This window comes from Prochlorococcus sp. (genome assembly GCF_965655815.1).
Lineage (GTDB): Bacteria > Cyanobacteriota > Cyanobacteriia > PCC-6307 > Cyanobiaceae > Prochlorococcus_A > Prochlorococcus_A pastoris.
In genome coordinates this window covers 4,517-55,176 of record NZ_CBFHHZ010000004.1, presented here as the reverse complement: position 1 = coordinate 55,176, position 50,660 = coordinate 4,517, and the positions used below count along the sequence as shown (strand labels likewise).

The 50,660-nt window shown below is 29.9% G+C and carries 77 protein-coding genes and 1 pseudogene; 44 read left to right on the top strand and 34 right to left on the bottom strand.

The window, feature by feature from the left end:
* Positions 1-148 precede the first annotated feature (148 nt).
* A complete protein-coding gene (locus ACTF45_RS06520; protein ID WP_288348131.1) occupies positions 149-478 on the bottom strand; it encodes a restriction endonuclease subunit S in 330 nt (109 codons plus the stop codon).
* Between the two features lie 230 nt (positions 479-708).
* Here ACTF45_RS06520 and ACTF45_RS06515 point away from each other — a divergent pair, with 230 nt between their 5' ends.
* The 4 genes from ACTF45_RS06515 (at position 709) to ACTF45_RS06500 (ending at position 4,033) form a co-directional block, all read left to right on the top strand.
* The gene (locus ACTF45_RS06515; RefSeq protein ID WP_288348132.1) at positions 709-930 is read left to right on the top strand and encodes a M protein; all 222 of its coding nucleotides are present in this window, start codon (positions 709-711) and stop codon (positions 928-930) included.
* A gap of 445 nt (positions 931-1,375) precedes the next feature.
* Positions 1,376-1,666 carry an RNA recognition motif domain-containing protein gene (locus ACTF45_RS06510; RefSeq protein ID WP_288348133.1) on the top strand — a complete coding sequence of 97 codons (291 nt, stop codon included), beginning with the start codon at positions 1,376-1,378 and terminating at the stop codon, positions 1,664-1,666.
* Positions 1,667-1,804: 138 nt separating this feature from the next.
* Complete coding sequence (locus tag ACTF45_RS06505; protein ID WP_288348135.1) at positions 1,805-2,800, top strand: SDR family oxidoreductase; 996 nt, start codon at positions 1,805-1,807, stop codon at positions 2,798-2,800.
* A gap of 126 nt (positions 2,801-2,926) precedes the next feature.
* Positions 2,927-4,033, top strand: coding sequence for a fatty acid desaturase (locus tag ACTF45_RS06500; protein WP_438949604.1), 1,107 nt, complete (start codon positions 2,927-2,929; stop codon positions 4,031-4,033).
* Between the two features lie 3 nt (positions 4,034-4,036).
* Here the strand turns inward: ACTF45_RS06500 and ACTF45_RS06495 are convergent, their stop codons facing one another.
* On the bottom strand, positions 4,037-4,189 hold the full coding sequence (locus ACTF45_RS06495) for a hypothetical protein (protein WP_288348138.1): 153 nt from the start codon (positions 4,187-4,189) through the stop codon (positions 4,037-4,039).
* A 128-nt stretch (positions 4,190-4,317) separates the two neighbouring features.
* Here ACTF45_RS06495 and ACTF45_RS06490 point away from each other — a divergent pair, with 128 nt between their 5' ends.
* The 4 genes from ACTF45_RS06490 (at position 4,318) to ACTF45_RS06475 (ending at position 6,017) form a co-directional block, all read left to right on the top strand.
* Positions 4,318-4,551: a hypothetical protein gene (locus tag ACTF45_RS06490; protein ID WP_438949603.1), complete on the top strand. Its 234-nt coding sequence runs from the start codon at positions 4,318-4,320 to the stop codon at positions 4,549-4,551.
* Between the two features lie 182 nt (positions 4,552-4,733).
* Positions 4,734-4,892: a hypothetical protein gene (locus ACTF45_RS06485; protein ID WP_288348141.1), complete on the top strand. Its 159-nt coding sequence runs from the start codon at positions 4,734-4,736 to the stop codon at positions 4,890-4,892.
* On the top strand, positions 4,885-5,034 hold the full coding sequence (locus tag ACTF45_RS06480) for a hypothetical protein (protein WP_288348143.1): 150 nt from the start codon (positions 4,885-4,887) through the stop codon (positions 5,032-5,034). Before ACTF45_RS06485 ends, ACTF45_RS06480 begins: the two co-directional genes overlap by 8 nt.
* Before the next feature lie 98 nt (positions 5,035-5,132).
* Entirely contained in the window at positions 5,133-6,017 is an 885-nt protein-coding gene (locus ACTF45_RS06475; protein WP_288348145.1) for an LOG family protein, read from the top strand.
* Positions 6,018-6,320: 303 nt separating this feature from the next.
* On the opposite strand, the gene ACTF45_RS06470 is transcribed toward ACTF45_RS06475, so the two are convergent.
* Positions 6,321-6,467, bottom strand: coding sequence for a hypothetical protein (locus ACTF45_RS06470; RefSeq protein WP_173028049.1), 147 nt, complete (start codon positions 6,465-6,467; stop codon positions 6,321-6,323).
* 194 nt (positions 6,468-6,661) lie between these two features.
* On the opposite strand from ACTF45_RS06470, the gene ACTF45_RS06465 reads away from it, so the two are divergent.
* The 5 genes from ACTF45_RS06465 to ACTF45_RS06445 all read left to right on the top strand — a co-directional run bounded on the left by ACTF45_RS06465 (position 6,662) and on the right by ACTF45_RS06445 (position 10,153).
* The gene (locus tag ACTF45_RS06465) at positions 6,662-6,793 is read left to right on the top strand and encodes a hypothetical protein (protein ID WP_268741254.1); all 132 of its coding nucleotides are present in this window, start codon (positions 6,662-6,664) and stop codon (positions 6,791-6,793) included.
* 110 nt (positions 6,794-6,903) lie between these two features.
* Positions 6,904-7,581: an HAD family hydrolase gene (locus ACTF45_RS06460; protein WP_438949602.1), complete on the top strand. Its 678-nt coding sequence runs from the start codon at positions 6,904-6,906 to the stop codon at positions 7,579-7,581.
* A gap of 53 nt (positions 7,582-7,634) precedes the next feature.
* Positions 7,635-8,273: an SOS response-associated peptidase gene (locus ACTF45_RS06455; RefSeq protein ID WP_438949601.1), complete on the top strand. Its 639-nt coding sequence runs from the start codon at positions 7,635-7,637 to the stop codon at positions 8,271-8,273.
* Positions 8,274-8,697: 424 nt separating this feature from the next.
* Positions 8,698-9,876: a fatty acid desaturase gene (locus ACTF45_RS06450; RefSeq protein ID WP_438949600.1), complete on the top strand. Its 1,179-nt coding sequence runs from the start codon at positions 8,698-8,700 to the stop codon at positions 9,874-9,876.
* Between the two features lie 115 nt (positions 9,877-9,991).
* Positions 9,992-10,153, top strand: coding sequence for a hypothetical protein (locus tag ACTF45_RS06445; protein WP_348659898.1), 162 nt, complete (start codon positions 9,992-9,994; stop codon positions 10,151-10,153).
* A gap of 131 nt (positions 10,154-10,284) precedes the next feature.
* Here ACTF45_RS06445 and ACTF45_RS06440 read toward each other — a convergent pair whose 3' ends face one another.
* Positions 10,285-10,908, bottom strand: coding sequence for a DUF938 domain-containing protein (locus ACTF45_RS06440; protein ID WP_438949599.1), 624 nt, complete (start codon positions 10,906-10,908; stop codon positions 10,285-10,287).
* Between the two features lie 873 nt (positions 10,909-11,781).
* Here ACTF45_RS06440 and ACTF45_RS06435 point away from each other — a divergent pair.
* From ACTF45_RS06435 to ACTF45_RS06405, 7 genes are all read left to right on the top strand, one after another.
* Entirely contained in the window at positions 11,782-11,916 is a 135-nt protein-coding gene (locus ACTF45_RS06435) for a hypothetical protein (RefSeq protein ID WP_438949598.1), read from the top strand.
* Positions 11,917-12,083: 167 nt separating this feature from the next.
* Positions 12,084-12,191, top strand: coding sequence for a high light inducible protein (locus ACTF45_RS06430; protein ID WP_011132751.1), 108 nt, complete (start codon positions 12,084-12,086; stop codon positions 12,189-12,191).
* Positions 12,191-12,331 carry a high light inducible protein gene (locus ACTF45_RS06425; RefSeq protein WP_438949597.1) on the top strand — a complete coding sequence of 47 codons (141 nt, stop codon included), beginning with the start codon at positions 12,191-12,193 and terminating at the stop codon, positions 12,329-12,331. The genes ACTF45_RS06430 and ACTF45_RS06425 overlap by 1 nt, the downstream gene beginning before the upstream one ends.
* Before the next feature lie 653 nt (positions 12,332-12,984).
* Positions 12,985-13,134, top strand: a complete 150-nt coding sequence (locus tag ACTF45_RS06420; RefSeq protein WP_438949596.1) for a hypothetical protein — start codon at positions 12,985-12,987, stop codon at positions 13,132-13,134.
* Positions 13,135-14,741: 1,607 nt separating this feature from the next.
* Positions 14,742-15,944 carry an LptF/LptG family permease gene (locus ACTF45_RS06415; protein ID WP_288348387.1) on the top strand — a complete coding sequence of 401 codons (1,203 nt, stop codon included), beginning with the start codon at positions 14,742-14,744 and terminating at the stop codon, positions 15,942-15,944.
* Positions 15,945-16,000: 56 nt separating this feature from the next.
* The gene (locus ACTF45_RS06410; protein ID WP_438949595.1) at positions 16,001-16,285 is read left to right on the top strand and encodes a DUF3764 family protein; all 285 of its coding nucleotides are present in this window, start codon (positions 16,001-16,003) and stop codon (positions 16,283-16,285) included.
* Between the two features lie 88 nt (positions 16,286-16,373).
* Positions 16,374-16,571, top strand: coding sequence for a DUF2839 family protein (locus ACTF45_RS06405; RefSeq protein WP_288348384.1), 198 nt, complete (start codon positions 16,374-16,376; stop codon positions 16,569-16,571).
* A 56-nt stretch (positions 16,572-16,627) separates the two neighbouring features.
* Here the strand turns inward: ACTF45_RS06405 and ACTF45_RS06400 are convergent, their stop codons facing one another.
* A complete protein-coding gene (locus tag ACTF45_RS06400; protein ID WP_438949594.1) occupies positions 16,628-17,209 on the bottom strand; it encodes a DUF1543 domain-containing protein in 582 nt (193 codons plus the stop codon).
* Between the two features lie 95 nt (positions 17,210-17,304).
* Here ACTF45_RS06400 and ACTF45_RS06395 point away from each other — a divergent pair, with 95 nt between their 5' ends.
* Positions 17,305-17,937 carry a 2OG-Fe(II) oxygenase gene (locus tag ACTF45_RS06395; protein ID WP_438949593.1) on the top strand — a complete coding sequence of 211 codons (633 nt, stop codon included), beginning with the start codon at positions 17,305-17,307 and terminating at the stop codon, positions 17,935-17,937.
* 112 nt (positions 17,938-18,049) lie between these two features.
* Here the strand turns inward: ACTF45_RS06395 and ACTF45_RS06390 are convergent, their stop codons facing one another.
* From ACTF45_RS06390 to ACTF45_RS06380, 3 genes are all read right to left on the bottom strand, one after another.
* On the bottom strand, positions 18,050-18,190 hold the full coding sequence (locus tag ACTF45_RS06390) for a hypothetical protein (RefSeq protein WP_438949592.1): 141 nt from the start codon (positions 18,188-18,190) through the stop codon (positions 18,050-18,052).
* A gap of 195 nt (positions 18,191-18,385) precedes the next feature.
* Positions 18,386-18,571 (bottom strand): hypothetical protein, encoded by a 186-nt coding sequence (locus ACTF45_RS06385; RefSeq protein WP_438949591.1) that lies wholly within the window; start codon positions 18,569-18,571, stop codon positions 18,386-18,388.
* Positions 18,572-18,986: 415 nt separating this feature from the next.
* Positions 18,987-19,094, bottom strand: a complete 108-nt coding sequence (locus ACTF45_RS06380; protein WP_438949640.1) for a high light inducible protein — start codon at positions 19,092-19,094, stop codon at positions 18,987-18,989.
* A 307-nt stretch (positions 19,095-19,401) separates the two neighbouring features.
* Between ACTF45_RS06380 and ACTF45_RS06375 the strand changes: the two genes are divergently transcribed.
* Complete coding sequence (locus ACTF45_RS06375) at positions 19,402-19,626, top strand: hypothetical protein (RefSeq protein ID WP_438949590.1); 225 nt, start codon at positions 19,402-19,404, stop codon at positions 19,624-19,626.
* A gap of 83 nt (positions 19,627-19,709) precedes the next feature.
* A complete protein-coding gene (locus tag ACTF45_RS06370; protein ID WP_438949589.1) occupies positions 19,710-20,003 on the top strand; it encodes a heat-labile enterotoxin alpha chain in 294 nt (97 codons plus the stop codon).
* Positions 20,004-20,068: 65 nt separating this feature from the next.
* On the opposite strand, the gene ACTF45_RS06365 is transcribed toward ACTF45_RS06370, so the two are convergent.
* Positions 20,069-20,422, bottom strand: a complete 354-nt coding sequence (locus ACTF45_RS06365; RefSeq protein WP_438949588.1) for a carbon storage regulator CsrA — start codon at positions 20,420-20,422, stop codon at positions 20,069-20,071.
* A 180-nt stretch (positions 20,423-20,602) separates the two neighbouring features.
* Positions 20,603-21,103 carry a ribose ABC transporter ATP-binding protein gene (locus ACTF45_RS06360; RefSeq protein ID WP_438949587.1) on the bottom strand — a complete coding sequence of 167 codons (501 nt, stop codon included), beginning with the start codon at positions 21,101-21,103 and terminating at the stop codon, positions 20,603-20,605.
* Positions 21,104-21,443: 340 nt separating this feature from the next.
* Between ACTF45_RS06360 and ACTF45_RS06355 the strand changes: the two genes are divergently transcribed.
* Both ACTF45_RS06355 and ACTF45_RS06350 read left to right on the top strand, forming a co-directional pair.
* Positions 21,444-21,575, top strand: a complete 132-nt coding sequence (locus ACTF45_RS06355; RefSeq protein ID WP_438949586.1) for a hypothetical protein — start codon at positions 21,444-21,446, stop codon at positions 21,573-21,575.
* Positions 21,568-21,831: a DUF1651 domain-containing protein gene (locus ACTF45_RS06350; RefSeq protein WP_438949585.1), complete on the top strand. Its 264-nt coding sequence runs from the start codon at positions 21,568-21,570 to the stop codon at positions 21,829-21,831. Before ACTF45_RS06355 ends, ACTF45_RS06350 begins: the two co-directional genes overlap by 8 nt.
* Positions 21,832-22,002: 171 nt before the next feature.
* On the opposite strand, the gene ACTF45_RS06345 is transcribed toward ACTF45_RS06350, so the two are convergent.
* The 7 genes and pseudogenes from ACTF45_RS06345 to ACTF45_RS06315 form a co-directional block, all read right to left on the bottom strand.
* Positions 22,003-22,128: a hypothetical protein gene (locus ACTF45_RS06345; protein ID WP_438949584.1), complete on the bottom strand. Its 126-nt coding sequence runs from the start codon at positions 22,126-22,128 to the stop codon at positions 22,003-22,005.
* Between the two features lie 235 nt (positions 22,129-22,363).
* A complete protein-coding gene (locus tag ACTF45_RS06340) occupies positions 22,364-22,738 on the bottom strand; it encodes a hypothetical protein (protein WP_438949583.1) in 375 nt (124 codons plus the stop codon).
* A gap of 254 nt (positions 22,739-22,992) precedes the next feature.
* On the bottom strand, positions 22,993-23,172 hold the full coding sequence (locus ACTF45_RS06335) for a hypothetical protein (RefSeq protein ID WP_438949639.1): 180 nt from the start codon (positions 23,170-23,172) through the stop codon (positions 22,993-22,995).
* A 98-nt stretch (positions 23,173-23,270) separates the two neighbouring features.
* Positions 23,271-23,381: pseudogene (locus ACTF45_RS06330) on the bottom strand (chlorophyll a/b-binding protein); the annotation flags it as partial.
* Positions 23,382-23,429: 48 nt separating this feature from the next.
* Positions 23,430-23,690 (bottom strand): chlorophyll a/b-binding protein, encoded by a 261-nt coding sequence (locus ACTF45_RS06325; protein WP_438949582.1) that lies wholly within the window; start codon positions 23,688-23,690, stop codon positions 23,430-23,432.
* Complete coding sequence (locus tag ACTF45_RS06320) at positions 23,690-23,899, bottom strand: high light inducible protein (protein ID WP_011132451.1); 210 nt, start codon at positions 23,897-23,899, stop codon at positions 23,690-23,692. The genes ACTF45_RS06325 and ACTF45_RS06320 overlap by 1 nt, the downstream gene beginning before the upstream one ends.
* Complete coding sequence (locus ACTF45_RS06315) at positions 23,899-24,006, bottom strand: high light inducible protein (protein ID WP_011132452.1); 108 nt, start codon at positions 24,004-24,006, stop codon at positions 23,899-23,901. The genes ACTF45_RS06320 and ACTF45_RS06315 overlap by 1 nt, the downstream gene beginning before the upstream one ends.
* A 259-nt stretch (positions 24,007-24,265) precedes the next feature.
* On the opposite strand from ACTF45_RS06315, the gene ACTF45_RS06310 reads away from it, so the two are divergent.
* The 4 genes from ACTF45_RS06310 to ACTF45_RS06295 all read left to right on the top strand — a co-directional run bounded on the left by ACTF45_RS06310 (position 24,266) and on the right by ACTF45_RS06295 (position 25,392).
* Positions 24,266-24,397: a hypothetical protein gene (locus tag ACTF45_RS06310; protein ID WP_438949581.1), complete on the top strand. Its 132-nt coding sequence runs from the start codon at positions 24,266-24,268 to the stop codon at positions 24,395-24,397.
* A gap of 38 nt (positions 24,398-24,435) precedes the next feature.
* Complete coding sequence (locus tag ACTF45_RS06305; protein ID WP_438949580.1) at positions 24,436-24,615, top strand: chorismate-binding protein; 180 nt, start codon at positions 24,436-24,438, stop codon at positions 24,613-24,615.
* Between the two features lie 228 nt (positions 24,616-24,843).
* Entirely contained in the window at positions 24,844-25,131 is a 288-nt protein-coding gene (locus tag ACTF45_RS06300; protein WP_438949579.1) for a DUF3764 family protein, read from the top strand.
* Between the two features lie 21 nt (positions 25,132-25,152).
* Entirely contained in the window at positions 25,153-25,392 is a 240-nt protein-coding gene (locus ACTF45_RS06295) for a hypothetical protein (RefSeq protein ID WP_438949578.1), read from the top strand.
* Between the two features lie 32 nt (positions 25,393-25,424).
* Here ACTF45_RS06295 and ACTF45_RS06290 read toward each other — a convergent pair whose 3' ends face one another.
* Together ACTF45_RS06290 and ACTF45_RS06285 are read right to left on the bottom strand one after the other, a co-directional pair.
* Positions 25,425-25,607, bottom strand: coding sequence for a hypothetical protein (locus ACTF45_RS06290; protein WP_438949577.1), 183 nt, complete (start codon positions 25,605-25,607; stop codon positions 25,425-25,427).
* 69 nt (positions 25,608-25,676) lie between these two features.
* Entirely contained in the window at positions 25,677-25,994 is a 318-nt protein-coding gene (locus ACTF45_RS06285) for a hypothetical protein (protein WP_438949576.1), read from the bottom strand.
* A 221-nt stretch (positions 25,995-26,215) separates the two neighbouring features.
* Here ACTF45_RS06285 and ACTF45_RS06280 point away from each other — a divergent pair, with 221 nt between their 5' ends.
* On the top strand, positions 26,216-28,024 hold the full coding sequence (locus tag ACTF45_RS06280) for a PhoX family protein (protein ID WP_438949575.1): 1,809 nt from the start codon (positions 26,216-26,218) through the stop codon (positions 28,022-28,024).
* 31 nt (positions 28,025-28,055) lie between these two features.
* Positions 28,056-28,319, top strand: coding sequence for a TatA/E family twin arginine-targeting protein translocase (locus ACTF45_RS06275; RefSeq protein ID WP_438949574.1), 264 nt, complete (start codon positions 28,056-28,058; stop codon positions 28,317-28,319).
* A gap of 37 nt (positions 28,320-28,356) precedes the next feature.
* Here ACTF45_RS06275 and ACTF45_RS06270 read toward each other — a convergent pair whose 3' ends face one another.
* The 5 genes from ACTF45_RS06270 to ACTF45_RS06250 all read right to left on the bottom strand — a co-directional run bounded on the left by ACTF45_RS06270 (position 28,357) and on the right by ACTF45_RS06250 (position 30,474).
* A complete protein-coding gene (locus ACTF45_RS06270; protein WP_438949573.1) occupies positions 28,357-28,512 on the bottom strand; it encodes a hypothetical protein in 156 nt (51 codons plus the stop codon).
* A 188-nt stretch (positions 28,513-28,700) separates the two neighbouring features.
* The gene (locus ACTF45_RS06265) at positions 28,701-28,955 is read right to left on the bottom strand and encodes a poly-A polymerase (protein WP_438949572.1); all 255 of its coding nucleotides are present in this window, start codon (positions 28,953-28,955) and stop codon (positions 28,701-28,703) included.
* 590 nt (positions 28,956-29,545) lie between these two features.
* Positions 29,546-29,680 (bottom strand): high light inducible protein, encoded by a 135-nt coding sequence (locus tag ACTF45_RS06260; RefSeq protein ID WP_438949571.1) that lies wholly within the window; start codon positions 29,678-29,680, stop codon positions 29,546-29,548.
* 214 nt (positions 29,681-29,894) lie between these two features.
* Entirely contained in the window at positions 29,895-30,077 is a 183-nt protein-coding gene (locus ACTF45_RS06255) for a hypothetical protein (RefSeq protein ID WP_438949570.1), read from the bottom strand.
* 235 nt (positions 30,078-30,312) lie between these two features.
* On the bottom strand, positions 30,313-30,474 hold the full coding sequence (locus ACTF45_RS06250; RefSeq protein WP_438949569.1) for a hypothetical protein: 162 nt from the start codon (positions 30,472-30,474) through the stop codon (positions 30,313-30,315).
* A 635-nt stretch (positions 30,475-31,109) separates the two neighbouring features.
* Between ACTF45_RS06250 and ACTF45_RS06245 the strand changes: the two genes are divergently transcribed.
* The 4 genes from ACTF45_RS06245 (at position 31,110) to ACTF45_RS06230 (ending at position 33,489) form a co-directional block, all read left to right on the top strand.
* Positions 31,110-31,598, top strand: a complete 489-nt coding sequence (locus ACTF45_RS06245; RefSeq protein WP_438949568.1) for a hypothetical protein — start codon at positions 31,110-31,112, stop codon at positions 31,596-31,598.
* Between the two features lie 187 nt (positions 31,599-31,785).
* On the top strand, positions 31,786-31,932 hold the full coding sequence (locus ACTF45_RS06240) for a hypothetical protein (RefSeq protein ID WP_438949567.1): 147 nt from the start codon (positions 31,786-31,788) through the stop codon (positions 31,930-31,932).
* Positions 31,933-32,006: 74 nt separating this feature from the next.
* Complete coding sequence (locus tag ACTF45_RS06235) at positions 32,007-32,525, top strand: hemagglutinin (RefSeq protein WP_438949566.1); 519 nt, start codon at positions 32,007-32,009, stop codon at positions 32,523-32,525.
* A gap of 502 nt (positions 32,526-33,027) precedes the next feature.
* A complete protein-coding gene (locus tag ACTF45_RS06230) occupies positions 33,028-33,489 on the top strand; it encodes an EVE domain-containing protein (RefSeq protein ID WP_438949565.1) in 462 nt (153 codons plus the stop codon).
* A 13-nt stretch (positions 33,490-33,502) separates the two neighbouring features.
* Here the strand turns inward: ACTF45_RS06230 and ACTF45_RS06225 are convergent, their stop codons facing one another.
* The 3 genes from ACTF45_RS06225 to ACTF45_RS06215 all read right to left on the bottom strand — a co-directional run bounded on the left by ACTF45_RS06225 (position 33,503) and on the right by ACTF45_RS06215 (position 34,678).
* On the bottom strand, positions 33,503-33,754 hold the full coding sequence (locus ACTF45_RS06225) for a DUF2811 domain-containing protein (RefSeq protein WP_288347472.1): 252 nt from the start codon (positions 33,752-33,754) through the stop codon (positions 33,503-33,505).
* Between the two features lie 313 nt (positions 33,755-34,067).
* Positions 34,068-34,439 carry a DUF1818 family protein gene (locus ACTF45_RS06220; protein ID WP_288347473.1) on the bottom strand — a complete coding sequence of 124 codons (372 nt, stop codon included), beginning with the start codon at positions 34,437-34,439 and terminating at the stop codon, positions 34,068-34,070.
* Positions 34,440-34,441: 2 nt separating this feature from the next.
* Positions 34,442-34,678, bottom strand: coding sequence for a DNA-directed RNA polymerase subunit omega (locus tag ACTF45_RS06215; protein WP_288347475.1), 237 nt, complete (start codon positions 34,676-34,678; stop codon positions 34,442-34,444).
* A 101-nt stretch (positions 34,679-34,779) separates the two neighbouring features.
* Here ACTF45_RS06215 and ACTF45_RS06210 point away from each other — a divergent pair, with 101 nt between their 5' ends.
* The gene (locus ACTF45_RS06210) at positions 34,780-36,345 is read left to right on the top strand and encodes an Hsp70 family protein (protein ID WP_288347476.1); all 1,566 of its coding nucleotides are present in this window, start codon (positions 34,780-34,782) and stop codon (positions 36,343-36,345) included.
* Here the strand turns inward: ACTF45_RS06210 and pyrR are convergent.
* On the bottom strand, positions 36,342-36,884 hold the full coding sequence (pyrR, locus tag ACTF45_RS06205; protein ID WP_288347478.1) for a bifunctional pyr operon transcriptional regulator/uracil phosphoribosyltransferase PyrR: 543 nt from the start codon (positions 36,882-36,884) through the stop codon (positions 36,342-36,344). The two genes, ACTF45_RS06210 and pyrR, sit on opposite strands and share 4 nt — an antisense overlap.
* Positions 36,885-37,023: 139 nt before the next feature.
* Between pyrR and gpmI the strand changes: the two genes are divergently transcribed.
* Positions 37,024-38,646 (top strand): 2,3-bisphosphoglycerate-independent phosphoglycerate mutase, encoded by a 1,623-nt coding sequence (gpmI, locus tag ACTF45_RS06200; protein WP_438949564.1) that lies wholly within the window; start codon positions 37,024-37,026, stop codon positions 38,644-38,646.
* 25 nt (positions 38,647-38,671) lie between these two features.
* Positions 38,672-38,896, top strand: a complete 225-nt coding sequence (secG, locus tag ACTF45_RS06195; RefSeq protein WP_011133064.1) for a preprotein translocase subunit SecG — start codon at positions 38,672-38,674, stop codon at positions 38,894-38,896.
* Between the two features lie 86 nt (positions 38,897-38,982).
* Here the strand turns inward: secG and groL are convergent, their stop codons facing one another.
* Positions 38,983-40,617: a chaperonin GroEL gene (groL, locus tag ACTF45_RS06190; protein WP_288347480.1), complete on the bottom strand. Its 1,635-nt coding sequence runs from the start codon at positions 40,615-40,617 to the stop codon at positions 38,983-38,985.
* Positions 40,618-40,668: 51 nt separating this feature from the next.
* A complete protein-coding gene (groES, locus tag ACTF45_RS06185; RefSeq protein ID WP_288347482.1) occupies positions 40,669-40,980 on the bottom strand; it encodes a co-chaperone GroES in 312 nt (103 codons plus the stop codon).
* A 222-nt stretch (positions 40,981-41,202) separates the two neighbouring features.
* Between groES and atpD the strand changes: the two genes are divergently transcribed.
* Both atpD and atpC read left to right on the top strand, forming a co-directional pair.
* Positions 41,203-42,663, top strand: a complete 1,461-nt coding sequence (atpD, locus tag ACTF45_RS06180; protein ID WP_288347483.1) for a F0F1 ATP synthase subunit beta — start codon at positions 41,203-41,205, stop codon at positions 42,661-42,663.
* Between the two features lie 48 nt (positions 42,664-42,711).
* Positions 42,712-43,116, top strand: coding sequence for an ATP synthase F1 subunit epsilon (atpC, locus tag ACTF45_RS06175; protein ID WP_288347484.1), 405 nt, complete (start codon positions 42,712-42,714; stop codon positions 43,114-43,116).
* Between the two features lie 3 nt (positions 43,117-43,119).
* Here the strand turns inward: atpC and ACTF45_RS06170 are convergent, their stop codons facing one another.
* The 3 genes from ACTF45_RS06170 to ACTF45_RS06160 form a co-directional block, all read right to left on the bottom strand.
* Entirely contained in the window at positions 43,120-43,596 is a 477-nt protein-coding gene (locus ACTF45_RS06170; RefSeq protein WP_288347485.1) for a 30S ribosomal protein PSRP-3, read from the bottom strand.
* A gap of 108 nt (positions 43,597-43,704) precedes the next feature.
* Complete coding sequence (locus ACTF45_RS06165; RefSeq protein WP_011133070.1) at positions 43,705-43,863, bottom strand: hypothetical protein; 159 nt, start codon at positions 43,861-43,863, stop codon at positions 43,705-43,707.
* Positions 43,864-43,920: 57 nt separating this feature from the next.
* Positions 43,921-45,246, bottom strand: coding sequence for an aminopeptidase P N-terminal domain-containing protein (locus ACTF45_RS06160; RefSeq protein ID WP_438949563.1), 1,326 nt, complete (start codon positions 45,244-45,246; stop codon positions 43,921-43,923).
* 74 nt (positions 45,247-45,320) lie between these two features.
* On the opposite strand from ACTF45_RS06160, the gene ACTF45_RS06155 reads away from it, so the two are divergent.
* From ACTF45_RS06155 to ACTF45_RS06140, 4 genes are read left to right on the top strand one after another with little or no spacing between them, the layout of a single operon-like run.
* On the top strand, positions 45,321-46,298 hold the full coding sequence (locus ACTF45_RS06155) for a CNNM domain-containing protein (RefSeq protein WP_438949562.1): 978 nt from the start codon (positions 45,321-45,323) through the stop codon (positions 46,296-46,298).
* A gap of 2 nt (positions 46,299-46,300) precedes the next feature.
* Entirely contained in the window at positions 46,301-47,542 is a 1,242-nt protein-coding gene (locus tag ACTF45_RS06150; RefSeq protein ID WP_438949561.1) for a GTP-binding protein, read from the top strand.
* Entirely contained in the window at positions 47,539-48,120 is a 582-nt protein-coding gene (locus ACTF45_RS06145; protein ID WP_438949560.1) for a nicotinate-nucleotide adenylyltransferase, read from the top strand. The genes ACTF45_RS06150 and ACTF45_RS06145 overlap by 4 nt, the downstream gene beginning before the upstream one ends.
* Positions 48,121-48,124: 4 nt before the next feature.
* A complete protein-coding gene (locus ACTF45_RS06140) occupies positions 48,125-49,822 on the top strand; it encodes an NAD+ synthase (RefSeq protein ID WP_438949559.1) in 1,698 nt (565 codons plus the stop codon).
* A 5-nt stretch (positions 49,823-49,827) separates the two neighbouring features.
* Here the strand turns inward: ACTF45_RS06140 and ACTF45_RS06135 are convergent.
* Positions 49,828-50,660 (bottom strand): DUF3326 domain-containing protein (locus ACTF45_RS06135; RefSeq protein WP_438949558.1); only part of this gene is annotated, 833 nt, incomplete at its 5' end.

Here is a 50,660-nt window from a genome sequence, read left to right as displayed (position 1 = left end):
TATAACCTAATAAAAAGATGGTCTCCATTGAGCATAATTTTAATGGCTTAACCGAACAATGAAGTTCATTAACCCGTACTAAAAAATTAAGCGTTTAAAAAAGCTTTCTTTTACTTAATTATTTTCTTATTTCTTATTTTTTATTTTTTTATTTTTTTATTTTTTTATTTTTTTTAAAATCTACAAAAGTTACTTTATTTTTAAACTCTAATTGTTTTTTTAGAATCCTGAATACATGCCATTCACATTCAGATAACTTTTGAAATTGATCAAGTGTATCTTTATCTTCTTCATCAAATTTATCAAAAATATCGGATATCCCCAAACTATTAATTGCAACAAAATTCTCTGCTACCTCTTCAGGATTTTGACCTGAGGCAAAGTCTTTAAAAGCCTCATAAGAATTTAGTTTTCTAGTCAACCAATTAAACCATAATTCAGATGTATTTTTATTCTCTTCTTTAACAATTTTCTTCATTAACAATATATTCACTACATTAATGATTATTGGTCATTATCTATTTGGCACCTGTACAATTACTCATATTTATATTCGGAAGGATTATGAAGAAGCTACTTTAGAAAATTTGTTTATTTAATTGGATAAGGATTTTTTATTAATAGCAAAAACTAGTTAAATAAAATATTAGGTATTTATCTTATATTATTTAGATCAAAAAAAAGCTAAGATAAAACTTTACATAGCAAATGCCTTCAGTACCTTTTTACGATTTCCCATCATCACCTTTATTAATAATTGGAGCACTTGGTATTGTTGTAGCGTTAGCAGTATTTTTTCTAGCTTATCAAAAATACTTTAATTCACCTTTTAATAAAGAACTCCAAAAAAAGAAAAAATCTTTATTAAAAGAAAAGCAAGAATTAAATGAAAGATTGCAAAAAATAGATCAAGATTTAAAAAATTTATAAAATAAAGAAAGAAATTTAGAAACCACTTTTAGAGATAAATAGTCTCGGAATTAGAAAAAAGTAAAAATAACCATAGTAATAAGGTTTGGGATTCAAGATTTTAAGTATTTAATATAAAAATATGGATTATAAGAAAGTCATGGATAAACAACATTTAGTAGATTTAATCTCGAGTAGCTTAATTTACGAAAGCCAAAATCTCAAATCGAGAGAAAATTCTAGTGAAATAATAAATTATTTAAATAAACTAAATTTAGATCAATTAAGAACAATGTCCAAAGAATTTATTCTTTAGGTTTTAAGATAAATAAAAATAAACAGTTTAATTAGAACTCAAATCTAAAATCAAACATAATTGATGTAGTAGTCTACATAAGGAGCATAAAAATTTCATATTTATTTAATATGGCTTGTTATTGCATCTTTTACCAAATATGTTTAAGTTATGACCATTTTCGTTGGAAATTTATCCTGGGACACTGAAGAAGAAGACCTTAGAGACCTTTTCAATACTTATGGTGAAGTAACAAAATGTACAATCCCCTTGGAGAGGGATTCAGGAAGAAAAAGAGGTTTTGGCTTTGTTGAAATGACTAGTAAAAGCTCAGAAAAAACTGCAATTGATGATTTACAAGATGTCGAGTGGATGGGTAGAGAAATTAGAGTTAACAAGGCAGAGCAAAAAGATCGCTCCAGAAGAAATAATAGACATCATGGCAGTAAAAATAATATTTAAGCAATCTCTTTTTTAGTTTTAAATTCTTAAATATTTTTGTTGAAAAATAAAGTTTTAAAGACTAGATAAATAAAAATCCTTTTGGTTTTCGTACAGACTAATAGATCATAATAAAAGTAGAAATTAAATAAAATTATTTTGGAAAAAGTTTTAGTTACTGGAGCATCTGGGTTTATTGCTATTCACTGCATACATGAGCTAATAAAAGCAGGTTATCTTGTCAAAGGATCTCTAAGAAATATGAATAGAGAAGATGAAGTAAGAAAATCTCTTGAGAAAGATTCAAATAATCATAAGCTGGAATTTTGTAAACTTGAACTTCTAGATGATGAGGGATGGGATGAGGCAGCCTCTGATTGTGATTATCTTCTTCATGTTGCATCTCCTTTTACTATCGAAGAGCCAAAAAAGGAATCTATTCTTATCAATCCTGCAGTAGAGGGAACTTTAAGAGCGTTGAATGCTTCAAAAAATTCCTCTAAAGTCAAGAAAGTTGTACTAACTTCTTCTATGGCTGCAATTGCGTATGGGCATGACAAGCAGTTATGCTCGCCTGAAGACTGGACAGATACAACAAAAAACGTTGGTGCATATGTAAAAAGTAAAACAATTGCAGAAAAAGCTGCATGGGATTTTATTCATAATGACAATGAGCACTCTTTTTCAATGACAACTATTCATCCTGGAATGGTTTTTGGTCCACTGCTAAGTGATGATACTGATGGTGCTTCGGCAGAACTTATTTCAAAAATGATTAATGGTAAATTTCCAGCACTACCAGATGCATATTTTACTGTCGTAGATGTAAGAGATGTCGCCAAGTTACATGTCGAATCTCTTAGAAAAAACCAAAGTGATAATAAAAGAATTATTGCGACTTCTCCTCAAGGGATCAATATTATGGAAATTTCTAATATTTTAAGAAAAAATGGCTACAAGAAAGCACCTCAAAACTTTATCCCTACAAAAATGATAAATTCTCTAGCACCATTTAATAAAGAGATGAAAAGTATGGCTGCCATGGTTAATAGAGGATCTTATGGCGCTGATATTACGGAAACTATTTCTATATATAATTGGGAACCTATTTCATTAGAAAAAACTTTAATAGATATGGGTAATTCTATAAAATAAATTCCAATCAAATGAATCAATAACGAAGTATTGGCTATAGTTTTCATATATCGGCAAATTGAAAACTTTGCCACGATAAATAATAACTAAGCTATCCTAATTAAAGAGGATTAAAGAAAAGTTTATATGAATATAATCAAGAGGTCAGATTTTATATTAAAGCCATTTCTTAAAAGAAATAATTTCAAAGCTTTTTATCAGTTAATAACCACTCTTATACCGATAATTTCTCTTTGGTTTATTGTCTCTAAAATTGTATACTCTCCTCTTTTACAAATTACAAAAGGGTTTTTACTTATTCCCATTCTTTTTTTTCTTACCCTATTATCTTCTAGAACATTCTCATTAATGCACGATTGCGGGCATAATTCCTTATTTGAAAAACGTTCTTTGAATAACTTCTTTGGCTTTTGTCTGGGTTTATTAAATGGGATACCTCATAAACCTTGGGCTAATGACCATGCATTCCACCATAGGAATAATGGGAATTGGGAAATTTACAAAGGTCCTGTAGATGTTTTAAGCCTAGAAGATTATGAGGCTCTTAATAAAAGAGAAAAACTTATTTATAAGGTAAGTAGACATTGGTTAATGCTTTTTCCTGGTGGTTTCTTTTATTTAGTTATTAAAGCTAGATTAGGGTTAATTCTAATTATTATTAATTTTATAAAATCGTTAATGCAAGAAACTTTTATTAAATTAAAAAAAAGAAATTATTTAGGACTTTTAAATATTCAATCGAGAATTAAGCCGCCTTTCTCTGACTATGGAGATAATTTTGATGAATTATTTGATCTAATAGCAAACAATATTATTGTGATAAGTGGATGGATAATTATGTGTAAATGGTTAGGAGCTGCTTTTTTCTTAACTTTTTATTCTCTAATATTAACTTTTTCAGCAGCAATTTTCATATGCATCTTTTTTATACAACATAACTATGAAAATGCATATGCAAGTAATACAAAAAATTGGGATATTGTCGAAGGTGCTATTTCTGGCAGTAGCAATTTAGATATCCCAAATTGGTTAAACTGGTTTTTAGCTGATATTTCGTTCCATAGCATTCATCATCTATCCGAAAGAATTCCTAATTACAATTTAAAAGCTTGTCATAAAGCAAATTTACATTTACTGCAAAAATCAAAAGTTCTCAAATTAAGTGATTTCCCAAATTGTTTTAGATATATTATTTGGGACAGCAAGAACGAGAATCTAATTCCAATTAATTAAATGCTAGCTGAGTCTTCTTCGCATTTTCCTTTTTAGAGGAATGCTACTGAAAGCGTGAGCTCCAATAGATGGGGGTAAATCATTTTTAACAGGATGAATAAAAGCATTTGCCATGCTTTCTAACATTTTAGAAAGCCAACTAATAATTGATCTCATTTGAAAATCTAAAAAGTACATTATTATCATCTAACGAAATTTTTAAAAAGTAAATCAGTCTTTATGCTGATTTACTTTTTAATATCATTAGGAGGAATATAAAAATCAATAAGTAGAAGATAACCTTTATGAATAATAAAAAATGGATACCTACAAATTATCAAAAAGATCGATTAATTTCTTGCACTAAAAAATACATACATCAAAAATTAAATGATCTTCACGAAGAACTTGAATGTCCTAATGAATTTATTTTTGATTTCATTAAAGATATCCAACAAGATTGGGACCCAGATAGTTATAAATCTAAATCAGAGAAGTTACTAAAAAATAAACCTAAAAGTAAAAATTTAAATTATTAAGATTAAGTTTTTAAGTATTTAATAGACCCAATAAAACAAGGTGGGGATAAAGATTTTACCTTTTTATAAAATTAAAACTTAAGACTAGTAACTAATACTTATTTATCCAATTATTCTTAACAAAGCAAAAATTATTTTTTAAAGTCATGCTATATCTCATTCCAAATTAAGGGACAAAAATTATGGATGAGTTGTTTTTTTCTTCGAATCAAATAACAGCAAAAGATACCATAGATTCATATTTTGAATGCATTAGTGAATGCAGCATTGTTGATGGACATCAAGAATGTGTTACTAGATGTGTAGAAATTCATCTTAAGGGAGAAAATAAAAATGAATAAAAGACATTCTCTTCAAAGAAAAACAACTCTAAAGTGGAACTCTAATGGAGATCTTTCTGAAATTGATATGCTGAGAATTTTGGATAGAATTTCTGCCTCTGAACTGAATCAATGTGAATTGACATGCGATTTAGATGAATAGATAAATAGGTACAGGAAAAACTATATTTAATATTTTTTAAATAACTATTAGTAAAAAGATCCATTCTCTATATAAAAAACATATTTATTCTTGAATCCATGATTAAAAATATTAATGACTTCAAAAAGCTCAATAATACTGATAAAAGTGAAAAAAATCTAAATTTAATTCTTGATTCGAATTCCTACAAACTTGCACAGGAAGATCTTAATTTGCTTAGAAGTGACGAAATGAGAGGTGTAAGAATGCTGCTGGAAATAACTAAGCCTGAATTAGTACTAGAAGAACAAAATATCATCTCAACTATTATCGTTTTTGGAGGTGCAAAAATTGTCGAAGAATCATCAGCTCAGAGCAAAATCGATGAAGTAAAAAACTTATTAGAAAAATGTCCTCAATCTATTAAATTAAAAAATAAATTTAACAAGTTAAAAAATTTACTCTCTATGAGTCATTACTATGAATCCGCAAGAGAATTTTCAAAACTAGCTTCAATAAATAATCAAGATGATAAATGCAATTCTCATGTAATAGTGACAGGAGGTGGACCAGGAATTATGGAGGCGGCTAATAGAGGCGCTTTTGAAGCAGACTGTAAGTCTATTGGTTTAAACATACAGTTACCGAATGAACAATTCCCAAATTCTTTTATAACTCCTGGACTTTGTTTTAAATTTAATTATTTTGCATTACGCAAAATTCATTTTGTAATGCGCTCTGTTGCTGCTGTTTTTTTTCCTGGAGGATTTGGGACATTAGACGAATTATTTGAATTATTAACTCTTAGACAAACAGGAATGAAAAGTGAAATTCCAATAATTTTATTTGGTAGGAAATATTGGAATAATTTAATTAATTTTGACTTCCTTGCTGATTTCGGGCTTATTAGCGAAGAAGATTTAAAAATTTTTAAATATGCTGATACAGCATCAGAAGCATGGGAAATAATTGACTCTAATAAATTATCAAAAAACGAATTTTAAATTTTATTTTTTGTTTTGTGAAACTTAAGATCTTCAATTTAGTTACAAAAGTAACTTAAACCTTTATAGGTTAATTTTTCAAATTTATTATTAATTACTTTGCAATAAACAAATGAGTTCCGTTTAAATACATGTAAACCATAATGCAGTCTCCTAAAAATGCTCAAGCCACTTCCTTTGACTAGAGTAATGATGGGGTGAACTAAAGCATATCCGACGTTTTGGTCCCTTAAGATACACTTTATTAAAATTATTTATACTTATCCCTGTCAAGCTTTACTTACCTGTTTTTGAAAATTTAGGTTATTTAATTTCCTTTTTAGATTTAGTTTTATCATATAATTTGCTGTAAATTTCTTGCCTTGTCACTTGTATAGGTTCTACTTTTCCTGCATCACCGTGAGTTGGGCAGTAGTAAGTCATTAACATCCATTTTTTATCTTGATTCATAAAAATAAATCCTCAATTAAAATTTACTAGGTGTTATTTAGGATATAAATCTAAAGAACTTCTCATATTTAATCTTTTTTTCGCTTTTCCTTAACAATATAAAAAGTTGTAAAGATATAGCCTTATTAGATATATATACGCATGACTAAAAAAATAAATACTGCTATTAGTAAGAGAAATTTGAGAATAAATTAATGTCTCTAGAATCTATACTCATGGTTGTTGCTCCAATATGTGTTTTTACTGTCGGAGTTATTATTTTGCCAATATTAGTAAAGCCACGTAAGCAATCATTGCCCCCTAAAAGATACGTTCGTGGCTTATAAAATTAATCCAAGTTTCTAAAATATTATTGTTGAAAGACAAAAAGTAATTAAATACCGAAATAAAAAAAGACTATATTAAATAAGAATTTATCAAAAATATTTCAACAAAGATGGAATTCCCAGAAGCAATTCTTTTTGATTTAGATGGTGTTCTGTTAGATACAGAACCATTACTAGCTAATGCCTGGAGTGAAACCGCAAAAGAATATAATCACTCTTTATCAATCGATAAATTATTAGAACTAAAAGGAAGAAGGAGAATAGATTGTGCAAAAAAAGTCCTTAAATGGATAAATAAAGAAAGCCCATTAGAAGAATTACTCATTATTCAAAAATTAAAAGTAGATAAAGTACTCACTAAAGCAAAACCTTTTAAGGGAGCAATAGAATTAATCAATTTTTGTATAAATACAAAATTACCTATTGCTTTAGTAACAAGTAGTAGTAGTGAAAGTTTTAAAATCAAAAGCTCTGTAAATCCCTGGTTAAATTTATTCAAGACAAAGGTTCTTGGAGATGATAAATTCATTTCTGATGGCAAGCCTTCTCCTGATCCCTATTTAAGAGCATTAAAATTATTAGATGTAAATCCAAGGAAATCTTGGGTCATAGAAGACTCATATGCAGGATCTATCTCAGGACTAAAAGCGGAATGTAATTTAATGTTTTTTTCCAAAAATATTGAGATACTAAATAAATTAATAAATGAATTTAACCAAGAAAAAATTCAAAAAATTAATGAGTTATCAGAAATTATTTATTATTTAAAGTTATATAAAGGATTTTAAATCAATCAAATAAATTTCCAATAAAATTTAAAAACCAAACACTGATATTTAATATGTGCGGAAGATTTGAACTTAAAACTAAATTTGATAAGTTACCAAAAGTTTTAAAACAAGACTATCCAAGTGGGCTTGATAATAAATACGCGACACAGAATTTAATTAGACCTACTGATCCAGTCCTTGTAATTAAGAATGAAGGGAAAATTAAGACAACCTTTATGACATGGGGTTTTATATCCCCTTGGGCTAAAGATCCTTTTGATAAGGCAAGACCCAGACCATTTAATGCAAGATCAGAAACTGTGGTAGAGAAAAAATTATTTAGTGGAAGTTGGAAACATAAAAGATGTTTAATACCAGCAAGTGGTTTTTTTGAAAAAAACTATCGTATTAGGAAAGAGAATTATGAAACTTTTTGGTTAGGAGGGATTTGGAGCAAATGGTCTTCACCTGATGGAGCAGAGTTAGAAAGTTGCTGTGTTTTAACAACTGAACCAAATAATTTAGTGAAACCTTTACATCATCGTATGCCAGTTATTGTTCCTAATGGATACGAAGAAGAATGGACTGAACAGGTTAAGGATGCTCATGAATTAAAAGTGTTAATACCCATAATGTTGGGATGGTCATCTTCTGGATGGATAACGGAAGAAATTAATAAAAAGCCTACTAATCAGATGAACTTATTTTAAATTGGAAATATTAAATATTTTTTTGTTATTGAAATTTATTAAGTTTATTTGTTGAAGCCTTGGTGCTTCAATAAGTTTAGATTAGCCCTTTTTAAAAAATGGTAAAAGTAATTAACAGAAAAATTAGATTTTTTAGATGGCTAAATACTGGTTTGATCTTACCTCTTTCTGCCTTCGCGATTACTTCTACTTTATTTCTATATTTAGTTTTATTGATTGCCATAAAATAATTATTATTAAATATTTACTAATAATTTATAACTTATGAAGATTTATAAATGTTAATTAATTTTCAAAAACTTGCCCAAATTAATACTATTTGAACATTTGAAACTACATATTACTTTCATAAAAAGAGTCTTTGATGGATAATTAATTACATAAACTAAAATTTATTAAAAACTAAATCCTAACCCATAATAATTTGAGCGATATTAAATTTTCTGGCCTTAAAGGTCAAGCACTTGCAATAAAGATGAGTGATATTCCAAGCATGAAAGAGTTTCAAAGTGTTATTCCAAATAACTGCTTTAAATCTCAAACAATAACTTCATTAGGCTATCTTTTACAGTCAATCATTATTCAGGCAATTGTTGTCGCAATAGGATTAACTATTCCTTTTAGTCAAAGAATGATCCCGATTTGGATCCTTTATGCACTTTTATCAGGAACCACTGCTATGGGTTTTTGGGTAATTGCCCATGAATGTGGTCATGGAGCCTTCTCAAAAAATAAAACTTTAGAAACCATTACTGGATATTTACTTCACTCATTATTATTAGTTCCGTATTTCTCTTGGCAACGTTCACATGCAGTCCATCATCGTTTTACCAATCATATAACTAATGGAGAAACTCACGTGCCCATAGTTATTAATGGGAATGGAATTAGCGAAAAAGTTGGAGGTGAAAAGGAACTATCATTCTCAAGTAAATTAGGCAAAACTAAATATGGAATTCTCCAATTAGTTTTACATCTTGTTTTTGGTTGGCCTGCTTACTTATTATCTGGAAGTACAGGTGGTATCAAATATGGAACTTCAAATCATTTTTGGCCAAAAAAACCTTTTTCTAAAACATTGTGGCCTGCTGTATGGGCTAAAAAAGTTTGGATTTCAGATATTGGTGTAGCTGCAGTAATAGTTGGACTTATTATTTTAATTATCAAACATGGATTCTTTCCAATAATTGGAATGTATGTAGGACCTTTATTAGTAGTTAATTGTTGGTTAGTTATATATACTTGGCTTCACCATACAGATTCAGACGTTCCGCACCTCTCTAATTCAGAATTTTCTTTTATGAGAGGAGCCTTTCTTTCAATTGATAGGCCTTATGGGAAGATTATTAATATTCTTCATCATAATATTGGTTCAAGTCACGTAGTTCATCATGTATGCCCAACTATTCCTCACTATCATGCTACCAAGGCTACTCTTTCAATAAGAAAAGCATTCAATAAAGCCTATCTTTTTAATCCCGATCCAATACATAAAGCTCTATGGAATATTGCTTGTAATTGTATTGCGGTTAAATCAGATGTCGATGAAGGAAGATATATTTGGCAATCATCTTACAAAAAAAAGATTAAAACAACTTATTGAAACCAATCTATTATCACATTAATTTACGCAAATCTGAAAATAATATAAAAGAATTAGAAATTAAGTCTTTTTTATCCTAAATACTTAACTGGATATTGATTCTATTTTTGTAGTTATGAGCGGAGACAACCTACACGGTAAGCAACCAATCAAGTTTTATTCTGAGGAAGTAACACTTACCAAAGTGCAATTATTAGAAAAGCAATTAAGTTTAGGAGATAAAGTATCAGACTTAGATGCGAAGCATAAAGAATGGAGCAGACAATTATCAATATAATTTCTTTTAAAAAGATATTAAAACTGCTAAAAAAATAATTATTTAAATTAATTAATTAATAAAGTATGTAATTTGAATTCATGAATTTTTAATTTATTAAAAACTTTACAGAAAAATTATTCAAAATCCCTTTATAAAGATACTTTCCTGTAAATTACCGAAAAGTTATAAGCTGGCATACGAATAAGCTTCTCTTCAATGAAACCATTTTTGGCAGCTTCTTTGCTAACTTCTCTTAAATCTCTAACACCCCAAGATTTATTTTGCATTTTTAAGGAACTATCAAATAATTCATTGCTATGACTTATGTGCTTATTATCAATTTTAAATGGCCCATATAACATCAAAAATTTTCCATTATTTAATAATTTACCAGACTCGTTAAATAGTGATGTTGTACAGTTCCAGGATGCTATATGAATCATATTTATAGATATAATTCCTTGAAGAGAAACCATTAATTCAGATGGTATTTCCCAAGGAATTTTCTCCACATCAATATTTAAAGGTTGAGGCATTTGAAAATTTAATTCTTCATGCTCAATCCAAGAACTAATACTGTTTCTATGAATTAATTCTGGATCGCTTGATTGCCAAGTTATTTCTGGGAAGTTTTTTTGAAATACAACTCCATGCTCTCCACTACCGCTACCAATTTCTAAAATAAAACCTCTTGTTAGAAGAATTGTTGATAATACTTCTCCTATACACTCTCTATTTCTCTCAGTTGCAGGAAAAAAAAGTCTATTATCCAAAATATTTTTTATTTAGCTCCTCTCAATTTTGGAGCTTTATAAAACATTATTTTGAAGCTAAAGAATAATATTGATACAGTTAGAACTGGCAAAATATAAAGTATCAAATCAGAACTGAATAAAGATGGAATGCTAGCGAAAATCAAATGCATATAGTAAGTAGTAAATGACATAACTTTTTTTTATCTAATTTATTAGTAGCAATAATTTACTAAAAGAAAAAGAGTATTTACTCTAATATTCAAGAATATAAATTTGTATAAAAATTAAACTGCTTTCAGATTAATTCTTAAAAATATCTTAAAAAAAAAGAGTCAGCCTGTATCCCTACTAGCTAACTCTTTCAATAGATATTAGTTAGAATTTATATTAAATGAGGATTTTATCTCACTAAAAAAAGCTGCTTAAAAATTTTTTATAAATAATAAAGTGCAAGAATTTGGTTACTAAAAAAAATGAAAAGAAAAAAAATAATATAACAATAGCTCCTTAAACATAATCAAGTATATGTTTATCTATCTTTCTTTGAAATGCTGTCCGTTTTCTTCCAATATTTAAATAGATTGGTTTGTATATAAAATAATAATTAAAAAAATTTTTTCCATGTGTTAGATCCTAAGAGATCCATTAAATTTTGACTGTAAAATATTTAACGCTAACTCAAATCACAGTTATAAGTGGATTAATGGTATTATATAAAGATCTCAGGCAGAGATAAGATTAATTAATATTGACTAAGCTAAAGAATTTCTAATAAGAATACCAATTGCAAGAGTCAAACTTTCAGAAATATAAGTGTTTTAAATCTATTTTTGATTAAATATGAATACTTATTTTCCTTATCAATCCTGTATTTATAATATTACAAACCAAATGAAAAAATTAAACAAAAAGTATGCAGATTTATTGCATCAAGCATCCATTGCAACTGGAAGAAAAGAAGCGGTAGGTTTATTGCATAAGGCGGCAAAACTTCAAACTAAATTTGATGAGAAGTCTAAATTTTAAAAGGAGAGTCGTAATCCTTGGCCAAAATACAGAGGCCTTTGAAATAGTTGAGACATTAACGTAACAGAAATGTAGCCCAATAACCTAGAATTCGATCAATTTGGACTATTTATTTACAAAAATAAATATATGTGTTATATTTATTAATATAAATTACTTTTAAGAAAATGACTCCTGAAGCAGAACGTTTTAATGGTTGGGCAGCAATGTTAGGTTTCGTTGCAGCTGTAGGTGCTTACGTAACAACCGGACAAATCATCCCTGGTTGGTTCTAATGAAGAACAACGAAACCAAATCAGTTGAAAAAGAAAAAATCATTGCAGAAAAGCTAAATGGTAGATTTGCCATGATGGGATTTGTTGCATTGGTAGGAGCATATTTAACCACTGGTCAAATTATTCCTGGATTTATCTAAGTTCTTTCAAAAAAATCCTATAAACCAGATTGACAAAATTCAATCTGGTTTTTTTATGTATTTTATTTTAATTAATTACTTCAAATATATTTTTTTTAAATAATCTGAATTAAGAAAATTAGAACATGAATTTATTTTCTATCATTAAAAAAATTGGTTAGTATTATCTAAATAATTATAAAAAAAATGAATGCTATTAATAAATATTTACCTTTTGGCTTAAAAGCACAAAAGATCATGCCATTTTTTATTATTTTTAAGCTTCTTACCTTTTCTGGTTTTATTGCTTATATGATGAATCGATAAAATGATTTATCCTCCGCCTCAAGTAGTGTTTGCCTTACTAATTTTATCAACTGCAGTGGTCTTAATTTGGGATATTAAATATAATCCTTTCGGTGAGGATCAAGACGGGATATAAAAATAACAGGTATAAAAACTTAACAAAATTGTTTACTTAATCAGTATAAAAACTCTATCTGAATAATAAAAATTATATTAAAGTCAAATCAAATAATTGGAGGGAAATCAGATGACCAACCTCGGATTGGAGATTGTATTCTGGCTAATTTTATTAACCTATCTTGGAGCTAGACTTACTCAAACTAAAAAAGGTTACAAACAACAATATTAAAAAAAGGAGGGTTATAATCATGGCATTAAATGACACTTTCAAAATTCTTCCAAAAAATAAAATTTCTTTGAAGGCTGATTTATCATCACTTTTAACTAACAAAGACTATTGGGCTGAAGAGTGCAAAGAGCATCCCTCTAAAAAAGAATGCCTTTTCTATTGCGACTAAAATTAACTTTTATACGTAAACTTGTAAATTTTGCAGGTTGATTTTTAATAGATTTATTCTTAATTAAATTTAATTTTTATTTGAGGAAGATTTATGAATACAAGAAAGAAAAATCCCAAGATAAAAAAAACTGAAACCAATACCGAATGGTTGGATAAAGTTATTAATCAATTAACCAATAAAGATTTCAGTCAATATCTTTAGGTTGTGATTTTAATTCAAAAACTTTAACTAGCATTCTTAGATAGGGTTCTAGCTTTAAATTATGAATAAAATTAAAAAAAATCTTGAGATATTATCCAAGCCCCCAATAATACCTTTTGTTTCAGAATAAGACATAAATTAAAAGGGGCCAAAAACCTGAAAGATATTTAGGGATAAGATTCCTTTCTACAAATTTAATTTTGTTTCTTATGAAAGTTCTATTTTTTTTAATTTATGGGTTTATATTTGGGTAAATAATAATGCAAGGAAAATTTTTAATTTTAAAAGGTGATAGATTTATTAAGAAAATTAGGATAAACAATGAGAGTAAAACTTGAACCTGAAACAGCTTTTATAGGTAAAAAATTTGCATATATTTTTCTAGGTATAATATTTGTTCTTAATTCAATAGTCTTTATTTGGTACTTCTTTTTTTCTAATCTAACTTTGAGCTAGTGAATTATCACTTATTTATAGATCCATAGAGTAAAAAGCTAAATCTAGTGCAAACCAGCTTGAGTATTTATACTCACAGTAAGTAATTTTACTTACTATAATAAGAAGAAGCATTTAGGAAGTGCTTAGCTGGTTAAGCTCAGTCAATCTGAATTTAACTTTATCGTCATGAGAGTTTGCTAGTAGGGATACAAGCAAGCTCTTTTAAATTTTTTTTGCAAATAATACTCAGTTTGTAAAATAACAAATCAACAGTTTTTTGGTTTTAAATAAAAAAGGTTTAGATAAGACATTGATTAGCACTTAAGAAAAAGTTGTTGAATAAGACCTTGTACATCAGGATTTAATTTTTTTTAGAAACTTTCCTGTCAAGACAAAATAATCTTGCTAAAAAAGGATATAGATTAAATTCAATATGTCCTTAGATTTCATTCTTATTCCTTTTTGTATAATTGCTATTTTATGGCTATTTAATAGAGAGAACAAAATCTACCGCAATAATAAAAAGGCTCGATAAAAACGAATCTAAAATCCAAAAATTTAAGCTTGATATTTAATATTTATGTAATTGTTTTGGTATTTTTTATTTAATACGTTTCCTTATTTTATAGAATTTCAATTACTGAGAAAAATTTAAGCATTCAATTTATTACTAATTAACTTATCCCAATAAACTTTTGAACGACTTATTTGTTCCAATTTTTTTCTGCAATGAATACAATTGCAATTTTTTGCTAATGCTTTGGAAGTCATTACTTCGTTTTTTTTTATAAAACAAATATATAAATTAATTGCAATAGCAAATATTCTTATCCTGTAAATTTACCAATAAAAAAGATTGAAAAGAAAAATATTTTTCATAGAAAGAAAAGAGTAAAGATGGTCTCAACTTGATTAGTATTTTATAATCTTAAAAACTATTGAAAACTTAATCAAATAAATTTCTTTTGCAAATTTCAATCCAATCAACTATTAAAAAATTTATCCGCCAAGTTTGTTTACCATGGAATTCTATTCCATTAATAGATAGATGGTTAATAGCGCAAATATTACCTCCAATGTTATTTGCTATCTCTGCTTTTACCGTTATTTCATTATCAGTGGGAGTAATGTTTGATCTAATAAGAAAAATAGTTGAATTTGGATTACCTTTATTTTTAGCTATAAAAGTTCTTTTTTTTAGCCTTCCAAATTTTCTAGTTTTGTCGTTCCCGATGGCAGTTTTATTGTCTACATTATTAGCTTACGGTAAATTATCAGCCAATTCCGAATTATTAGCATTGAAATCTTTAGGAATAAAAACTTCAAGAATTATCGCTCCTGCTATTGCAGTTTCTATATTAATGACAGGCTTAACTTTTTATTTCAACGATAACTTGGTACCTGCAAGTAATAAGTTAGCAGAATCTACTTTAAGAGCTGGTATTGGAAGTTCTTTTAGCAGTGAAGAAGGGAAAGGTAATATTATGTTCTCTAGATATGGTTCAAGAATAGAATCGGCAACAAATAAGCCCACAAAGATTAATACATTCCTCACTCATATTTTCTATGCATCATGGTTCGAAAATAACATTATGCAGGGAGTTACAGTTTTGGATTTTTCCAGACAAGATATACAGCAAATCTTAAAAGCAAAAAGTGCGGTATTTGATAAGGAAAACTCCTCCTGGATATTTTCAGATGGTAGTATTGTTTCTGTTGACCAAGGCGGCCAAACTACTAATATTCAATTTAAAAAATATAGTTATCCATTTGTAGAAGGTCCCTTAGATTTAGCAAGAGTCCCAAAAGATGCTACCGAAATGTCTCTTAAGCAAGCATTAGAAGCTGAAAGAATATATAAAGAGACAGGAAACTTAAAAGAAATAAGAAGAATTCAAGTTCGCATCCAAGAAAAATTTACTTTGCCTTTCGCATGCTTAGTATTCGGATTAATTGGAAGTAGTCTAGGATCAAAATCCAATTTAAGATCTTCCAAAAGTCAGGGATTTGGATTAAGCGTTATTCTAATATTAGTTTATTATGTGATGTCGTTTGTATTCAGTTCATTTGGAGTAAAGGGAGTGCTAAGTCCAATAATTGCAACTTGGCTACCTGTTTTAATTTCTATGGGTGGTGGAATTTATTTCTTAAGAAAGGCTAGTTTATAAATTTTGATTGATTGACAGCTGGTTTAAAATAATAGTTATTTATCTTCTAATATTTTATGACTATTGAAACAACTGTTTTCACCTTTCAAATTTCAAATACATTTGAAGAGTGGGCGAAAATTTTTGATAGTCCAGAGATAGATGAATTTCATAAAACTGTAGGATTAACACCGCTTTATAGAGGGAAAGGTTTGACAGATTCTAAAGAAGTAATTGTTATTCATCAAGCCGAAGAAGGAGTCGCTAAACATATATTTTCTGATCCAGAAACAATAAAGAATATTGAAGCTGGAGGTCATATTTATAGCACTACAAAAATCACAAGTTGGTTATCAGATTAACTGAAAAGGAATTCAAATAAGCAATACATTAAATAACTCTCACATTTGAAAATTAAATTTTAAAATTAACTTATAAGCAAGAAAAAAAATGGGTGAAGCAAAAAGAAGGGAAGTATTAGGTATCCCTCCAAGAAAAATAATAGATATAAAAAAATCAGATAGGTATATCTCCTGGCTTCCTATTACCAAGACAAGAATTAAAAAATATCCTTATATGGGTGTAGCAACTATGGCCTTAGGTGCAATTATATTCTTAGTAAGTGGTGGATTTAACACTATTAATTAATAGTTAATAATTTTAGTTTTGATTTTTTAAAGACTTTTTAATTTAAATATTTAAAATTACTTTTTATCAATTCTCATATATCCATACCAATCAGGGATAACTTTTTCTTCTACAAAACCACCATTCGGTATTAATTCTATTTCCCAATTTTTTATATTTTTTATAACCTCACAATCATCGACATCATTAAAGTTTTTAACAGCAGAAATATCATCTTTATGTCTTTTTTTGCAGTCAATAAGCCATTTTGATTTTGCTTTATTTTTAGCCTCTGAGGGACAAGAAGCCACAATAAGACCAAATTCATGTTTTTCTTGCATAGAGGTTGGATCGTATCCTCCAATATTTACAAACCATAATTTTTTATTGGGGATTTTCTCTTTTTTAAATATCTTATTTTTTGGTTCATTATTCTCTTTATTTCTAAGATTTATTTTATAACCATCAATTGAATCAATTTTTTTATAACTATCTATATGTAAGCCATTATCAGCTCCAAACCAATCATTTCTTAATTGATCAAAGGTGTCCTCAATCTTTGAACCTATAACCCACCTCACGTCATGAAGTTCGATATTTGCTTTAGGAGATCTACCTCCAACCACAACTAAAAAAAGAAATTTTTCATGAGACTCCATTTTTTTATCTTAAATAGAAAGCTAACTAAAATAAAGGGTTATCTGAAAGATATGATAAAAGGATTATTTACAATACATCAATACTAATACTTGTTATGGAACTAATTGGGAGATATAAAAATTCAGGATTTGAAGCAGTAGCTGATGGTATTATTTCTTTCTTTGATCGCCGCAAAGAATTACATACTAACGGGATTGCTTTTGGACAAAGTACCTCTTTGAATTCTGATCCATATAAAGTTTCCACTGATATTAGTCTTGTATCAATGGATAGATCAGATCCAGAAGCATTTGCAATGTCTGAAGTCATAATTAGAGGAGTTAATGCAGGACTAAAAAAATATCTTGAGGATCACCCACTAATAAAAGAATGCTGCCCAGAACAAACTTTATTTGTTAACCCAATATTTAATTTACAACGTTATGCACCAGGAGAGGGATTTAAGAAATGGCATTGTGATTGGACTATTAGTAATGAAGCTACAGAGCCTGTAAATAGAGTCTTAGCTTGGATTCTTTATTGTAATGATATTAATTCTGGTGGAACTGAATTTCATTGGCAGAATCATCATGAAATAGCTGAGAAGGGGAAACTTATTATTTTCCCAGCAGGTATATCTCACATACATCGTGGAAGAGTGAATAATGAAGATGTTAAAACTATTGCAACTGGTTGGATTAATGCTGGCAAACTTGAAGACTATATTTCACGCTTAGCTAACTCCTAAAATATTAATTATTTTTTAAGCCCTTAAAAAAGTAAAATTTAAAGACTTTTTTCAAGCTCGATAAGTTTTTAAAGAACTAATTTATATTGATTGAATTACTTTATAAAAATTTTTAGTTAAACCAACCTTTTTTCTTGGCTTTAACTTCAGGAACTGTATTTATCTTTTTTTCATCTGTTCTGCCTTTTATAATCATTAAAGGTACAATTCCCCACAACCCGAAAAATAATATCCAGAATAAGTAAACGTTCATAGTTAAAAATCAAAATTTTTTATATTCTAAATATATTTTATATTTGTCTGTGGTTTTCTTTTTATACTTCTCTTTGGGATATATAATGTGATTCAGTTTATTATTTTAAGTTTAAAATTTGAGACAATATCTCAATACAAAAAGAATAGCTAAAACAATAAAACTAAAGGTGATCTTTCTAGATTCATAATTATCTCAAAATTTTTGTTGGATTCTGACTACAGAACGTGGATGATCATGAATATAAGAATTAAATTCTCGGGCAAGCATTAGGCAATCGTATGAATCGCGGGCATAGAATCCTACTTGATATGTCTTCTTTAATGAATCTTTATAACTCAAAACATATTTTTTACAGGATTTAATTGGAGTTGAAGGCATTTGAATCTTAACTACTACTTCTATGTTCTAACTAGGAAATAATTTATTATGCTTTTAAATAATGTACGGTTTGAGTAACATTTATATACGGATAAAGGCTCAAGAATTGATTTTTACAATGATTAAGTTTTTAAGACATATTATAGAAATTATTCACTTTCTCAAATTTATCTCTTAAAAATAATAAGCTTATATTTAGTAGTTGGAAATTATTTAACATCCAAAATTTAATCTTTTTCCTTCTTTTGTATTCATTAAGTTATTTAATAGATTACTAATATGGATAACAACTTTACTTTGACTATTTTAATTAATAGTATTTTATATCCAAAATTTACCCATAATTTTTCAATCAAATATATAAATAAAAAGGGGCTTGATAAGCCCCCATAATTTTTCCTAAAGTAATTTGTAATTAGAAAATACCTGGAACAATTTGACCAGTAAAGTAGTAAGCTCCAACAAGAGCTAACATACCAAGCATTGCAGCTTTACCGTTAAACTTTTCAGCTTTTTCGGTCATAAATTTTTTGACGAATTCCATAGTTTAGTAAGAAGAATTTATAAACATAAACTAATTAGTTTAGACTTGCACTTGATGTAGTGTTTCCTACCAAAATTAATCTTTTTAAAAGAACTTAATTATTTTTTAATTTAATGGTTAATTTACTATTAAAACTAATCATATCTTTACAAGAGAGAGAGAAAAAATAATCCTGAGAAGCCTATTAATATAGATAACTACCAAATCATTCATAAAAATTTAACAATCATCACATTGTCTTAATTAAGACGGAATGAATAGAATAAAACTAAGTATAAATAACTAAATGCCAGAAAGGACACAATTAAATATTAATATCAATCGAGACTTATTAAAAAACCTCAAAAAAATAGCATTAGAAAATAATAGAAAGTTAGTTGAATTGATTAATGAAATCCTAACTAATTATATTCACGACATAAAAAATGATCAAACAAAATATAGGAGTATTTTAGACGAATTAGATGAAGTCAAAAATAGAATATCAGTTTTAGAAAATTCAAAAAAATAAATTTTTTTTTGTTTAGTAAGTACAATTTTAAAATAAAAATTTATACTAAAAATAATAAAATATATTCAAAATCTATTCCTGATATGAAACTCATATTTCTTATTTCGATTTTTTTTATTTCAATACCAGTTTTTGCAAATGATCTACAAAGAGAAATAGAGTACGAGGCTATTAATCTTGTTATTCAAAAATATGGGAAAGGTTTATCAAATAGATTAAAAGGAACTGGTTTGAACCCAAGCTATCGAAGTTGGTATGAGAATGAATGTTTTGTTAGTGTTGCCGTTGGAACTTACCAAGAATACAATTGGTCAGCCATGAAATGGTTTAGTGTTAATACCTGTTCTGATTATGCTGAAATACTAGAAGCTGATTAACAATTAATTCTCTTACTAATTACAATTCTGAATCCACTAAAAAGTAAATATGCCACTGATAAATATTAAAAAAGCCTCTTAAATTCCTTTTTTATGAATTTATATTCTGAATTAATCTCATTTAGTAAACCATCTACTTCATCTTTCAAATCTTTAAATTCATTAATTACTTTTTTACTTTTCGAATAAAAGATTGATTCAAAAGTTCCAGGATTTATCTTCTCAATCCAATATCCCGAAAAACAATAAAGCTTATTAGGAATAAGTTTTATCATGCGAGAATCCTTAGAAGTTTTATATTGATCAATCATCTTATTTATTAAACGCCCTCTAGTTTTACTAATCCCAAATTTTGCAATATCTTTCGAAATTGACTTAACTTTCAGGGATACATTTTTCCTTTTTTGTATTGAATTCATTGAAAGAATTTTTTCAAGAGAATAACAATAATTAAATAGCTTTGTATTTTCTTTTTTCGTAGGATAGATAATGCCAATTAAAGTAAATAGTAAAAAAGAAGATAAAATTAGGTTTTTAAACATTTTCAATTCAATATCTTTTAAAGTTTATATTAGAAATTTAATAAAGTTATGGCATCATTAATCAATTACCTTTTCTGTTTTTTTAAACATCTGTAAATAGTACTGAGGATAAGCATCTGTCAAAATTTCAAGTCTTTCTTCCGTCATCTCCATTCCTTCAGGCAACTTGACCAAATTAGGAATTGCTTCTTTAATAGCTTTTCTACAAAAATTTATTCTACTAATTATTTCTATTCTAATTTCACTTTTTATTGATCCATCTTTTGCGAAAATATTATTTATGTCCAAATTATTTCCATCTAAAAGTGCAATTAAAACCTCATCTGTTTTTCTTAAGGCAGCTTTATTATCATTGCCCTTATTAATTTCGAAGCTATAAATACAACCTCCCATAGAAAGAACTCTAGCTAGACATTTATCCTTTCCTATCTCATTACATGGAAGTTTAAATGACTGTTCTATTTTTTTTAATTCATAGCCAGTCTCTCCTTCAGGGAAGCCAGCGTAAGCATGAATAGGAAATATTAAGACAAAAATAAAGACAAGAATTTTATTCAAACTAGAGCTCCTAAAAATTCATATTTTATAAACATCTTTTACCTCTACCATCCCCTTTAATTAGTTTCTTGAATTTCAGCATTATCTATTTTTTTTAGCTCTAATATTTTTCAAATCTTATTTATACTCTCAAATATCATATTACTATTTTAATTCTATAATCTTCTTAAACATAAAAAACAACATCCAAATCATTTTTTATATTCAGAGGACGATTTAAGATTTTAACGCGAACTTTAATAAAAAAATTTTTAATTAATTTTTGATCTAAACTAGAAGATATCAAACACTATTTTGATATAGGATTATTTTATTTTTCTTAAAAAATTGGCAAAAGAAAATGAAACAGGAAATTAATTTTAGAATTTTAGAAACTATAGAGGCGTGTAAGAGTATCCATGCCTTGAAGCAAGAGAAAGAAAATCATATATCAATAAAAGAACTAATAATCCTAGAGGAAATTTATGGATAAAGACTCTAGAAAGGTAACAGAGGAAGCATGGTTAATATGCCCTAACTGGACAGAAGTAAGACGTTTTACAAAGAATAAAAATAATAAAGATAAGTTTTTCGAATATATATTTGTTGATAGTGGAATTATTATTGGAGTATTAGGTTCTAAACCCCCACTTATGAAAACAAGAAAAGAAATTAAAATAGAAGCTGCTCGCAAAGAGTACCAACAATTAATCACTTCAGGTTGGCAAGTAACTATTCCAAAATGGTAAGTAAAAAGAATTTTTTAATATTGTGGGAATCACCTAATTATTCTTTCTGATCAATAATTTTTTTTACAAATTAAATACTATATTTAACTAATTTTAAAAGAGCTGTATTTAGGCCTACCGCCTACCAATAACTAATAATCTATTTATTTCTTGAGCTTTTAATTAAATTATCTATTTTTCGGAATTACTTAATGCTTTTTCAAATGTAGAAAATAAGGTATATAAACTATTTAATGCGATCAACCAAATCACTAATGACATTCCATGATGAGTTAATTTAATTGTTCTTTGAGTCATAATTAGATTTCCTTAAAACTATGGTTGGCTTCAGCTGCATCCCTACAACTGTCTCATGACAACCATGTTTTAATCCTAGGTAAGCTATCCAACTTTATAAGTAGATATACTTACCTCTTTCCGTACCTTGTCGTTCCTTAAACCGTACATCATGACGATCATGATGAGATAAATCATCATCATCACTTGGTCTCGCAGGGTCATTTTTTACTGCAAAGAGTGACTTATACTCTAACTACTTTGTCTTAGAAAGTAATAAAAGCCAACCAGAGATTATTGCAAAAGCCATTATCGAAGAAAAAATATTATTCCATTGAGCAGTATCTGTTAGATATCTTTCTATCCAAAAAGGGATTAATAATACAACAAAATACCAATAAATTAGAGAAAGAAGTCCAAACAATAAAGCTAAAAGAATATAAAAAGGTAATATATAAAAAAATCTTTTTCTTTCAATTTTTGAATATTGTCCTATTCCTATTTTTCCCCAATAACCTCCATTTAATTGAAGAAAAAACTTTAAGAATACTCCGTAAATTGTTATAAAAAACTTAGCAAATCCCAGCAATGGTTTAAAAATTGCCTTTATTAAATGCGAGAATAATTTCACAAGTATTTTTAACTATATAAATTAAGGATACTACCTAAAATTTTTCTTATATGAAAACAAAATAGAATCAAGACAATGGTTCTGGCAAAGTGTCTAAAAATTAAATTATTAAAAAAACAACTCCCAAGAAAAGAATTGGATTTCTAACGTCGGAAGTTAATATCTTTTTTTACTTTTTTTTAGAGACTAATCAATATAAAAGCCTGCTTATATCCCTAAAAGCAAGCTCTTATGACGATTTAATTTTTATATATTTATGCCGGCAATCTACAATCAAGTTCTATTTTTCCCTCGTCCATAAGGCGACCAATTTTTAAAACTAGTGCCATATCTAATCTTGCGAAATTTGACTGGTGATTTGTAATCCAATCTAATTCTGATAAAGTTATTACCCCAGTAGTATTAACTTTGAGGAAGAGTAATCCTAAATTCATCATGCTATTAATTAGTTGCTTTTTTTCCTTTAGCAATCATCAGTACTGGTACTAAAAGATATGCAAAGAATGAGATTAAGAAAATATCTAAATTCATTTTAAAAAATCCCAGGTATGATCCAGCCAAAAAGACCGTAATTAACTACTAATGCAAAAAAGCCCATCATTGCCATTCTTCCATTAGTTCTTTCTGCATTTTGCCAGTAGCTAGGTTTTGAGTTTTCCATTTTTTTGTTTTATTTATTTGAAGTTTGTATTTAAACGAAACCTGGAATGATTTGACCTGTAGTTAGATATGCACCAACTGCAGCTATAAGTCCGATCATGGCAAATCTACCGTTTAGAGTTTCTGCAACAACTTTTTCCTTCTCGATTGTTTTAGTTTTTGTGTTTGAGTTTTTCATTGGATTTTTGTTTGAGTAAATTAAATTTTCTTCTTGAAATTGTTTAGTTAGGGAAGCAACGAGTAAGGCAGTTAGAGATACAATTAAAATCAAAAAAACTGCTAGTGGACTCATTAAAAAATACCTGGAATGATTTGACCTGTTGTTACGTATGCACCTAATAATGCTACGAAGCCAATCATCGCCCAACGACCGTTAACTTTTTCTGCATTTTGAGGGTAGCCGTCATAAGAAACTGACTCATCTATGTAAGGACGAGTTTCTGATGGAAACATGTTTTGTCTTCCGCCGGACTCAGTTGTTGTGTATGAAGAATTTGACATTAGAAAAAACCAGGAATTATTTGACCAGTTGTTACGTATGCGCCAACAGCTGCTACGAAACCAAGCATTGCTGCTAAGCCGTTAAATCTTTCTGCGTCAGGTGTCATAATTAAAAATTGATTATGTAAACAAATATAACACAACTATTAATAAATGTAAAGAAACTGAACTCAATTAACGTGTAAACAATATTTTCTATACAGTTTTGATACATTAATGTACAAAAAGTCAGTAAACTTATCTATTTATTATTAACAAGTAGGATTTTGATAAAGAATAAACAATTATTTATGAAACTTTTTAGGTATGGAATAGGATTTTATTAGTGGGATACTTGAATCAATCCAAAATCAAATCTTTTAGATAATGAAAGATAAAGTAAATAAAGAAAAGGCTATTGATGAAATAGTAAAAATAATTCAGGATTTTCAATACAATGATGAACTTAGTGAGAAATACAAAAGAGAAATTTTAGACCAGGATAAGATATATGATTGACAGTTGATCTAAAATAAATAGTAGTTAGTTCCTTTTTAATGGCTAAATTTTCTTCTCAAGAAATAGAAAGTCAATACAATTTAATCAAAATGCTTCTATCTGATCCCGAAAAGTATAAGGATGCTATAAATGCAATTAAAAAAGATATTTCTTATATGCCAAAAGAACTAAAGAACAAACTTGAAGAGGAAAATATTACTTTTCTTTCTGATAATTAATAACCACCAGAACAGAAACGAATAAAATCAGCTGTTGGCGAATCAGTAGCTTTCATTTCTTCAACGCATTCATTAAAGAAATTTGATTCTTTTTTTATCAGCCAATTTTTTTATACAAAAATGTTACTTTCAAAACTAGATTAATATCTAATTAAGTGCCTTAACCTTTACTTAATAATGTCTTAATTGACATTCCATCTAGAATAAAATCAATTAGTTTTTTTTTCAATGTCTAGCTCAGTTACATCTATTTTTACTTTTAAAATTGAAAGTACTTTCGATGAATGGGTAGCAATATTTGACAGTGCGGACGCTGATAAAAGACATTCTGAATTTGATATTAAGCCCCTTTTTAGAGGTGTAAGCAAGAAAGATCCTCAAAAAGTTATTGTTATTCATCAGGCTCCAGAAGGTAATGTTCAAAAGTTTGTTGAAGCTAATGGTGATTGGATGGCAACGCATAGAGTTGACCTTTCAACTATGGAAGAGTCTTCTTGGACTTATTCACAATCATAAAAAACTTGTTGAGATTAAGAAATGAAACGTCTAATTTCCTACATCCCTTTAATCATTTTCATTTGGGGTTGTTCCAAGACTTCAATGCCAGATTCAATCTCAATTTCAGAAACCCAAAGACAGAGAGAAGTTTGTCTAGATTGGTATGGCTACAGAATTGATACCAAGAAAGCAATTAATGATTTAAATCTCAAAATTGAAACCGAATCAGAATTGATGACTTATTGTGATTTCTTTAAGAATGTAGCTGATACAAAATAGTATAGATTCGATATCTGCAATATATTTTTGATTTATTTTATTTCTAACTTCTCTGCCTTCCTTAATATTTGATTCTTCAAAAAAACAAGCGCGTCTAATTTTTCTTCTTTTTCTTCAATATTTACAAATTTCATTTCTGCAATTTCAATAATTGCTTTATTAACATTTTTAAGCTGTTTCTTAATAATTCTTTTTGGGGTTTTAATTGATTCCATTGAAATTATCATTTTCTTTATATTCCCTTTATTTTCTTAAAATGCAATTCCCTCACTCCAAAAAATCTTTTAATTATTCAATTTATAATTTGTTTTTATAGTTTTTATTATTGAATCTTGTGGTTCTTCACTTGGAAAACAATTAATAATTCTATATTTTCCGCCTTTCTTATCAGTCTCTACAACTTTAAATTCTACATACTTACCTATTCCATCTATTAAATCCTTAACTTCTGTATTAATTATCTCTTCATTTTCATTTTCGATAATACGAGATTTACCACCGCAACTAATTAATGCATTTTCTTTGGTAACAAAAAAATCTTTATCATTACTGCATGAGTACAGAAAAGATAAAGAAAATACTATTAAAAGAAGTTTTTTCATAGTCAAAAGTTTTTATACATAATTAACTTATAGGGGAATTTTATTAAGTAGAAGTTAAACATCTTTTGATTAAATAATTAAAAAAATTTGAATGTCAATAAATTATTAAAAAAATTTTAGCTACGTATCTTTATTTACTAATGCATATCAAAATTTATACATTACTTAAATTCAATTTAACCCTAGAGAACAATTTTTAAATTAGTTATCACTTTTATGTTGTGGCTGATTTTAATGATGTTGTTTCAAGAAGAAAATTTTTGCAAGGTTCATTTGCTTTAGGCTCTGGAGCATTTATAGCTGCGACAATTGGTCCTGCGAAAGCAACAAGTTTCTTAAGTGGTTTTAATGGTATAAGTTTTAATCCTGTGCCAGCTAATGGTAAAGATACAATTACTCTTCCAAAAGGATTTAGTTGGCATAAAGTTGCATCATGGGGTGATCCATTATGGAGCGGATTTGATGATTTTGATCAAATAACACGAGGAACAGGAGAATCTCAGGAAGGGTCTTTTGGGGATAATAATGATGGCATGAGCCTCTTTGATATTGAGGGGAAATCAATTCTTGCAGTCAATAATGAATATTGCAATAGGAAAATAATTTATGGAAATAGAGCTAGCGGATTACCAGAAACATCTGATGACGTACGCAAAGGAATTGCTTCGCATGGAGTTTCTATTTTTGAAATAGAAAAGAAATTAGGAAAATGGAAAATAAAAAAAGATTCACTTTACAACAGAAAAATTACAGGTGATACCAAAATAGCTTTAGATGGACCAGCGGCTGGGTTCTATTTAATGAAAACTGATGAGGATCTAACCGGAAAAGTTGCAAAAGGTACTTTCAATAATTGTGGGAACGGCAGAACTCCATGGGGAACTTATCTAGCTTGCGAGGAAAATTTTCATGGTTACTTTTCTTCACCTTCCAATCCATCCGCCTCTATTCCCCCAGAACAAGCAAGATATGGTCTAAAGACAAAAGACAAAGGGTATAACTGGGTTATGAATCAAGATAGATTTGATTTAGTTAAGAATCCAAACGAAGTTAATAGGCACGGATACATAACTGAAATTGACCCTTCAAAGCCACAATCAATGCCAAGGAAACATACTGCAATGGGTAGGTTTAAGCATGAGAATTGTGAAGTATCTATTTCTAAAAATGGACAAGTTGTTGCTTATATGGGAGATGATGAACGAGGTGAGCATCTATATAAGTTCGTATCCAAAGGAAAATATAAAAAAGGTGCTTCTTCTAACTACGATTTATTAACTGAGGGAGATTTATTTGTTGCTGTTTTTAATGATGATGGAACAGGTAAATGGATAAATTTAAAAGAATCTGGAATGAGTGAGCCTGAAATCGCAATTTTCACACGACTCGCAGCTACTAAAGTTGGAGCTACAACTATGGATAGACCTGAGTGGGTCGCTGTTAATCCCAAAAAAGTAGAAGCATACTGTGCCTTAACCAATAACAAAAATAGAGGAGTTAAAGATAATCAACCAATTAACGCAGTAAATCCAAGAGAAAATAATCCTTACGGACAGATAGTTAGATGGACACCTAGCAATTCAGATCATGCATCAGGAGATTTCAAATGGGATCTTTTTGTAATGGCTGGAAATCCTGAAACAGCAGAAGGATTATACAAAGGTTCAGAAAATATAAACAAAGATAATATGTTTAATTCGCCTGATGGGATCGCCTTTGACTCTAAAGGCAATTTGTGGATTCAGACAGATGGTAAATATAGTAATTCTGGAAAATTTGCAGGAATGGGAAATAATCAAATGCTTTGTGCAAATCCAAGGACAGGAGAAATTAGTAGATTTCTTGTTGGTCCCAAGGAATGTGAAATTACTGGCATAACTTGGAGTTCTGATAAGAAGACAATGTTTGTAGGTGTACAACATCCTGGAGAAAAAAATCCAGATAGTTGTCATTTCCCTGATGGAGGTAATAGCGTTCCAAGGTCTACAGTTATTGCCATCACAAGAAATAATGGAAGAGCAATTGGATAATGTATAAAAACAAAACAATTAGGCAGAAAACATGAATATATTTGGTGTTGGAATTCCAGAAATTGCTGTAATTTTTGTTTTAGCTCTTTTAATATTTGGACCTAAAAAGCTACCAGAACTAGGACGTTCAATTGGAAAAACATTGAAAAGCTTGCAACAAGCTTCTGGAGAGTTTCAAAAAGAAATTGAGAAGGCAGTTAAAGAAACTGACGAAGAAGTAATAAATGATGGTTCTGAAGTTTTTTCAGAAAATAGTTTAATAACTGCCAATATTGATGAAGATGATGACGATTAAAGTCAATTAAATCGTTTTTTTAAGATATATTAGCCATCTAAACAAAATAGTTTTCATCATTTTCCCCAATACTTGTTTCGACCCATTCAGGCGGATAGTCGCCAAGTTTGACATATTGATAAAGCTTATCTAGATCTGGATCGTAATAAGTGTCATTGATTTTTGGATCTTTGATTACTTTACTTGGATGCATAAATGAAATCTGATTTATAAAAGTGAATTTTTAAAATCATTTATTGCTTTAAATGGTTTGTCTTCAACATTTAAGGCGTGAAAATAAAGCAGACTTTTAAAAACTAAGATGCCAAGATTAAGGAAAAATTAATTAAAAAATAAATTTGTTTAAAACAATTTGACTCATAATTGTTTAGCAAGTAATCCCTAAAAAGAAGTTTTATCTAAAGACAAAATATCTTGTACTTTAACCGTATTTAGCTGATCATTATTTTCTAGGTTTTTATACAATCTTCTTGATTGGGGTGATTTAAGTGCGTTATTGTAATTTTCAATAAATTCCGAATCATCCAAATAAGATTTATCTTTACTTTTGAATCTTTCTTTCTGGATATTTTTTAAATTTTCAATCTCTTTTTTTTGAGCATCACGATTGCGTGGAGGAAAATTTTCTAATTTCATTATTATATTTTGTTTTTTATATATCCAAACCTTAAAGCGTTAAAGTAATGCATATTGCTGAATTTTAATTTCCACTGTTTAAGAGAGATTTAAGTTGGCAATAAATTTTTTTTAAACAACTTTAATTGATCAAAACTGTTTTAACCCCCCATACCACCCATCACTTTCCTAAATAGAAGCTTTAATGGATAATCATTTTATAAAGGCAAATCTTATATTTCATTCACGATTCATTCACGATTTGCAATATTCTCTTAATCTCTTGATATGACTGATATTAACTACAGGCTAATGAAAAGTGCATGAGATGCATTTTGCTAGTCATAGCAACGGTTTTATTTTTTACCAAAAATTCTATTCGAACCTCATTCGAACTTTCTAATATAAATTTATAGATAAGATTAAAAAAATAATTTCATTAAAAAAGCCAGCCTGTATCCCTACTAGCTGACTGTCATGATGATGTTAAATTAAAAATTTAAAAGAATGTATTTGTTGTTGTAGTGATACTTAGAATTACTGCACAAAAGAAGATGTAAGGAACTGCTTTTAGAGGAACATATCCCTGACTTTTAGATATGAAATCCATTTTATACAAAACCTGGAATGATTTGACCTGTTGTTAGATAAGCACCAACAAGAGCAATAAAGCCCATCATTGCGAATCTACCATTGAGCTTCTCAGCTACAACCTTTTCCTTCTCAACTGTTTTTGTTTCTTTCATTTGACCGTTTGTTATTTATTTAAGATGCTTTATGATGCAATCTTGAAATCAATCTAATACCAAGAAATAGATAGCGTGAGTATAATTACTTACTCTCATACCCCCTATAAGCTCATCTTATATAACTCAGAATTGATGGATCAGACTATAAATTAACAAAACAAGATCTTGATGATATTGAAACTGCTTATGAATTTCAAACTAGTGATTTAAATTAAATTTTAAACTCTTTCTTTAAATGATTTTTAAAAAGAGTTTTTGGTTTTTTTGAAGTAGTTTTCTTAAGATATTCAGGGATGTAACTATATGAAACTAATTTCTCATCAGCATTATGAAAGTAGTTTTGAAATTCATTAAAGTACTTTTGGGGTAAAGTAAGGGGTTTTTTAATCTTCATTTTTCCCTCCTAATTAGTAATGAAAATAAGGAATTTCTTCTAATTTTTTTGGAATAAAATAACATATGCCAAATTGCATACATTCCATTTGATCATCAGTCAAAGCTCTCGAGTTTAAATTCCGACCTGAGAATGTATCTAGAAAAAAATGTATTGTATTTTGAATCTTATGTTTATAAGTATTTCCGCAAGACATGATTAACCTCCTTTGTTTTTTGAAAATTTTTAAACCCTATTATTCAATAATGCAATAGGGGTCACTTTGTGATTTGCTGCAAAAAATAGTTTTGCGTAAATAGTCTTTTTCATATTTTCTATAAATACTTTGAGTCATGAAAACTCCAAAATAAATAAGTAAGACAGTCAATATTAGTAGCTCTAATCCTAAGTTAGTCATTTGAATAACCTCCTTTGATTTGAATGTTATTTAGTACGTTTGATATATAAAAATCAAGCGTATGAATACCTAAAAAAATATCAAGTAATAACTCTAAATAACTTCGGGACTAAAAATATGACTTTAATTTTGATACTAAATTTTAAATAAATCAGCATAATTACGGATATACAAAAAAAATTATTCGTACTAATTTCCAATTAATCAAACGGAGGGATTAGAAATGATCGATAGTCCACCAGAGAAGTTCATTAGATTGGTTTAAGCAGCCAACTAAATTAGCAGCAAGGATCAAAGATTTAGGTGCGTTGTTAATTTATTCCTACACATAACTAAGTGAAAGAGATTGTTTTCTAAAGGCGGGATTCAATCTCTTTTTATTGGCTTTACTCCAAACAAAATAATTTCTCCCTACTTCTATCAGCGCGCTTGATTTGGCATCCAATTCAACCTAAAAAAAGCAGTGTTTTACTGTTGTAAATAACTAAAGAAATGAAGGACAAACCTTAATAAAAGGGATTAAATCTAAATTAGAGGATACCAAAAACTGATTGAGAATTTGTAGCTGAATAAGAAATAAGTTCATTGCATTTTCTATAACCTTCATTCCATTTTCATAAGGAGTTTTTTAAAAAATGATTTTAAATCAAATAGATTATGCAGAAAGCAAAAAAGATCAATTATTCAAATTAACCATTAGAGAATTACGTCTTGAAGCCAAAAATTTATCAGTAAATTTATATAGTCGAAAAACTAAGAACGCATTAGTAGATTTAATACTTAAATATCAAAAGGAGGATTTAATTGAAAAACAAACTGTTAATAGGAAAGAGTTTTCAATAGATATTTTTACAGAAGAAGAAAGATTAGCTCTAGAAAAATCTAAAGCAGAAAAAGAAAGATTAGCCTTTGAAAAATCTAAGGCAGATGAAAGAATAGCTCTTGAAAAATCTAAGGCAGAAGAAGAAAGAATAGCTCTAGAAAAATCTAAGGCAGAAAAAGAAAAAGCTATATTATCTGATAAAAATTTCAATTTGAAAAGATTATTGTCTGAATCATTTCCTGATAAAAAGGTATCCGTAACAGATAATAAAGACGGATCACAAACAATTTTAATACTCTAATAATTAATGATTGGCTTCAATTTTATCAAAGGGTCAGCTCATGACCATCGTATATTGAATATAGGTCTGTCATTGAATTTGCCGGTTCAAAATACATGCCTCTTCCCGTACCTAATAGTTCCTCAAACCGCCCTATAAATTACAAGGCAATAGTAGGACAATATAGGTATAGATCTAGGAGGTCTAAATGAAACTACAAACTCAATTCACCATTCCAAAAAAAGAGTTTAGAGATCTTGACTATGTCAACAAAGTAAAAGTTTTAGAAGAAACTTTAAAGAAAGAATGTATGGATTATCAAACTAAAGAAGATTGTTTAGTTTGTTGCAACTGACTATACATTAATCGTTATTTTATAGCTTATAAATCCTAAAAATATTTATAAATTTATTAATGAGAGGTTGAACAATGAAATTAAGATTCTTCCCAACAACAATTTTTAGAGAGACTCCAAAAGTGACATTCTTTGATGCAGGCTTGGAGGCATCTAATGGTTGCGATGTGGTAATTCACTCTGAAGAGGCTATATCTCCTCCAGATGATTTTAAAGATGAACAATATTACGTTCACAATCATCAAATTGATCACAACTTAGTTATTACTGGGGAAAGAACATTTGTTCTAATAAATCCTGCATGGGATGAACCCCATCATGTGATTTATTTAAATAGATCTATGGGGGCATTAGAAATTCCTATTGGAACTTATCACAGATCAATCTCAGGAAAAGAAGGTAGTATTGTCTTAAATCAACCCACAAGAGATAAATTTTTTGATCCAGCTAAAGAATTTATCCCACAAAAATTAGACCAAATAAGTTTAATAAAGGCAAGAAAAACTCCACCTGTTTATTGGGTTTGGGAAAATGATCAAATTAAGAGAGTTGGGTTTAATCCGATAGAACGAGAAATGAAATCACTAACCTGATAAAAAAAGACTAATCAAACATCTCTTACTTTCCTAAATAGGAAATTTTACTGGCATCAACGATTCACCGTAATGGGATTCGGCTGATCTCATCAGCAGCCAGTAAAAGAAATTCACTAAAGTCTTTTCCACGAGGATTTAGTAACTGACCTAAATAACCTTATACGAAGTGTATTAGTAATATACAAAACTCTTATGTCAACCTATTAAAACATTTGTATCATTACGAACTATTTCAAAACCCTATAATTTGTTCTAAAAACTGTTCTTAAAACTGTTCTAAATCAAACAAATTTCATACGATAAACCTATTTTTTCAGTATCAATGGCGGGGTTTATACAGAAATTTATGAGGTCGAATATATACGCATATGCAAGGATAATTGACCCCATACCACCCATAACTTTCCTAAATAGGTTCTTTGATGGATAATTAATTTATACCCAAAAAAGTTTGGATAACACGTCCTCCAAGCCTTAAAAATCGCCCAAATTCCTTGATATGACTGAAGAAAAGTTTTGGCTAATGAAAAGTGAACCAGACGCTTACAGTATTGATACTTTAAAAAAGGATGGAGTTACTTTATGGGATGGCATCCGAAATTATCAGGCGCGCAATTTTATGAGAAGAATGTCTCTTGGAGATAAAGTATTTTTTTACCATTCAAATTGCAAACCTCCTGGAATCGTTGGATTTATGGAGGTTATCGATCTAAATATTGTTGACCCAACTCAATTCCAAAAAGAATCAAAATATTTTGACCCTAAATCAAGTCAAGAGAAACCAAGATGGGATTGTGTGAAAGTCAAATATCTATTTAAAGCAAATAAATTTTTAAGTTTAACTGAATTAAAAAATTTATTTAATGAGGAGGAACTGTTATTGGTTAAGAAAGGTAATAGGTTATCTATAATTCCAATAAAAATAGAAATAGCTAAATTGATCTTAGAGAGAATTAAATAAAGTTAATTCTTGATTAATTATCAAAGTCCATGGAAAACATTTTGCCTATATATAGCCTTGTTAGATCCCTATTTTGAAATCCTTTTTGCATCAAAAATCCAGCGATTGCTGCTTGTAAAATTCTATATTGATCCCAATTAGGATGATCCTCAACAAATTTATTCATAGCTTGTTGAAGATTTTCTTGAAGGTCACATTTAAAACTAATTATTTCTTCTTTATTATTGATATTTTTTTGATTAACGTCACAATTTAATTCTTGCATAATTCAAATAAGGGGAAAAGATCATTAGGGCATGGGATCAGTTTTCTCTAAAAAAACTAAATAGTCAACTTTTTATTATTTATCCATGTCTCAGTAGTATTAGAGATGAGACCCTTTGAGAAGACTAAGTTTCTACAGAAATTTATCTGAACCATATAAATCTTATAAGTAATATAAAAATTACTTATCTTTATGAGTTTTCCACACAAGGTAGATCTACAAATATTTTTTAGAAATTAGCTGTGGAAAAGATGTTAAAAAAGATTTTTAAATCGGGGAATTTTTTCAAAAAATTTCCAATTTAATTAATTTTTCAATCCATTGATTCCCACATTTTTTTTATTTCATAAAATAAATTTTCAGCTATTGGTATAGGCCAATACATTTCGAATGATCGAGTTTGTTCTGAGCTTTCAAATATTAATCTTAAGTTCCATCCATTTTTTTTACCCTCCAATTCTGCGTACCAAGGTAATTGTTCTATTTCTAAATTAATAAACTCTTCGTCCATTAATTCATCTGTTATTTGCATCAATTGATTATTCAGTTTTATAAGTAATTTATATAGCAATTCGAATTCATGTTTCTGTAACTCAATAGCCCAATTGTTTACACCAATCAAAAAACAAAATTTACCTTTATTAGTATCTTTACTTAATCTCCAATTATTTTCTTCAAATGACAAAGCTAACCTGGAAGTAAATCTGGTTGATCTTGTTCATCACTTAATTCAATAATTGATCTTTGAACTGGTTTAATAGCTGATTCTTCTAATAATCCATCAAAATCGTCAAACCTTCTTTGTTTAGCTCTAAAAGCAATTCTTACAGTTGTTAAGTATCTATTAGTAGATTTCCTTATTAAACTTTCACCTCTTTTTGCAAGATCATTGTGATCAATATTGGAATTATTGGATACGTTCATAAAAAAATATTTTTAAATATACAATATAGTTTACATTAATATTAACATCATTAAAATTATAAATTTTCAAACGAACTTAAAAAAATAATAAGAAATCTGCTATGGAAAATAATTTTTCTGGAACCCTTGCTCTTGATTTGGGAAATACTAATACCGTATTAGCTTTTCAAGATGAGAAAGATAGCGATTTTACTTTAATAGAAATACCTGGTATTACGTGTTCTCCTGGAGTCATCCCATCAGTAGTTTGGTTCGAAGGTGGAGATAATGTTGGAAGGATAGGATTATCTGCATTGAAAAAGAAAAATTTATCTTATTCAGAAAAATATTTTCATTCAAATTTTAAAAGATTAATTGGTAATCCTATTGAAAGGCAAAAAGAGAAAGTTTTAAGTCCAATCGAATCAGGTGAAAAATTTTTCAAAATTCTTTGGGAAAATATTCCAATAGAATTTAACATTAAAAGGCTGGTTTTGACAGCCCCAATTGACACTTATAAGGGTTATAGAAAGTGGTTAATTAGTCTATGTGAAAGTTTGCCTATTAATGAGGTAGCACTCGTTGATGAACCTACTGCAGCTGGGATTGGAATGAATGTTCCATTAGGTTCAATTATTATGATTATCGATATTGGCGGTAGTACTATTGATATGAGCGTAATCAAAACACAAGGCGGGGAAGGTAAATCTGCACCTATTGCAGAACTATTGAAGTTCCAAGGAAAGGATGTAAGTGCAATATCAAAGCAAAAATTAAGATGTGCTGAAATAATAAGCAAATCTGGTTCAAAAGTCGGAGGTAAAGATATAGATCAGTGGATTGTTAATTACTTTTTACCATCAAATCAAGATGAGAGAAATTTTTCCATAGCAGAAAAATTAAAATGTAAGCTTAGTGGCCCAGAAATTGAATCTGAGAGAAAATACCTTATATCTTTATTTACAGAAGAGAATGAAGAAAAAGATTTTTTTATGAGTAAAGAAATTTTTGAAAAGATTTTGATGCAGAATAATCTTTTAAGTCACTTAAATTCCCTACTTAAGGATTTATTAAATGAGGCTAGAGGAAAATTTTTTAATTTAGATGATTTAAACTCTGTGATTTTGGTTGGAGGAGGAACACAAATTCCATTAATAAAAGATTGGATCACTAATAAGATTTCAGGAATACAAATCAATTCTCCGCCACCGATTGAATCAATAGCAATAGGAGCTCTTGCTATGACTCCTGGAGTAAAGATTAAAGATATCTTAATTAAAGGCTTATCAATTAGATTATTTAATAAAAGAGAACAAAAACATTTCTGGCATCCAATTTTTTATAAAGGCCAAACATGGCCTACAGAAAAACCATTTGAATTAATTCTTCAAGCCAGTAAAGATGGTCAGAACATTTTCGAGATAATTATTGGAGAAACTAAAACGAAGAGAAGTTTTGATGTAATTTTTGAGAATGGATTACCAAAGTTATCAGAATCTCAAAATGAAGAAGAGGTATTTAAATGGAATAAAAAACCTCTTCAAATAAACGTGAAAAATGAGTGTAAAATTGGAGAAGATGTCTTAAAACTTTATTTCAGTATAAAAAAAGATTCATCTCTTTATCTGAGATGTCTAGATATTTATGAAAAAGAATTAGGTTTATTTAATTTAGGAAATATCTTTTAAATTTTATCCAAGAAGATACCATCTTCCCCATCAACTTCTTTTAGACATAAATGAACAATTTCCTTTTTGCTAGTCGGAACTTTTCTTCCGCAAAAATCAGGCTGAATTGGTAGTTCTCTATGACCTCTATCAATCATTACCAATAACATAATACTTTTTGGTCTTCCCCATAAAAGAAGAGCCTCAATTGCAGCTCGAATTGTTCTTCCTGTATAAATAACATCATCAATTAAAACAATATCCTTTTTTTCTATAGATGTAGGAAAATCAGTTGCCTCTATTAAACGAGTTCCAACTCTATTTTGATCATCTCTATAAAAAGTTGGGTCAATTATTCCTTTCTTTACATTAACTCCTGTTTTATCCAACATTTCTTTTCTCAAAACTTCAGCGAGATGAACTCCTCTCGTAGGGATACCAACCAATAAGAGATTTTCTAAATTTGAGATCTTTTCTATAATTTCGAAAGTTAGTCTAGAGAAAGTTTTTCTTAGCTCATCTTCAGTAAGTATTATGATTTTTTTATCTGATTTGGACATGATTCATCTAAAAATTAACTTTATTCAATATCCTTAATAAATTAGCAAAAGCTAACTAAATTACATATAAATTGTATGGAACAGCTTTTACAGCTAAATTAAAGATTACTTCTTTAAAACCATGCATTTTAATTAAGAGATGTCAAAGTTTAGCAGCAAGAATATAAATAAAATAAAAGTTCCTGAGAGTCCAGTTGTTCTCGCAATTCTGGACGGATGGGGACATCGTGAAGAAAATTTAGATAATGCCATAAAAAATGCCAATACTCCTGTAATGGATTCTTTATGGCATGCCTATCCTCATACTCTTATTAATGCGAGCGGAGCTGATGTAGGTTTACCTAATGGTCAAATGGGTAATTCTGAAGTAGGGCATCTCACAATTGGATCAGGGAGAATCATTCAACAAGAACTTGTAAGAATTACAAATATTGTGAAAAATAACCAATTAACTCAAGTACATGAGTTAAAGGAAATGGCTAATTCAATTAAGAAAAAAAAAGGTACCTTACACATAACTGGTCTATGTTCAGATGGAGGGGTTCATAGCCACATTGATCACTTATTAGGATTAATAAAATGGGCTTCTGAAGAACATATAGAAAAAGTAGCTATTCACGTTATTACCGATGGTAGAGATACTCCTGCAAAAAGTGCTCATAAATACATAAGACAAATAGAAGATTGCATAAAAAAATTCAAAGTAGGAGAAATAGCATCTATATGCGGAAGATATTGGATAATGGATAGAAATTTAATATGGGAAAGAACAGAAAAAGCTTTTGTAAATTTAACTGATCCAAATGGCAAAAAAACTGACATTTCCCCGGAAGATTATTTAAATAAAAGTTATAAAGCTAATATTACAGATGAATTCTTAGAGCCTATAAGAATATCTAAAAACTTTTTAAAAGATGAAGATGGTTTAATTTGTTTTAACTTCCGTCCAGATAGGGCCAGACAAATAATAAAAGCCCTTTCGGAAAAAGATTTTGATAACTTTAAAAGAAAAAGTATCCCTAATGTAGATATATTAACTTTCACTCAATATGAAGCAAATTTACCAGTTAAAATAGCATTCCCTCCTGAGTCTCTCAACAACTTTATTGGCCAAATAGTTTCAGAAAATGGACTTAAGCAATACAGAACAGCAGAGACCGAAAAATATCCACATGTTACTTATTTTTTTAATGGAGGAGTAGAAGTACCCTCTCCAGGAGAGCAGAGACATTTAATTCCTTCGCCAAGAGTTGCAACTTATGACATGGCCCCGGAAATGTCTGCCGAAGAATTAACTATTAGTTGCTCAAATGCTATAAAAACTGGACAGTATTCTTTTGTAGTTATAAATTTTGCTAATCCTGATATGGTTGGACATACAGGTAATATGGCCGCAGCTATAAAGGCCATCGAAACCGTAGATAGATGTATAGGTAAGATAGTAAATGCTACAGGAGAAATGGGAGGCAGTATTCTTATTACTGCAGATCATGGCAACGCTGAAGTAATGAAAGGTCCTGATGGAGAACCCTGGACAGCTCACACTATTAATAAAGTCCCCTTAATTTTTATTGAAGGTGAGAAAAGAAAAATTCCAAATATGGGGAATGAGATTTATTTGAGAGAAAATGCTGGATTAGCAGATATTGCTCCAACATTATTGCAATTATTAAATCTTCCTATTCCAAAAGAGATGACAGGAAAATCACTTATTAAAGAAATCGAATTAAAAGGATTTAATAAAGTCGTTCAACATGTTTAAATTAGATATATAACAAATACAAAATATGAGTCAAATATTTACTTGGATATGGGTTAGTTCTGGAATACTATTAATACTTTTAGTTCTACTACATAGTCCCAAAGGAGATGGTATGGGAGGAATAGCAGCTAGTGGAAGCTCAATGTTTACTAGTGCCAGCAGTGCTGAAGCATCACTAAACAAAATAACTTGGACTATTTTAATTATATTTTTATCTCTAGCAATCATTCTTAGTGCAGGTTGGATATAGAATTATCCAATTTAACTATCTTTAAAAATAAATATAAAAAAAGGGATTGTTTTAACAATCCCTTTAAAACTAAAAACTTTAGTTGTTTAGTAGTCGAAGTCTCCTCCCATTCCTGGAGCTGCAGCAGGTGCTGCATCTTTTTTCTCTGGCAAATCAGCGACTATGCATTCGGTGGTAAGGACCATTCCTGCTATAGATGCTGCATTCTGTAATCCTGAACGAGTAACTTTTGCAGGATCAACTATTCCAGCTGCAGACATATCTACATACTCTCCAGTAGCCGCATTAAATCCATCATTGAATGGTTTTGATTTAACATTTTCAGCAATTACTGCTCCATTTGAACCGGCATTTTCGGCAATTCTCATGAGCGGAGATGTTAATGAAGCCTCAACAATGTTAGCGCCTATTAATTCCTCTCCAGATAAAGCTTTGTCAGCCCATTCCTTAAGAATCGGAGCCAAGTGAGCGAGAGTTGTACCACCTCCTGGAACTATTCCCTCTTCAACAGCAGCTTTTGTTGCATTAATAGCATCTTCTAAACGAAGTTTTTTATCCTTCATTTCAGTTTCAGTAGCTGCTCCAACTTTGATAACTGCAACACCTCCAGCCAGCTTAGCTAAACGTTCCTGAAGTTTTTCTTTATCGTAGGAAGAGTCTGTTTCATCCATTTGCTTTTTAATCTGATCACATCTTGCAGTAACAGCCTTTTCATTACCCTCAGCGACAATGGTTGTTGTCTCTTTGTTAATAGTGATTCTTCTACCAGTGCCTAACATCTCTAAAGTTGCATTTTCTAATTTCAAGCCTGCATCTTCAGTGATTAGCTGACCATTAGTTAAAACAGCCATATCTTCAAGCATAGCTTTTCTTCTATCCCCAAATCCTGGAGCCTTAACTGCAGCAACATTAAGTACACCTCTTAATCTATTCACTACTAAAGTTGCTAAAGCTTCTTTTTCAATATCTTCTGCGATGATTACTAGTGGCTTTCCTGTTTTAGCTATTTGCTCTAGAACTGGTACTAAATCTTGTACTAAAGCAATTTTTTTATCAGTGAGTAAAATGTAAGGCTCATCTAAAACTGCCTCCATGCGCTCAGTATCTGTCGCGAAATATGGAGAAATGTAACCTTTATCAAATCTCATTCCTTCAGTAACTTCCAACTCAGTGGTCATTGATTTTCCCTCTTCGAGAGAAATAACACCCTCTTTACCAACTTTATCCATTGCGTTTGCAATCATTTCGCCAACTTCCTCATCATTACCTGCCGCTATAGTTCCACATTGAGCTATTGCAGTGCTATCACTAATAGGCTTTGAATTCTCTTCAATTTTGCCAACCAGGAATTCTGTGGCTTTATCAATACCTTTTTTAAGCGTAATTGCGTTAGCACCAGCTGCTACATTTCTTAAACCAGCTTTTACCATTGCATGAGCTAAAACAGTCGCGGTGGTGGTACCATCACCTGCAGCATCGTTTGTCTTTGAAGCAGCTTGTCTGATTAGAGCAACACCAGTATTTTCAATATGGTCCTCTAATTCAATTTCTTTTGCGATTGTTACCCCGTCATTAATAATTTGAGGGGCCCCAAATTTTTTCTCTAAGACAACATTTCTTCCTTTAGGTCCAAGCGTTACAGCTACAGACTCAGCAAGGATATCAATGCCTCTTTCAAGCGCTCTACGAGCTTGCTCGTTGTAAATAATTCTTTTAGCCATGTTAGGCAAGTAATTTAATAATAAGTTTTAATAATTTTTGAAACAAATAAATTAGCCGACTACAGCCAAAATATCTTTTTCTGAAAGTAAGACGTACTCATCTCCTCCCAATTTGATGTCAGTTCCAGCATATTTGCTGTATAAGACTTTATCGCCAATACTCACTTCAGGAGTTTGTCGAGAACCATCTTCGTTAAGCTTCCCAGGACCAACCTGAGCAACTTCTCCTACTTGTGGTTTTTCTTTAGCTGAGTCGGGCAAAAGGATGCCACCAGCAGTTTTTTCCTCAGATTCGGAAACTTTGATAAATATTCTATCTCCCAGTGGTTTGACTGTAGAGACTGTAAGTGAAACAGCTGCCATAGATTAATGGTGGATCATAAATGCGACGCTATGCGTCAAAAAGTCTGGTAAGAGTAATACTCAAACCGTATGGTAAATAACATAATCTGTTAAGCAGCAATTAAACCACTCTTTAACTGTGCGGTTGGCCGAACCCAGTTAACGAATATACCCTCGGGATGGTAATATTTCGCATTATGAGCTGTTATAAAAATCAGCTAATCCTCACCAAGTCAATAAAAAATGGTAGCAACTCCATCAACTTCAGCACCAGCAAAAGGTGTAGTACGTCAAGTAATTGGTCCAGTTCTAGATGTAGAATTCCCAGCTGGTAAATTACCAAAAATTTTGAATGCTTTAAGAATTGAAGCCAAGAATCCAGCAGGGCAAGACATAGCGCTGACCGCAGAGGTTCAACAATTACTTGGGGATCACAGAGTAAGGGCTGTTGCCATGAGTGGCACAGATGGCCTTGTAAGAGGCATGGAGGCGACTGACACAGGTGCTCCAATATCAGTTCCTGTAGGAGAGGCGACTTTAGGGAGAATATTTAACGTATTAGGAGAGCCAGTAGATGAACAAGGTCCAGTAAATACTTCAGATACCGCGCCAATTCATAGATCAGCCCCTAAATTAACTGATTTAGAGACTAAGCCTAAAGTTTTCGAAACTGGAATTAAAGTCATCGACTTATTAGCCCCTTATAGGCAAGGTGGAAAAGTTGGTTTATTTGGAGGAGCTGGGGTAGGTAAAACAGTACTAATACAAGAGTTAATTAATAATATTGCTAAGGAGCATGGTGGCGTATCAGTTTTTGGAGGAGTTGGTGAAAGAACAAGAGAAGGGAATGATTTGTACGAAGAATTTAAGGAGTCAGGTGTCATCAATGCAGATGATTTATCTCAATCTAAAGTTGCGTTGTGCTTCGGCCAAATGAATGAGCCCCCTGGTGCAAGAATGAGAGTTGGCTTATCGGCATTAACTATGGCCGAACATTTTAGAGATGTAAACAAGCAAGATGTGCTTCTTTTTGTAGATAATATATTTAGATTTGTACAAGCTGGTTCTGAAGTCTCTGCTTTGTTAGGACGAATGCCTTCTGCAGTTGGGTATCAACCAACTCTAGGAACTGATGTTGGAGCATTACAAGAAAGAATTACATCAACTTTAGAGGGTTCCATTACATCAATTCAAGCAGTATATGTTCCAGCGGATGATTTAACTGATCCTGCTCCCGCTACAACATTCGCACACTTAGATGCTACAACCGTTCTTGCTAGAGGTCTTGCTGCAAAGGGTATTTATCCAGCAGTTGACCCTTTAGATTCAACCAGCACGATGCTTCAACCATCAGTAGTTGGTGATGAACATTACAAGACAGCACGTGCGGTTCAATCAACCTTACAAAGGTACAAAGAGCTCCAGGATATTATCGCGATTCTTGGATTAGATGAATTATCTGAAGAAGATAGATTGACAGTAAGCAGAGCAAGAAAAATTGAAAAATTCTTATCTCAGCCTTTCTTCGTAGCAGAAATCTTCACAGGAATGTCTGGTAAATATGTCAAACTAGAAGATACAATTGCTGGTTTTAATATGATATTAGCTGGTGAACTGGATGATTTGCCCGAACAGGCTTTTTACTTGGTAGGTAATATCGATGAAGTAAAAGCAAAGGCAGAAAAAATAAAAGAAGAAAAATAAATTATCAATTTTCATAAATAATTTTAATCTCTCTAAAAATTTAAATTAATGGCAATTTCACTCAAGGTTTTAGCTCCAAATCAGAATGTTTACGAAGGTGATGCTGAAGAGGTAATTCTTCCAAGCACCACTGGTCAAATTGGGGTACTCCCTGGACATATATCTTTAGTTACGGCTATCGATATTGGTGTCTTAAGATTAAGAATGAATTCCAAATGGAAATCTATAGCTTTAATGGGTGGCTTTGCTGAAATAGAGTCAGATGAAGTTATAGTTCTTGTTAACAGCGCTGAAATTGGTTCCGAAATTAACATCCAAAATGCTGAAGATGCTCTTAAAAAAGCAAAATCCGCAATTAGTAAATTTCCCGAAAATGAGAAAAGTTCAGAAAAGATTAAAGCCCTTAATGAAATATCAAAAGCTGAGGCAAGAATTCAAGCCTCAAAAAACTAAATCTTAAGCAGTTCCACAGAAAGCGACTTCAGGAAATTTAAGCTTTGCTTCTTCCAATTTTTTCGTTTTACCTTCTTCTTGCCAGTAATTAATTACTTCAGTAGCTTTATTTAATATTTCAACTCTTTCATTATCTGTAATCCAACTTTTATTCTCTAGTTCGCTCTTTAATTTTTCCCATGCGTCATCTCTTGGCCAAAAATAGTAAGCAGTTAATGGACTTGGACCTCCTCCAACAATTTGATCTACTGCCAATGCGACATTATCAGGTAACCATAAGATTTTAATAATAAATCTACCCTCATCTGGTTTTGGGGTATAGCCTGTGGGAACTCCATCTTCATCAATTTTAGCAGCCGCTAAAACGGCGTTTGCTCCCATCATCCCTGCATTTGGTGAGGTTATTTTTGATTTTTGAGAAACATTTTTTTGTTCTTGCTGCTCCTTAGCATTCTCATTACCCTTATCTGATGAAGTCATTCAATAGTATTAGATTTATTTTTATAATTTATCAGTTAATGGTCACTAATTGATCATTTTGATCAAAAATTCTTGCTTTTATTTATTGATTATCACTAAAAGTTTATCTTATCTTTCTCTAGATACTTCATAAAAATCATAAATTTTTGCCTCTAAAGAATCCCAAAGATCTTTAGGAATATCATTTTCTTCTGCAAACATTCCAAGTTGACTAGCCAAGCCTCTTGCTTGAGATAATTTAGAATCATAAGAACTAGTTTTATCCATGTAAAAATTTTTATTTATCTTAAAAAACTAAATCTATTAACTGTAAAAGTCAAATATTCAATATTCTAAATCAGAAATTTCTTTAAGTGCGGCGAAGCTAAGAATTTCTGGCTCTTTTTCATTAACAAGGACATCATCTTCTATTCTTATTCCTATACCTTTCCATTTTTCTTCAATACTAGGTTGCCCTTCTGGAACGGGAATTCTGTCACTTATGTAAATACCTGGTTCGACAGTAAGTATCATCCCATTCTGTAAGGGAACATCATATTCTCCCATCCTATATGCTCCAACATCGTGAACATCTAAACCAAGCCAATGTCCAGTTCTATGCATATACAAATGTTTATAAGATCCGTTTTCAATTATTCCATCAGTATCTCCTCTTAATAGTCCAATTTCTTTTAATCCCTCTACCAGAATTCTCAAAGCAACATTATGGACATTAGTAGAATTAGATCCTTTAACAGAATTTTTGATTGCATTTTTTTGTGCTTCTAAAACAATTTCATAAATAAGTTTCTGCTCTTTAGAAAATTTACCTCCGATAGGAAAAGTTCTTGTAATATCACCATTGTAATAATCAATTAATGAACAACCTGCATCTACTAATAATAAATCCCCTTTATTCAATTCAGAGTTATTTAATGTGTAATGCAAAATGCATGCATTATCACCTGAAGCAACGATAGAGTTATAAGCAGGGCCTCTTGCACCTTTTTCTAAAAAGAATCCTTCTATTAATCCTTGAATTTGTCTTTCATTCTTCTTTGATGAAATAGATTCCCTTACTAATTCATGGGCTTCAGCTGAAATTTGAGTAGCCTCTCTCATCCTATTTATTTCAAAATCACTTTTAATTAAGCGCATTTCATTGAGATATATTTCAGGCGATTTTATAGAATTTGCTCCTATTCCTACCCTTGACCTAGCTTCTTGTTGTTGAGAAAATATTTCCAAAACAATTTTTTCAATTTTGGTATGTTTACCAATTGAATAAACAATCTCTTCTGATTCACCAATATAAACTGGCAGCAGATCCCTAAACTCATTAATTGAATGAGCTTTATCAGCCTTAAATTCTCTTTCGGCACCTTCTATTCCCCACCTAAAGCCATGCCATACCTCACTTAAAATATCCTTTGGAGCAACAAACAAAATAAATCTTTCCCCTTTTGGCTTATGAGATAAGAAAAGAGCAATAGAATCAGGCTCATCAAAGCCAGTCAGATACCAAAAATTACTGTCTTGTCTAAAAGGATATTCACAATCTGCATGATGCCTAACCAAGCTAGAACTTGGAATAATAGCAGCTTTGCCATTTAATTTTTTGAAGAAAATTTCTCTTCTTTCTTCAAATACTCTACAGTCAGGTTTAAACATAAAATTTTGGATTGGCGAATTTTATAAAAAAATGGAAGAATGAATTACAAGATATTTAAAAACTAATCTTTTTAATGGAACCAAATGTCTACATTCTAATTTTACTTATAATTATAATTTTAGTAGGTTCAGCATGTTGTTCAGGAGTAGAAGCAGCTTTTTTAGCAGTCAATTCAATAAGGATTTTAGAATTAGCATCAAAACAAAAACCCAAGAGTTCTGCAAATCAACTACTTAAACTTAGAAAACATCTTGGAAGAACTTTAACTGTAATTACCATAACTAATAATGGGTTTAACATAATTGGTAGTCTCCTTTTAGGAGTCTATGGGGCCTTAATAATTAAAAGTAGTTTGGGTTTAACATTATTTTCAATCGCTTTTTATGTATTAGTTGTATTACTTGGCGAAGTACTTCCAAAAGCATTAGGTACAAGATTTTCCCTGCAAATAGCCATGTTTTCTGTTCCTATTTTGAGGATGTTAAATACTTTAATGAGGCCATTTTTATTATTAATAGAACAATTATTTCCTGTTATAACTGCGGAGAACGAAATATCGACTGATGAAGCAGAGATTAGACAAATGGCGAAAATAGGCTCGCAGAAGGGATTTATAGAGGCTGATGAAGCAGAAATGATACTTAAGGTTTTTCAATTAAATGACTTAAAAGCGAAAGATTTAATGATCCCAAGAGTGTCAGCACCTAGTCTTGATGGGTCCTCAAATCTTGATGAAATTTCAAAACTTATAATTTCAAATAATTCTCCATGGTGGGTTGTTTTGGGAGATAAAGTTGACAAAATACAAGGGATAGCAAAACGTGAGAACTTACTAACTAGTCTTATCGAAGGAGAAAATAAAAAATTAATATCTGAATTATGTGATCCTGTCGACTACATCCCAGAAATGATAAAAGTAGACAAGTTGTTAACAAGATTTGACAAGGATCATAAAGGAGTGAAAGTAGTAGTAGATGAATTTGGAGGATTCGTGGGAATAATCGGATCAGAAGCTGTGCTTTCGGTATTGGCAGGTTGGTGGAAAGAATAAAAATGAAGCAAATTAATATTGATAAAAGTTATTTACTTTTGAAAAAATGGTGGGAAAGTATTGATCTTACAAACTATGAAAAATGTAATTTAAACAATGAAATTATTTCTTTAAATCAACAACTTTTCAGACTTAACGAAAAGCAATTAAGAATTGGAATATATGGCAAAGCAGGAGTTGGTAAATCCTCTATTTTGAATTTAATATTAGAAAAAAACGTATTTAAGACAGGCATTATAAATGGGACCACAAAAAATATTGAAAGGGAAGAGTGGAATTTCAAACATCAAAGTCTAAGAACTATCGAATTAATTGATGCTCCAGGCTTTGATTTTTGTGACATCAAAGATCCAGAAAATATATTCTCGCAAATCAATAGTTCAGAACTAATTTTATTTACAATAGCTGGAGATATAAACAGAAATGAGGTATCTCAAATCAATTCATTTATTAAGAATGGAAAAAAAATTATTCTTGTTTTTAATAAAATTGATATGTGGAAAGGGCATGATTTAAAAGAAATTTTAAAAAATATAAGATTAAAACTTCCACAATATATAAAAATCCCGATAATAATAAATTCGAAAAATAATATTAGAAACCAGTTAAGTGAGTTTATTAATAATTATGGAGAAAGTCTATTGACTTTAAACTCTCTTCAATTAGCTGATAAATTATTCTTAAAAATAAAAGAACAAAGATTAAAAAAAAGACAGCGCGAAGCTCAATCGATTATAGGTAAATTTGCAACAATAAAAGCATCAGGTGTAGCATTGAATCCATTGATTTTGCTTGATATTGCAGGAGGTTTTGCATTAGATACTGCATTAGTTAGTGAGTTGAGCAAAGTTTATGGATTAAATCTTAAAGGTGAATCAGTACGAAAAATCATCAAAAAGATTTCTATAAATAATATCTTCCTTGGAGCCACTCAAGTTGGTATAAATACATCTTTTAATTTATTGCGTAAAATTTTCTTGGCCACTGCTCCTTTTACAAATGGTTTATCATTATTACCCTACGGACCTATTGCTATTGTACAAGCAGCTATATCGGTTCGTTCAACAAAAATAGTTGGTAAATTAGCCGCTAAAGAAATATTTAGAAAAAGTAAAGGATATCTTTTAGATCCATCTCACATAATCAAAAAAATCGCAATAAAAGAACCTGAGATTTTTGATTATACAAAGGTTTATTTATCTAGTAAAAAGTTAGATAATAATTTTTCTATTTTTCTACCTTGAAATTTGATACTAAAAATCGAATTGCCTTATTTGGGACTAGTGCAGATCCACCAACCATTGGTCACAAAAAAATACTTGAAGAATTATCAAACATTTATTCTTTTGTTATTGCTTATGCAAGTGATAATCCAAAAAAAAAGCATAAAGAAAATATTTTCTTTCGAAACCTTTTATTAAAATCACTTATAAAAGATATAAATAATCCTAAAATAATTTTTAATCAAAAAATAAGTAGCCAATGGGCTATCGAATCTATTGAAGAATGTAAAAAAATTTATCCCTTTAGTAAAGTAGATTTTGTAATAGGTAGTGATTTAATTACGGAAATTTTCTCATGGAAAAATTCTGATAAGATTATTCATGCAGTTAAATTACTCATCATCAAAAGGGAAGGATATCCAATTGAATCTAAGACTCTTAAAATGTTAAAAACTAATAAAGTTATCTTTGAAATTTCTTCATTAAACATTCCCAATATTTCTAGTTCAATGGTTAGATTAAATAATAATTATTCTGATTTACCTGAATCATTAATCGATATAGTGAAGAAGAATAACTTATATAAATCTATTAGGTAGTTGAATGAATTTTTTCATTGCACAATTGAATCCAATTGTGGGAGATCTAGAGGGGAATGCAAAAAAAATACTTAATGAAACTGGTAAAGCATATTCAAATTCTGCTGATATGGTTCTAACCCCAGAATTATCATTATGGGGTTATCCTGCTAAAGATTTACTTCTAAAAAAAAATTTAATTGAAAGACAATATTCTATTTTAGATCAATTATCCATATCAATTCATAAAAAATATGGGAATTTAAGTGTTGCGGTAGGGATTGCTGAAAAGATTGATGATTCTTTTTTCCCAAATCTTTATAATTCTATTGTTCTTATTGAGGGTGGTAAATGGAAAACAATTGCACGTAAAATTATTCTCCCAACTTATGAAGTATTTGATGAAAAACGATACTTTCGATCTGAGCAAAGAGTATCTGTAATCTCCAAAACAATAAAAAACAAAACTTATAAGCTTGGAATAACTATATGCGAAGATTTATGGGTTAATGAAAATATAGAAGGAAGAGGTATTCATAAAAAGAATCCGATTATAGATTTAAAAAGCAAAAAAATTGATCTTTTATTAAATTTATCTGCCTCTCCTTATACGTTCAAAAAATTCAATTTAAGAACTAAAATTTCAAGTTTTGCTGCTAAATATCTTCAAGTCCCCTTAATATATGTTAACCAGATAGGGGCAAATGATGATTTAATTTTTGATGGAAATAGTTTCATTATGAATAAAAACGGATCAAAAATTAAACAATTAAAATCGTTCTCAGAGGATACGTCTAGTTGGGATATTAACGAAAATTTAAATTTAGTAGACGAAAAAATCTCTTCTGAAATTTCTTCAGTTTTTGATGCTTTAGTTTTAGGAGTAAAAGACTATGCTAAAAAATGCGGATTTAGATCAGCTTTAATTGGCCTAAGCGGAGGAATTGATTCAGCATTAGTTTCAGTAATTGCAACTGCTGCATTAGGAAGTGAAAAAATTTTTTGCGTCTCAATGCCTTCAAAGTGGAGCTCAGAGCATTCTAAAATCGATGCAAAAGATTTAGTCGCAAGACTAAACATAAACTTAAATACAATTTCAATTGAGAATATTATGTCCTCTTTTGAAAAATCTTTTATAGAAAGCTTTAACTTCAAAACAGAAGGAATAACAAATCAAAATATTCAATCAAGGATAAGGGGTACTCTCTTAATGGCTTTAGCTAATCAAGAAAAGCATTTGTTACTTTCAACAGGTAATAAATCAGAACTAGCTGTTGGATATTGCACTTTATATGGTGACATGAATGGGGGATTATCTGTAATAGGTGATTTATATAAAACTAACGTTTTTAAATTGTGTAGATGGCTTGATAGTAAAGATTCAATAGAACATAGAAAAGCATATAAATTAGATACCAAAGTTAAAATAATAGGCGATCAAATCTGCAATAAGCCTCCAAGCGCTGAACTTGGTCCTGATCAACTTGATACTGATTCACTACCTCCATACTCTTTATTGGATAAAATTCTTAAGGGAATTATTGAAGAAAAAAAAGATTTACAACTTCTTGAACAAGATGGGCATACCAAAGAACAAATTTCAAAAATAATTACACTTATTAAAAAAGCAGAATTCAAAAGAAAGCAAGCTCCTCCAATACTAAAACTAAGTAGTCAATCACTTGGTAGTGACTGGAGAGTACCAATTGCAATCTCTAATTAAAAAAGCTATTTCTTAAAATTTAGTTCTTGGACTTTATTCAACGGTCTTTTAATTGATTTTAGATTAATTCCCTGTCTAAGAGCAAGAATTAAGCCCGCCGCCTCGAAGTAACTATCCACTTCAATGAGTTTGGGATAATTTAAATTATGATTACCAAGATTTAATATATTTTTATTTTTTACAGAGATTACATTTAAACCTCTCTCAATACAAGCTAATACTCCTTCTCCTCCTAATGCCCCACCTGGAACAACAATAGATTCGATATCAATTGGGTGTAAGGTTATATTTTCATTGTTATCAGTCAATTCTATAAGATCTGGTGCATTACTTAATCCAATAAGTACTGATGGCAAAAATGTATATCCTATTTCTTCTGAAGCAGCACGAGGATCTAAATTTTCGTTCAATTCAATTGGACTTAATGCAGGTGCATGTGCACAGGGGACTTTGAGATACTTACTTATCAAGTGACTTATTACAGCCTCCACTCCAGCAATAGGATCAACCCCCTTTCCCTCCCTATATGAATTTGTCTCAATCAAATCAGTATTATCAGGAAATTTGGCTACTATCGCTATTGCAGTTATCCCTTTCTCTATAAGCCTTTCTCCTGCTTCAATTAAAGTATCGGGATTTTCAATTAAACCTTCGCTTATACCTCTTGATTCAGACTCAATAACTATTCCTAGCGGTTCTTTTGTTAAAACATAAGAATCAACATCGATCCCTAAAGTTGCGACACAAGCATCTGCGGCTTGTAAATGTCTCATTAATATTTCATGTTCAATACTTGAATCAAAAATTATTCCAATTTTCTGCTGTTTTACACTTTTGA

What these genes read in the sequence shown, in the direction of transcription:
- ACTF45_RS06520 (WP_288348131.1), bottom strand. Translation starts at nt 478, where the DNA reads ATGAAGAAAATTGTTAAAGAAGAGAATAAAAATACATCTGAATTATGG.
- ACTF45_RS06515 (WP_288348132.1), top strand. Translation starts at nt 709, where the DNA reads ATGCCTTCAGTACCTTTTTACGATTTCCCATCATCACCTTTATTAATA.
- ACTF45_RS06510 (WP_288348133.1), top strand. Translation starts at nt 1,376, where the DNA reads ATGACCATTTTCGTTGGAAATTTATCCTGGGACACTGAAGAAGAAGAC.
- ACTF45_RS06500 (WP_438949604.1), top strand. Translation starts at nt 2,927, where the DNA reads ATGAATATAATCAAGAGGTCAGATTTTATATTAAAGCCATTTCTTAAA.
- ACTF45_RS06495 (WP_288348138.1), bottom strand. Translation starts at nt 4,189, where the DNA reads ATGAGATCAATTATTAGTTGGCTTTCTAAAATGTTAGAAAGCATGGCA.
- ACTF45_RS06490 (WP_438949603.1), top strand. Translation starts at nt 4,318, where the DNA reads ATGAATAATAAAAAATGGATACCTACAAATTATCAAAAAGATCGATTA.
- ACTF45_RS06485 (WP_288348141.1), top strand. Translation starts at nt 4,734, where the DNA reads ATGGATGAGTTGTTTTTTTCTTCGAATCAAATAACAGCAAAAGATACC.
- ACTF45_RS06480 (WP_288348143.1), top strand. Translation starts at nt 4,885, where the DNA reads ATGAATAAAAGACATTCTCTTCAAAGAAAAACAACTCTAAAGTGGAAC.
- ACTF45_RS06475 (WP_288348145.1), top strand. Translation starts at nt 5,133, where the DNA reads ATGATTAAAAATATTAATGACTTCAAAAAGCTCAATAATACTGATAAA.
- ACTF45_RS06470 (WP_173028049.1), bottom strand. Translation starts at nt 6,467, where the DNA reads ATGAATCAAGATAAAAAATGGATGTTAATGACTTACTACTGCCCAACT.
- ACTF45_RS06465 (WP_268741254.1), top strand. Translation starts at nt 6,662, where the DNA reads ATGTCTCTAGAATCTATACTCATGGTTGTTGCTCCAATATGTGTTTTT.
- ACTF45_RS06460 (WP_438949602.1), top strand. Translation starts at nt 6,904, where the DNA reads ATGGAATTCCCAGAAGCAATTCTTTTTGATTTAGATGGTGTTCTGTTA.
- ACTF45_RS06455 (WP_438949601.1), top strand. Translation starts at nt 7,635, where the DNA reads ATGTGCGGAAGATTTGAACTTAAAACTAAATTTGATAAGTTACCAAAA.
- ACTF45_RS06445 (WP_348659898.1), top strand. Translation starts at nt 9,992, where the DNA reads ATGAGCGGAGACAACCTACACGGTAAGCAACCAATCAAGTTTTATTCT.
- ACTF45_RS06435 (WP_438949598.1), top strand. Translation starts at nt 11,782, where the DNA reads ATGAAAAAATTAAACAAAAAGTATGCAGATTTATTGCATCAAGCATCC.
- ACTF45_RS06430 (WP_011132751.1), top strand. Translation starts at nt 12,084, where the DNA reads ATGACTCCTGAAGCAGAACGTTTTAATGGTTGGGCAGCAATGTTAGGT.
- ACTF45_RS06425 (WP_438949597.1), top strand. Translation starts at nt 12,191, where the DNA reads ATGAAGAACAACGAAACCAAATCAGTTGAAAAAGAAAAAATCATTGCA.
- ACTF45_RS06420 (WP_438949596.1), top strand. Translation starts at nt 12,985, where the DNA reads ATGGCATTAAATGACACTTTCAAAATTCTTCCAAAAAATAAAATTTCT.
- ACTF45_RS06410 (WP_438949595.1), top strand. Translation starts at nt 16,001, where the DNA reads ATGACTATTGAAACAACTGTTTTCACCTTTCAAATTTCAAATACATTT.
- ACTF45_RS06405 (WP_288348384.1), top strand. Translation starts at nt 16,374, where the DNA reads ATGGGTGAAGCAAAAAGAAGGGAAGTATTAGGTATCCCTCCAAGAAAA.
- ACTF45_RS06400 (WP_438949594.1), bottom strand. Translation starts at nt 17,209, where the DNA reads ATGGAGTCTCATGAAAAATTTCTTTTTTTAGTTGTGGTTGGAGGTAGA.
- ACTF45_RS06395 (WP_438949593.1), top strand. Translation starts at nt 17,305, where the DNA reads ATGGAACTAATTGGGAGATATAAAAATTCAGGATTTGAAGCAGTAGCT.
- ACTF45_RS06390 (WP_438949592.1), bottom strand. Translation starts at nt 18,190, where the DNA reads ATGAACGTTTACTTATTCTGGATATTATTTTTCGGGTTGTGGGGAATT.
- ACTF45_RS06385 (WP_438949591.1), bottom strand. Translation starts at nt 18,571, where the DNA reads ATGCCTTCAACTCCAATTAAATCCTGTAAAAAATATGTTTTGAGTTAT.
- ACTF45_RS06380 (WP_438949640.1), bottom strand. Translation starts at nt 19,094, where the DNA reads ATGACCGAAAAAGCTGAAAAGTTTAACGGTAAAGCTGCAATGCTTGGT.
- ACTF45_RS06375 (WP_438949590.1), top strand. Translation starts at nt 19,402, where the DNA reads ATGCCAGAAAGGACACAATTAAATATTAATATCAATCGAGACTTATTA.
- ACTF45_RS06370 (WP_438949589.1), top strand. Translation starts at nt 19,710, where the DNA reads ATGAAACTCATATTTCTTATTTCGATTTTTTTTATTTCAATACCAGTT.
- ACTF45_RS06365 (WP_438949588.1), bottom strand. Translation starts at nt 20,422, where the DNA reads ATGAATTCAATACAAAAAAGGAAAAATGTATCCCTGAAAGTTAAGTCA.
- ACTF45_RS06355 (WP_438949586.1), top strand. Translation starts at nt 21,444, where the DNA reads ATGAAACAGGAAATTAATTTTAGAATTTTAGAAACTATAGAGGCGTGT.
- ACTF45_RS06350 (WP_438949585.1), top strand. Translation starts at nt 21,568, where the DNA reads ATGGATAAAGACTCTAGAAAGGTAACAGAGGAAGCATGGTTAATATGC.
- ACTF45_RS06345 (WP_438949584.1), bottom strand. Translation starts at nt 22,128, where the DNA reads ATGACTCAAAGAACAATTAAATTAACTCATCATGGAATGTCATTAGTG.
- ACTF45_RS06335 (WP_438949639.1), bottom strand. Translation starts at nt 23,172, where the DNA reads ATGAATTTAGGATTACTCTTCCTCAAAGTTAATACTACTGGGGTAATA.
- ACTF45_RS06325 (WP_438949582.1), bottom strand. Translation starts at nt 23,690, where the DNA reads ATGAGTCCACTAGCAGTTTTTTTGATTTTAATTGTATCTCTAACTGCC.
- ACTF45_RS06320 (WP_011132451.1), bottom strand. Translation starts at nt 23,899, where the DNA reads ATGTCAAATTCTTCATACACAACAACTGAGTCCGGCGGAAGACAAAAC.
- ACTF45_RS06315 (WP_011132452.1), bottom strand. Translation starts at nt 24,006, where the DNA reads ATGACACCTGACGCAGAAAGATTTAACGGCTTAGCAGCAATGCTTGGT.
- ACTF45_RS06310 (WP_438949581.1), top strand. Translation starts at nt 24,266, where the DNA reads ATGAAAGATAAAGTAAATAAAGAAAAGGCTATTGATGAAATAGTAAAA.
- ACTF45_RS06305 (WP_438949580.1), top strand. Translation starts at nt 24,436, where the DNA reads ATGGCTAAATTTTCTTCTCAAGAAATAGAAAGTCAATACAATTTAATC.
- ACTF45_RS06300 (WP_438949579.1), top strand. Translation starts at nt 24,844, where the DNA reads ATGTCTAGCTCAGTTACATCTATTTTTACTTTTAAAATTGAAAGTACT.
- ACTF45_RS06295 (WP_438949578.1), top strand. Translation starts at nt 25,153, where the DNA reads ATGAAACGTCTAATTTCCTACATCCCTTTAATCATTTTCATTTGGGGT.
- ACTF45_RS06290 (WP_438949577.1), bottom strand. Translation starts at nt 25,607, where the DNA reads ATGGAATCAATTAAAACCCCAAAAAGAATTATTAAGAAACAGCTTAAA.
- ACTF45_RS06285 (WP_438949576.1), bottom strand. Translation starts at nt 25,994, where the DNA reads ATGAAAAAACTTCTTTTAATAGTATTTTCTTTATCTTTTCTGTACTCA.
- ACTF45_RS06275 (WP_438949574.1), top strand. Translation starts at nt 28,056, where the DNA reads ATGAATATATTTGGTGTTGGAATTCCAGAAATTGCTGTAATTTTTGTT.
- ACTF45_RS06270 (WP_438949573.1), bottom strand. Translation starts at nt 28,512, where the DNA reads ATGCATCCAAGTAAAGTAATCAAAGATCCAAAAATCAATGACACTTAT.
- ACTF45_RS06265 (WP_438949572.1), bottom strand. Translation starts at nt 28,955, where the DNA reads ATGAAATTAGAAAATTTTCCTCCACGCAATCGTGATGCTCAAAAAAAA.
- ACTF45_RS06260 (WP_438949571.1), bottom strand. Translation starts at nt 29,680, where the DNA reads ATGAAAGAAACAAAAACAGTTGAGAAGGAAAAGGTTGTAGCTGAGAAG.
- ACTF45_RS06255 (WP_438949570.1), bottom strand. Translation starts at nt 30,077, where the DNA reads ATGAAGATTAAAAAACCCCTTACTTTACCCCAAAAGTACTTTAATGAA.
- ACTF45_RS06250 (WP_438949569.1), bottom strand. Translation starts at nt 30,474, where the DNA reads ATGACTAACTTAGGATTAGAGCTACTAATATTGACTGTCTTACTTATT.
- ACTF45_RS06245 (WP_438949568.1), top strand. Translation starts at nt 31,110, where the DNA reads ATGATTTTAAATCAAATAGATTATGCAGAAAGCAAAAAAGATCAATTA.
- ACTF45_RS06240 (WP_438949567.1), top strand. Translation starts at nt 31,786, where the DNA reads ATGAAACTACAAACTCAATTCACCATTCCAAAAAAAGAGTTTAGAGAT.
- ACTF45_RS06235 (WP_438949566.1), top strand. Translation starts at nt 32,007, where the DNA reads ATGAAATTAAGATTCTTCCCAACAACAATTTTTAGAGAGACTCCAAAA.
- ACTF45_RS06230 (WP_438949565.1), top strand. Translation starts at nt 33,028, where the DNA reads ATGACTGAAGAAAAGTTTTGGCTAATGAAAAGTGAACCAGACGCTTAC.
- ACTF45_RS06225 (WP_288347472.1), bottom strand. Translation starts at nt 33,754, where the DNA reads ATGCAAGAATTAAATTGTGACGTTAATCAAAAAAATATCAATAATAAA.
- ACTF45_RS06215 (WP_288347475.1), bottom strand. Translation starts at nt 34,678, where the DNA reads ATGAACGTATCCAATAATTCCAATATTGATCACAATGATCTTGCAAAA.
- ACTF45_RS06210 (WP_288347476.1), top strand. Translation starts at nt 34,780, where the DNA reads ATGGAAAATAATTTTTCTGGAACCCTTGCTCTTGATTTGGGAAATACT.
- pyrR (WP_288347478.1), bottom strand. Translation starts at nt 36,884, where the DNA reads ATGTCCAAATCAGATAAAAAAATCATAATACTTACTGAAGATGAGCTA.
- gpmI (WP_438949564.1), top strand. Translation starts at nt 37,024, where the DNA reads ATGTCAAAGTTTAGCAGCAAGAATATAAATAAAATAAAAGTTCCTGAG.
- secG (WP_011133064.1), top strand. Translation starts at nt 38,672, where the DNA reads ATGAGTCAAATATTTACTTGGATATGGGTTAGTTCTGGAATACTATTA.
- groL (WP_288347480.1), bottom strand. Translation starts at nt 40,617, where the DNA reads ATGGCTAAAAGAATTATTTACAACGAGCAAGCTCGTAGAGCGCTTGAA.
- groES (WP_288347482.1), bottom strand. Translation starts at nt 40,980, where the DNA reads ATGGCAGCTGTTTCACTTACAGTCTCTACAGTCAAACCACTGGGAGAT.
- atpD (WP_288347483.1), top strand. Translation starts at nt 41,203, where the DNA reads ATGGTAGCAACTCCATCAACTTCAGCACCAGCAAAAGGTGTAGTACGT.
- atpC (WP_288347484.1), top strand. Translation starts at nt 42,712, where the DNA reads ATGGCAATTTCACTCAAGGTTTTAGCTCCAAATCAGAATGTTTACGAA.
- ACTF45_RS06170 (WP_288347485.1), bottom strand. Translation starts at nt 43,596, where the DNA reads ATGACTTCATCAGATAAGGGTAATGAGAATGCTAAGGAGCAGCAAGAA.
- ACTF45_RS06165 (WP_011133070.1), bottom strand. Translation starts at nt 43,863, where the DNA reads ATGGATAAAACTAGTTCTTATGATTCTAAATTATCTCAAGCAAGAGGC.
- ACTF45_RS06160 (WP_438949563.1), bottom strand. Translation starts at nt 45,246, where the DNA reads ATGTTTAAACCTGACTGTAGAGTATTTGAAGAAAGAAGAGAAATTTTC.
- ACTF45_RS06155 (WP_438949562.1), top strand. Translation starts at nt 45,321, where the DNA reads ATGGAACCAAATGTCTACATTCTAATTTTACTTATAATTATAATTTTA.
- ACTF45_RS06150 (WP_438949561.1), top strand. Translation starts at nt 46,301, where the DNA reads ATGAAGCAAATTAATATTGATAAAAGTTATTTACTTTTGAAAAAATGG.
- ACTF45_RS06140 (WP_438949559.1), top strand. Translation starts at nt 48,125, where the DNA reads ATGAATTTTTTCATTGCACAATTGAATCCAATTGTGGGAGATCTAGAG.